Origin of the sequence: Burkholderia sp. LMU1-1-1.1, assembly GCF_040675865.1 — a bacterium.
Classification (GTDB): Bacteria; Pseudomonadota; Gammaproteobacteria; order Burkholderiales; family Burkholderiaceae_D; genus Rugamonas.
Map to the genome: position 1 here is coordinate 1 of NZ_JBEGHG010000016.1, position 57230 is coordinate 57230.

Genomic DNA, 57230 nt, shown 5'->3' on the forward strand with positions numbered 1-57230 from the left:
GCGCGGGCTCGGCCGGCCCCTCACGCGGCCTCCAGCGCGTACAGGGTGATCGGGTGTTCCCGGCCGCGCAGCGTGTGCTCGCCGAGCGGGGCCAGGCGGTGGCGGGTGCTGCGCGCGGCCGCGCCGGGGCCGACGATGACGTCGTGCGGCAGCGCGCGCGCGGCCGTCTCCAGCCGCGAGGCCAGGTTGACGCTGTCGCCGACGGCGGTGTAGATGCTGCGCGAGGACGAGCCGAAGTCGCCGCTCAGGGCCACGCCGCTCTCGATGCCGATGCGCACCCGCACCGGCGCGAGCGCGCGCGCGCGGCGCGCGTCGTTGAAGACGGCCACGGCCGCGACGATGGCCAGCGCCGCGTCGAGCGCCTGGTCGGCGTGGTCGGCCACCGGCAGCGGCGCGCCCCAGAACGCCACCAGTCCGTCGCCGGTGTACTTGTCGAGCGTGCCGCGGCGGGCCAGCACCGGCGCCGTCAGGCACTCGAGGAAGTCGCGCGTGAGCTGGGCCGCCTGCTCCACCGGCAGCGCCGCCACGTGGGCGGTGTAGCCCTCCATGTCGGCGATCAGGGTGGTGACCTCGCCGCTGCGCGGCGCCAGCGGGTCCTTCAGGCCCTGGCGCAGCAGTTCGTCGACGACGGCGTCGGCGACGTACTGGCGCAGCGTGCCGAGCAGCTGGCGCGAGCGCCGCTGGCTCGATTGCCACGCCAGCGGCACGGCCACGGCCAGCAGGAACAGGTTGACCATCAGCGGCCCGGCCGGGTTGAACTCGGCGTCGTGCGCCAGCAGGCGCCACGCCAGCGCCAGCCAGGCCGCCGAGGCGCCCGCCAGCAGCGCCATGTTGCTCAGCGCCGACAGCCGCGGCAGCGTCCACGCCGCCAGCAGCGTGGTCAGCAGCGCGAACGCCACCGCGATCGCCCGGCCGGGCCACGGCGCCGGCGCCACGCCGTCGCGCACGTCGAGCTGGGCGGTGAGGGCGGCCGCGTGCACCAGCAGGCCGCTGGTGAGCGGCGACAGCGGCGTGGCCACGCGGTCGGCCAGGCCCAGCGAGGACGAGCCGACCAGCACCAGTTTGCCGGCGATGAGCTCGGCCGGCCAGCGCTGGCGCAGCACGTCGATGGCGGGCACCACGGTATAGGCCTCCCAGCGGCGGCTGTACGGCAGGCGGCGCAGGCCGGGGCCGCCGGTGAGGCCGTCGGTGGGGCCGCCGGCGCGCGCCGGGCGCCCGCCGCAGCAGTCGAGCAGGGCCAGCGAGAGGGTCGGGTAGCGGCGCGCGTCGAACCAGGTTTGCATCGGCAGGCGCCGGATCATGCCGTCGGGGTCGGGGATGAAGCCGATGTTGCCGACGTGGGCGGCCTGGCGCAGGCCGGCGTGGTTGGCGATGTAGCCGCTGGCGCCGAGCGCGCCGTCCGCCCGCGGCGCGGCGGCGCCGCCGGCGAGCGCGCCGACCCGCAGCGCGGCCGTGCCGCTGTAGTCGAACGCCTGCGGCATCACCAGCGGCGCGTGCCGGGCCAGCATGGCGATGCGCTGGTCGCCGCCGGCGTCGGCCGGCTCGGGCAGGATGATGTCGAGGGCGACGCCGCGCGCGCCGTAAAAGCCGAGCAGTTGCTCGAGCAGCGCGGCCAGGCGCTCGCGCGGCCACGGCCACGGGCCGGCCGCGGCCAGGCTGGCCTCGTTGATGTCGACCACCACCAAGCGGTCCTCGGGGGCGTCGCCGGCCTGGGCCCGCACCAGCTGGTCGCGCAGCCATTCGTTGGCCGCGTACGGCTGCAGCGCGGCCGGCAGCCATTGCGACCACAGCGCCAGCGCCAGGGCGGCCAGCACCACCACCGTGGCCGGCGGCAGCGGCGGAAGGCGGAACGGGCGGGTCATAGCGGAAGGGGGCGAGGCGGCATGCGGATCGGCGTGTGATGGTTTATTGGCGGCAAGTATAGCCGGATGTGGGCGGCACCGTAAGGGGAAGTTAGCTTTAATGTAAGCAGTTGTAAGACCTGGGCGGCGGCGTCGCACGGGACTGTTGCGCGATGCTATAGTTTAAGTATTGTTCCTGCTCAATGTGATCGCCGTCACAGTATTATGGGCGATAAAGCGGACAATAGGAAAAAAAAGGAGTATTACCATGTTGTCCCCGAATTCGTCTCCCTCCTGCGCACGCGGCGCCGCCCGTGGCGCGCGCCGCTGGCTGGCCGCCGGCTTGCTGGGCCTGGCCGCCGCCGCCCACGCCGGCGAGGCGGCCCGCGTGGTGTTTGTTGCTGGAGAGGTACAGGCCGGGCCGCGCGCGCTGGCCCTGGGCGACGCCATCCAGGAGGGCGACGCCATCACCACCGGCGTCGCGGGCTATGTCTACCTCAAGACGGTCGACAACGGCCTGCTGATCCTGCGGCCGTCGACGCGCGCGCGCATCGTCACCTACCACGTCGACAAGGCCGATCCGCGCCGCACCCAGATCAAGTTCGAACTGCTGTCGGGCGTGGCGCGCAGCGTCTCCGGCGACGCCGTCAAGCTGGCGCGGCAGAATTTCCGCTTCAACACGCCGGTCGCCGCCATCGGCGTGCGCGGCACCGACTTCACCGTCTCGACCGACGCCGAGACCTCGCGCGTGACGGTGATCTCCGGCGCCATCGTGGTCAGCGGCTTCGGCGGCAACTGCATGCCCGGCGGCGCCGGTCCGTGCGAGCAGGGCGCCAGCCGCGAGCTGGCCGCCACCCAGGCCGGCCAGATGCTGCAGGTGCGCCGCGGCCAGCCCGCGCCGCAACTGTTGAGCACGGCCGGCAGCGCGCTGGCGCCCGACACCGTGGCGCCGCCGCGCGCCGACGAGCCGGTCGCCAAGGCCGGCGCGGCCGCGCCGGCCGTCGGCGAGGTCAGCCTCGATCCGCAGAAGACCGAGAGCCTGCTCACGCAGGCGGCCAACAAGGCCAACGCCGCGTCGGTGCCGCCGCCGACGTCGTCGACGGTGCTGCCGCCGGAGCAGCCGCCGCTGGTCGTGCCGGTGGCGCAAAGCCAGCTCGTCTGGGGCCGCTGGCAAGCCATCGCCAACCGTCCGGCCACCGTCGACAGTGTCAAGACGCTGACCGACGGCGCCACCGAGGTGGGGCGCAACGGTTATTACGCGCTGTTCCGCACGCCGGGCCAGGTGTGGCAGTCGCCGGCCCAGGGCAGCATCGGCTTTTCGCTGTCGCAAAGCGAGGCGTTCGTCATCAACGAGGCCACCCGCGCCAATACGGCGGCGCTGCTGGAGAATGGCAAGTTGAATGTCGATTTCGGCACCGCGTCATTTACCACCTCGTTCGATCTGGTGAATGTCGACGGCCGTTACGGCTTGCAATCGCAAGGCACGGTGTCGAAGGACGGTATTTTGGCCGGCAACAGCCAGTTCTCCAAGCCGACCAATATGACGGTGGTCGGCGCGCTCGGTAACGAGAATGGCGGCAGCGCCGCCTATATATTCACCTCGCGCCTCGACGACAAGCGCGTCGCCAATGGCGTGACGTACTGGCGCAAATAGCGGCGGGTGAATAAATAATAAAGGGGCGGATCGGATCCGCCCCTTTTTTTTGTCCGCGACGGATTTTATTAATATAAAGTCCATAATTAAAACACGCTTGCATATCTGATAATTGTCGGTTGATTTCCCCGATGGCTTATCTCATAATGTCGCGCGGCCTTGTTTTGTAGCTTTTTTATGAAAGAAGCGAAGTTTTTATCGTTTCGTGTGACGGTCGTCACATTGAGCGCTAGATGCCTTCTGCCATTATGGCTGCCGTACCACTGCAAGTGAGCAAAGCTTCAAACGCATTGCAGTTTGAAACTTATTGAATTGACCTTTAGGAGTTATAAATAATGACTATCAGCACCTCCGATATCCAAGCCCTGTACATCGCTTACTTCAACCGTCCTGCCGATTTCCTGGGCCTGGACTTCTGGAAAAACGCCGCCACCGCCGCTGGCAGCGTCGAAGCTGTTGCTAACTCGTTCGCCGCGTCGAACGAATACAAGTCGATGTACGCTGGCAAGAGCACCCCTGAAATCATCAACACCATCTACCTGAACCTGTTCGGCCGCGCCGCTGAACCAGCAGGTATCAAATTCTGGGGCCAGGCTCTGGACAGCGGCTTCCTGAACGTCGGTAACATCGCTTACTCGATCTTCAAGGGCGCGCAAAACGAAGACAAAATCGCCGTGCAGTCGAAAGTGACCGCCGCCGAAGCCTTCTACGCCTCGCTCGACACCAGCGCTGAAATCGTCGGCTACAGCGGCCCAGCGGCCAACGCCGTCGTCAGCGATTGGCTGAAAGGCATCACCACCCCAGCCAACCTGGCAGCGAACACCACCGCCGACGCACTGGCAGCCGTGTCGACCGCCGCCACCGCCGCCCACGACGGCGCCGGCAGCACCGGCACCACGCTGGCCACCACCCTGGCCATCGACACCCTGGTCGGCACCACCGGCAACGACACCATCAACGTGTACGCCAGCGGCACCAAGGCCGACGGCACCGACGCAACCACCCTGAGCGCCAACGATTCGATCGACGGCGGCGCCGGCATCGACACGCTGAACCTGGAAGTCCTGGCTGGCCCGCTGAACGGCGCGCAAGTCGGTACCGTCAAAAACGTTGAGATCATCAACATCGCTGGCGCCGACCTGCTGGCCACCGGCACCATCGACGCGACCAAATACCAAGGTTCGACCAACATCAACATCCAGAGCACCACGGCTGCAACCGTTGTGACCGTAACCGGTCTGTCGGGCAAAACCCTGGGCGTTGGCGCTGGCTACACCGCCGCTTCGATCAACGCCGACTCCGCTTCGGCCGTGCAATCGGTCGCACTGACCAATGTTGCCGACGCTCTGATCGTTGACGCCGTCAACACCAAGACCACCACCCTGAACGTGTCGGGCACCGTTGCCGATACCGCAGGCGGCGCCACCGGCACCATCGACCTGAACAACACCGGCGCCAAAGTCGCGACGCTGAACCTGAACCTGAAAGCCGACGCTAAAGTCGACGTCGCCGGCCTGGCCGCGCTGGCCTCGCTGGTGTCGACCGGCACCAGCGGCGTTGAAGTCGTCGGCGCCGGCACCACCCTGCAAAACATCACCACCGCAGGCGGCGCCGACACCGTGTCGATCTCGTTCGTAACGGCCGCCGCTGCTGGCGCGACCGCTGCCAAGAACGCCACCGTTTCGAGCGGCGCTGGCGCCGACACGATCGCCGTCACCACCACCGGCACCGGCCTGACCACCGTTGACGCCGGCGGCGGCGACGACACCGTCACCGTCACCAAATCGGCCGGCAACGCCCTGTCGATCAGCGGCGGCACCGGCGACGACAAAGTCGTCATCGGCGGCGCGGCCCTGGCCACCACCGACGTCATCGACGGCGGCGACGGCACCGACACGATCGCTGTTGCCGGTTCGGCAACCGCGCGCGTGGCCGACGACTTCATCGTCCTGACCAAAGTGATCAAGAACTTCGAATCGCTGGCCCTGACCAGCGCCGAAGGCGCAGTCGGCACCGGTGTGGCTGCTGAAATCGCCCTGGACGCATCGAAACTGGCTGGCTACACCAAGTTCACGTTCGAAGCCGGTGCTTCGTTCGTCAACAGCGTGGCCGCCAACCAGACCGTCGTTGTCGCCTCCGGCGCCACCGCCGTGACCGCTAGCGCCGCCGGCTACATCGCCAAAGGCGCGGGCGGTGCCACCAGCACCACCTACGCTGGCACGCTGACCGTCAACGCCGGCGTCGATACGACCGCCGCCACCGTCACCGCACGCGCCGACACCGTCAACCTGACCGTGAAAGCCATCGACACCGACGTCGACGCGACCCTGGTATCGACCCCAGTGACGCTGACCGGCGACGTGAAGACCGCTGTGGTCACCGTCAACAACGGTATCGACGCGCAAGACGGCGTCACGCTGCACGACAACCTGGCCAACGTCGCTATCACGACCGCAACCACCGACAACGCGCTGCTGGGCAACACCGGCGAAGCGGCACTGGGCAACCTGGCATCGCTGACCCTGTCGGGTTCGGGTTCGGCCACCGTCGTCAACGCTGACTCCACCAAACTGGTAACGGTTGACGCATCGGCACTGGGCGGCACCTACACCGTGACCGCCGACGGCCACACCGCTGGCGCCGCAACCGTTGGCCTGAGCTACACCTCGACCAACAGCGCTGTTGAGTCGATCAAACTGGGCTCGGGCATCGATGCGCTGTCGATCGGTAAATCGACCTACGGTTCGGTGGACAGCATCACCGGCCTGAACCTGGTGCTGAACGCCGCCGGTACGGCTCTGACCGCTGCTAGCGACACGCTGGCAGTGACCGGCGCGACCACCGCTGTCAAGGCCACCACCACCCAGACCGATATCGATCTGGCCCTGAAAGACATCGCCACCGCCCACACCGGCGCTACCGTTGTCTTCGCGATGGGTGGCGACACCTACGTCTACCACGACGCTGGCACCGCCGGCTCGGTCGACGCGGCCGACGTGCTGGTCAAACTGGTTGGCACCGTCAACCTGGACGCCCTGGTCGTCGCTCTGGGTTAATTCCCGAGCCATCCCCGGCCCGTGCCGGGGAGCGCCATACCCGGCGGCGGGGCAGTCCAACGCCCCGCCGCCCGCAAAAGCCAAGCGCAAGCTTGGCTTTTTTCATTTTTGCCGACACTATCCCATCGGTAAGCAACACCAGGCGGGGAAGTGGTGGCAAAAGCGATGGCCGTGTGTTACGCTTCGGAAATGTGATGTGGATCACATTTTAAAAGCCGATTCGGCGCTAACCTCGCGTCTCCCGCTCACGGGTCGGGCCCGATTGTGATCCCGTCGTTCCATGCGTTTCAACATTGCCCTGTGCACGCCCCATGAAAAATTTTCTGAAACCTAAAAACGAGATCGAACAGGCGCTGCGCTCGTTCAAGAGCACCTTTGTGACGGTCGGCTGCTTCAGCGCCGTCAGCAACCTGCTCATGCTCGTGCCCTCGCTGTACATGTTGCAGATCTACGACCGCGTGTTGCAAAGCCGCAACGAGCTCACCTTGCTGATGCTGACCCTGATGATGCTGGGCGCGTATGCCGTGCTCAGCCTGCTGGAACTGGTGCGCAGCTTCGTGCTCGTGCGCGTGGGCGCGCGCTTCGACATGCAGCTCAACAAGCGGGTCTACACCGCCGCCTTCGAGCAAAACCTCAAGAAGAGCGGCGCCAACGCCGGCCAGGCGCTGCAGGACCTGACCAACGTGCGCCAGTTCCTCACCGGTAACGCCCTGTTCGCGTTCTTCGACGCCCCGTGGTTCCCGGTTTACCTGATCGTCATCTTCCTGTTCGAGCCGTCGCTGGGCGTGTTCGCGCTGTGCGGCACGTTGGTGCTGGTGCTGCTGGCCTATATCAACGAGCGCGTCACGCGCCAGCCGCTGGCCGAGGCCAACACCATGTCGATCGCCTCGGGCGCGATGGCCACCAACAACCTGCGCAACGCCGAAGTGATCGAATCGATGGGCATGCTGCCCAACCTGATGGGCCGCTGGTTCAAGATGCACGGCAAATTCCTGCAATTGCAGGCCACCGCCAGCGAAAAGGCCGGCCGCGTCGCCGCCGTCACCAAGTTCGTGCAAGTGTCGCTGCAATCGCTGGTGCTCGGTTACGGCGCGTTGCTGGCGGTCGAGGGCAAGATCACCGCCGGCATGATGATCGCCGCCTCGATCCTGGTCGGCCGCGCGCTCGCGCCGGTGCAGCAAGTGATCGGCGTGTGGAAAACCTTCAGCGGCACGCGCAGCGCCTACCAGCGCCTGACCGGCCTGCTCGAACTCAATCCCGCGCGCGCCGCCGGCATGCCGCTGCCCAAGCCCACCGGCGCGCTCAGCGTCGAAGGCGTGACGGCGATGCCGCCCGGCTCGAAAGTGACCGTGCTGCGCAGCATGGGCTTCGCCATCAACGCCGGCGACGTGCTCGGCGTGGTCGGCCCCAGCGGGTCGGGCAAGTCGACGCTGGCGCGGCTGCTGGTGGGCGTGTGGCCCGCCGCGCTGGGCAAGGTGCGCCTCGACGGCGCCGACATCTACCAGTGGAACAAGGCAGAGCTCGGTCCGCACATCGGTTATCTGCCGCAAGATATCGAGTTGTTCGCCGGCACCATCAGCGAGAACATCGCCCGCTTCGGCGACATCGACGCCGACAAGGTGGTGCTGGCGGCCAAGCGCGCCGGCGTGCACGACATGATCCTGCACCTGCCCGAAGGCTATGACACCGTGCTTGGCGACGGCGGCGGCGGCTTGTCCGGCGGCCAGAAACAACGCCTCGGCCTGGCGCGCGCGATGTACGGCGACCCGTCGCTGCTGGTGCTCGACGAACCCAACTCCAACCTCGACGACGTCGGCGAGGCGGCGCTGCTGCAGGCGATCAACGATTTGCGCCAGCGCGGCAAGACCATCGTGCTCATCACGCACCGCACCAGCGTGATCGGCGCCACCACCAAGCTGCTGGTGATCAGCGAGGGTAGCGTGAGCATGTTCGGCCCGACCCGCGACGTGCTCAACGCGCTGCAGGAAAACCAGAAGAAGCTGCAACTGCAACAACAGCAGGCGCAACAGGCCGCCGCCCAGGCGCAGCAAGCCGCCGCCGACCAGGCCGTGGTGCAGCAGCAGGCCGCGGCCGCCGCGGCGGCGGCCAAGGCAACTAGCGAACAGGAATAAATCATGAGCAACTTAGTGAGTAAAATAGAACCAGCGACCGACGTCATCAGCCACGACGTCGCGCCGCTCACCGTCAACACCGACGCCTCGGCATACAGCCGCCTGGGCTGGATCGTGGTGCTGGCCGGCGTCGGCGGCTTCCTGCTGTGGGCCTCGCTGGCCCCGCTCGACAAGGGCGTGCCGATGTCCGGCTTCGTCGCCAAGGAGGGCAACCGCAAGGCCATCCAGCACCAGTCCGGCGGCACGATCCAGGACATCCTGGTCAAGGACGGCGACGTCGTCAAGAAGGGCCAGGTGCTGGTGCGCATGAACAGCGTGCAGGCCGGCTCGGCGGCCGAGACCACCCGCGCCCAGTACTTCAGTGCCCGCGCCACCGAGGCGCGCCTGGTCGCCGAGCGCGACGCGGCCGCCGCGGTGCAGTTCCCGGCCGAACTGGAGGCCGCCAAGACCGACCCGCGCGTGGTCGAGGCGATCGCCGGCCAGCGCCAGCTGTTCACGTCGCGCCGCTCGTCGCTGACCAGCGAACTGTCGGCCTTCGACGAGAACATCGCCGGCCTGAAGTCGCAGATCCGCGGCCTGGAAGAGTCGCGCAACAGCAAGAAGGTCCAGTTGGGCATCCTGCAGGAGCAGCTCGACGGCATGCGCGAATTGTCGCGCGACGGCTACATCGCCCGCAACCGCCTGCTGGACCTGGAGCGCACGTTCGCGCAGATCAACGGCGCCATCTCGGAAGACATCGGCAGCATCGGCCGCACCCGCAGCCAGGTCATGGAGATGACGTTGCGCCGCATGCAGCGCATACAGGACTACCAGAAGGAGGTGCGCACCCAGCTGTCCGAGACCCAGCGCGAAGCCGAGGCGCTCGGCGCCCGCATCAAGGGCCAGGATTACGAGCTGGCCAACACCGACGTGCGTGCGCCCGAGGACGGCACCGTGGTCGGCACCACCGTGTTTACCCGCGGCGGCGTGGTCGCGCCGGGCGCGCACATGATGGATATCGTGCCGAGCGACGACGCGCTCGTGGTCGAGGGTCAGCTGGCCGTCAACCTGGTCGACAAGGTCCACCGCGACTTGCCGGTCGAACTGATCTTCTCGGCCTTCAACACCAACAAGACGCCGCACATCCCCGGCATCGTGACCCAGGTGTCGGCCGACCGCACCGTCGACGAGCGCAGCGGCCAGCCGTACTACAAGGTGCGCGCCAAGGTCTCGCCCGAGGGCGCCAAGCTGATCGCCGCCAAAAAGCTCGACATCCGTTCCGGCATGCCGGTGGAGATGTTCGTCAAGACGGGCGAGCGCACGTTGATGAGTTATCTGTTCAAGCCGGTCTTCGACCGCGCCAAATCGTCGCTGGCGGAGGATTGATGATGGTTTTACGCACAAGCTTGCGCGCCGTCCCGCGCCGATTGGCGCTGGCGCTGGGCGCGGCGTTGCTGGCCCACGCCGGCGCCGCCTCGGCCATCGATCTGGTGCGCGCCTACCAGGCCGCGCTGAGCAACGATCCGGCCTACCTGAGCGCGGTGCAGGACGCCGAGGCCGGCAAGGAGTACCGCAAGATCGGCCGCGCCAACCTGTTGCCGAACCTGTCGGCGAGCTATTCGAACAGCAAGAACAAGACCGATCTGACCAGCCCGGATATCTTCGGCACCGAGCGCACCACCCATCCGGAGTACAACAGCCACTCGGCCGTCGTGCAGCTGCGCCAGCCGCTGTTCGCGCTCGACGCCTGGGCCTTGTACAAGCAAGGCAACGCCCAGTCCGACTATAACGTGGCCCAATTCTCGGCGCGGGTGCAGGAAATGATCCTGCGCGTCACCGGCGCCTATTGCGACGCCTTGTATGCCGACGACCAGGTGCGCATCGCCACCATCCAGCGCGACATGTACCTCGAGCAAAAGCAGGTCAACGACCACCTGTTCAACAAGGGCGAGGGCACCAAGACCGACATGCTCGAAACCCAGGCCCGCCTGGACCTGTCCGAGGCCCAGTTGCTCGAGGCGATCGACAACCAGACCTCGCTGCGCGCCACGCTGTCGACGCTGGTCGGACAGGAGGTGACGTCGCTCAACGAGCTCAAGCCGGAATTCCGCCTGGCGCCGTTGCCCGAGGGCGGCTATGAGGCATTGCGCAAGATCGCGCTGGAGAACAATCCGGAGATTGTCGCCCAGAACTACGCGATCGAGTCGGCCAAGCAGGAATTCAACAAGGCGCGCGCCGGCCACGCCCCGCGGTTGGACTTCGTGGCCAGCTATAGCAAGAACAGCGCCCAGGATATCGACACCTACAACCAGGACTCGACGGTCAAGGCGATCGGCATCCAGCTCAACATTCCGCTGTACGCGGGCGGCCAGGTCAGCGCAATCTCGCGCCAGGCCTACGCCGGCGTGGAGAAGTCGCGCGCCGAGCTGCAGGTCCGGACCGACCGCGTGTTGCTGGAGTTGCGCAAGCAATATTTGTCGATGGTGAGCAGTGCCTCGCGCATCGCCGCGCTGAACAAAGCGGTCGAGTCGGGCAAGTTGCTGGTGGTCGCCACCGAGCAGAGCATCAAGGGCGGTGTGCGTATCAATCTGGACTTGCTCAATGCCCGCCAGCAGCTATACACCAGCGAGCGCGATCTGGCGCAGGCGCGTTACAACTATCTGGTGGCGACGATGAAGATGCGCGGCGCGCTGGGCGTGCTGGGGCCGGACGACGTGCGCGACATGGCGTCGTACTTCCGCTAAGGCGGGGGCGGCCGGTATTGGGGATGGCGGGATTGGCGCCGCCGGTGTGTGTTCGGCGGCGCCGACCGCTGCGCACGCCGGGTGGATTTATTTTGACATCAGCACCACGGCCGCGCACAGCAACGCCATGCCGGCCACCTTGTAGCCGGTGACCGACTCGCCCAGCACCAGGCAGCCGGCGCAGGCCACGATCGACATCGTCACGGCGGTCATTAATGGATAGGCCACGGTCATTTCCAGTTTCGCCAGCGCTTGGCTGTACGCACCGAAGCCGACCACGTAGCAGGCCGCCGCGCCGGCCAGCCAATAGAGTTTGACCCAGCCCCCGGCCGCGAGGTGGTTGGCCGAGATCTTCATCATGACCGTCGCCAGCGCGCCGCACAAACCGGCCGCGGCGCACCAGGCATATCCTGCAAAGGTAGATATCATTCTAAAGTGTCCGCGGTTTTCTTGAGCCGGCTGGTCTGTCATCATACCTCACCCAGCCGGGTGGGGGCTGGCCTAGTCCTTGCCGTAGCAATGCGGGCACGACTTCTCGTACACATACTCCGGCGACAACTGCTGGCGCGGCGTGACCACGGCGCGGCAGACGAAGCACTGCACCGTTTCGGTCGGTTCCAGCTTGGGATTGAGCGCGGTGCGGTAGTCGAACACGAAGCAGTCGCCCGTGTAATGGGCGCCGCCGACCTCCTCGAAGTACTTCAGGATGCCGCCCTCGAGCTGGTAGACGCTGTCGTAGCCGATGTTCTGCATGTGGATCGCCGCTTTTTCGCAGCGGATGCCGCCGGTGCAGAAGGTCACCACGGTCTTGCCGTCGAAGTCGGGCTTGTGCGCGGCGATCACTTCCGGGAATTCGGTGAACTTGGTGATGCGGTAGTCGACCGTGTTGTCGAACGTGCCGACATCGACCTCGAAGTCGTTGCGGGTGTCGACCATGACCACCGGCTTGCCGTTGTCGTCGACGCCGGTGTCGAGCCAGCGCTTGAGCGTGTGGGCGTCGACGAATGGCGCGCGGCCCTCCTCGGGCTTGATCAGCGGCATGCGCATGGTGATGATTTCTTTTTTGATCTTGACCAGCATGCGCTTGTGCGACTGCTCGACCGAATAGCTTTCCTTCACCTCCAGGTCGGCGAAGCGGGCGTCGCCGCGCACCCAGGCCAGGTACTCGTCGATGTGCGAGCGCGGGCCGGACAGGAACATATTGATGCCTTCCGGCGTGAGCAGGATGGTGCCCTTGAGGCCGAGCCGCTTGCAGATGTCCTGGTACAGCGGCCGCATCTCTTCGGTGTTGTCGAAGGTGACGAACTTGTAGGCGGCGATGTTGACGTGGGCGGCAGCGGCTGCGATGGCGGCGGCATGCGCTTCAGCTTGTAAAGCGGTATTAGCGGGCATGATGGATGGGATCAAAAAAACGGAAGAGCCGATATTATACGCGTTTTCTTTTGCTTATTAAATAGGCAGGTGGGCTGGATATCAAAAACCCGGCTCGAGCGCAGGCGCTGTAAAATAGCCGGTTATTGAACCAGCGGTGGGCAGCATATGAACATGGTAGCAAACGAGCAAGTAGCGGAACACGTCGTGGCGCCCGATGACGGCGTCGTGGCGCCGGCCGGCCCGGCCTTCGTCCACCTGCGGGTGCACTCGGAGTATTCGATCGTCGACGGCCTGGTGCGCATCGACGACCTGGTCGGCGCCGCCGCCAAGGACAAGCAGGCGGCGCTGGCCGTCACCGACCTGTCCAACATGTTCGGCATGGTCAAGTTCTACAAGAGCGCGCGCGGCAAGGGCATCAAGCCGGTCATCGGCGTCGACGTCTGGATCACCAACGACGACAACCGCGACAAGCCATCGCGCCTGATGCTGTTCGCCAAGAACCGCATGGGCTACCTGCAGCTGTGCGAGCTGCTGTCGACCGCCTGGCTGACCAACCAGTACAAGGGCCGCGCCGAGATCCGCACCGAGTGGCTGGCCGAGCTGGCGTCCAAAACCTACGACCTGCTGCCCGACGATAATCCGGCCAACGGGCTGATCGCGCTGTCCGGCGCCCATTTCGGCGACGTCGGCATCGCCATCGAGAATGGCAACCCGGCGCTGGCCGAAAAGAACGCGCAAAAGTGGGCGGCGATCTTCCCCGGCCACTTCTACATCGAGATCCAGCGCGCCGGCCAGGCCAACCAGGAGACGCAGGTGCGCCATTCGGTGGCGCTGGCGGCCAAACTGGGCCTGCCGGTGGTGGCCACCCATCCGGTGCAGTTCATCTCCGGCGACGAATACATCGCCCACGAGGCGCGCACCTGCATCGCCGAAGGCGAGATGCTGGCCAATAACAAGCGCGTGCGCCGGTTCAATGAGAACATGCGCTTCCTGTCGCAGGCCGAGATGCGCGACTTGTTCGCCGACTTGCCGGCGGCGCTGCAAAACTCGGTGGAAATCGCCAAGCGCTGCAACCTGACCCTGGTGCTGGGCAAGCCGCAGCTGCCGAACTTCCCGACCCCGCCCGGCATGACGATCGACGAGTTCCTGGTGGCCGAATCGAAGGCCGGCCTGGAGAAGCGGCTGATCCATCTGTATCCGGACCCGGAGCGGCGCGAGAAGGAGCGCCCGCGCTACGAGGCGCGCCTGAAGTTCGAGACCGATACCATCTGCAACATGAAGTTCCCCGGCTACTTCCTGATCGTGGCCGAGTTCATCCAGTGGGCCAAGGAGAACGGCGTGCCGGTCGGACCGGGCCGCGGTTCGGGCGCCGGTTCGCTGGTCGCCTATTCGCTGCTGATCACCGATCTGGATCCCCTGAAATACAACCTGCTGTTCGAGCGCTTCCTGAACCCGGAACGCGTTTCGATGCCCGACTTCGACATCGACTTTTGCCAGGAGGGGCGCGACCGCGTCATCCAGCACGTCAAGGATTTGTACGGCAAGGAGGCGGTCTCGCAGATCGCCACCTTCGGTACCATGGCGGCCAAGGGCGCGATCCGCGACGTCGGCCGCGTGATGGACTTTGGCTACAACTTCTGCGACGGCGTCTCCAAGCTGATTCCGTTCAAGCCGGGCAAGCCGGTGTCGATCGCCGAGGCGATCGAGGAGGAGCCGATGCTCAAGGAGCGCCAGCAGAACGAGGAGGAGGTGGCGCAACTGCTCGATCTGGCGCAGCAGGTCGAGGGCATCACCCGTAACATCGGCATGCACGCCGGTGGCGTGTTGATCGCGCCGGGCAAGCTGACCGACTTCTGCCCGCTGTACACGCAGGGCGGCGACGGCGGCGTGGTGTCGCAGTACGACAAGGACGACGTGGAGGCCGTGGGCCTGGTCAAGTTCGACTTCCTGGGCCTGACCACGTTGACCATCCTGGACCGCGCGGTGCGCTACATCAAGGCGCTCGATCCGAAGGAGGCCGATTTCGACTTGGCCAAGCTGCCGCTCAACGACCGGCCGTCGTACGAGCTGCTGACCAAGGCGAAAACCGTCGCCGTCTTCCAGCTGGAGTCGCGCGGCATGCAGGGCATGCTGAAGGACGCGCGTCCCGACCGTTTCGAGGACATCATCGCGCTGGTGGCGCTGTACCGTCCGGGCCCGATGGACCTGATCCCCGACTTCTGCAAGCGTAAGCACGGCGAGAAGTTCGACTATCCCGATCCGCGCACCGAGTCGATTCTGTCCGAGACCTACGGCATCATGGTGTATCAGGAGCAGGTGATGCAGATGGCGCAGATCGTCGGCGGCTATTCGCTGGGCGGCGCCGACATGCTGCGCCGCGCGATGGGCAAGAAGAAGGCCGAAGAGATGGCCGAGCACCGCGAGATCTTCCGCGCCGGCGCCGCCAAGGACGGCCTGACCGCGCAGAAGGCCGACGAGATCTTCGACTTGATGGAAAAGTTCGCGGGCTACGGCTTCAACAAGTCGCACGCCGCCGCTTACGCGCTGCTGTCGTACCACACCGCCTACCTGAAGGCGCACCATCCGGCCGCGTTCATGGCGGCCAATATGTCGCTGGCGATGGACGACACCGAGAAGGTCAAGATCCTGGTCGAGGATTCGATCGACATCTGCGGCCTGACCATCCTGCCGCCGGACATCAACAAGTCCGATTACCGCTTCATGCCGGATGGCCCGCCGCCTTCGGTGACCGGCAAGAAGGTCACGCAGATCCGCTACGGCCTCGGCGCCGTCAAGGGATCGGGCCAGAGCGCGATCGAAGCGATCATCGCCGCGCGCACCGCCGGCGGGCCGTTCACCAGCCTGTTCGACTTCTGCAAACGGGTCGACAAGAAGCAGATCAACCGCCGCACCATCGAATCGCTGATCCGTTCGGGCGCCTTCGATTGCCTGAATGTCGACCGCGCGATTTTACTGGCGTCGGTCGGCTTCGCGATGGAGTGCGCCGACCAGGAAGCCAAGGCGGCCAACCAGGTCAGCCTGTTCGGCGGCGACGACAGCGACCTGGTGGCGCCACCGGAGTACGTCAAATGCGCGCCGTTCACCGACCGCCAGAAGCTGGCCGAGGAAAAGATTGCGCTCGGCTTCTACCTGTCGGGCCACATGTTCGATTCGTTCGCGCCCGAGGCGCGCCGTTTCGCCCGCACCAAGTTGTCCGAGCTGGAGCCGTCGCGCGAGCCGCGCATGCTGTGCGGCGTGATCACCGGCATCCGGCCGCAGATGACGCAGCGCGGCAAGATCCTCATCGTCACGCTGGACGACAAGACGGCGGTGGTCGAGGTGACCGTGTATTCCGAGGTGTTCGAAGAGAACAAGCGGATGTTCAAGGACGACGAGTTCCTCGCCGTCGTCGGCAAGGTGTCGGAGGACCGCTTCTCGGGCGGGCTGCGGATCTCGGCCGAGCGGGTGTTCGACATCGTCACCGCGCGCGTCAACTATGGCAAGCAGCTGGCGTTGTCGCTGCCGACCAATGTCGACGCCAAGAAGATGGCCGAGCTGCTGGCGCCGCACCGCATGGCCGACGGCTTGCCGGTGGCGATGCGCGTGGCGCCGCAGGGCGTCAAGTGCATGCTGCAACTGGGGGAGGGCTGGCGCGTGGCGCCGTCGGACGATTTGCAGCTGGCGCTCAAGCAGGGCCTGGGCGCCAGCGAGGTCGAGATCGAGTACTAAAGAGTACCGCTGTTCCACGTAGGGCGGATTAGGCGGGACGCCGTAATCGGTCATGCCTGCGTCAACGCGGCGCACGCATGGCCGATTACGCTGCGTTAATCCGCCCTACGTATCTCCGTGGTTTGGTCCCGCGCGGCCGCGCCGCGCCCGATCAAAGCTGCTCGTTCAAGCTCGTGATCGCGTACCCCTTGGCGCCGATCTGCTCCAGCGGGTGGACGATGTGATAGCGCGGCAAATCGTCGCTGTCGTCGTCGACCTCCACCTTCTGCGCCTCGGGCTGCCAGTCGGTGTTGGTCGCTTCCTCGGGAATCGGCTTTCCTTCCGGCACGGCTAGATAGCTGTGCTTCCCTTGTGCTTCATCTCGGCAATAAATATCCACACGCATGGCATTTCCTCCTTGGACGAAAAAGTCATAGTACCGGATTTTGATTTGCCGGCGCGCACGCCGTTCAGGCGGCGGCCCGCGCCGCCTCGGCGCACCATTGCTGGACGATGTCGAACACCTGCTGCGGCGCGATCGCCAGCATGCAGGTGCAGCGCGCCGGGTCGGCGCAATGGCCGCAGGGCTGCGCCGTGACCAGGTTGTGCGCGCGCGGGCCGATGGCGGCCCAGCGCGATGGATCGATCGGTTTGAGCGGCGGGAACAGGCCCACCACCGGGCGGCCCAGCGCGGCGGCCAGGTGCAGCGGGCCGGTGCCGCTGGCGATCAGGCCGTCGCAACCGCCGACCAGCGCCGTGAAGGCCTCCAGGTCGAGGCGGCCGCACATGTTTTCCACGTTGGGCAGCGCCAGCAGCGCCGGCGCCTGTTGCGCCAGCAGTTCGCCCTCGGCGGCGCTGCCGGTGACCAGCACCCGCACGCCGCCGGCCGCGCCCAGCATGCGCGCCAGCGTGGTGTAGTGCTCCAGCGGCCATTCGCGGCCGTTGCCGTTCGATTTGGGGTGCAGGATCAGCTTGAACCCGGGCGCCGCCAGCACGGCGTCGGCGGCCGGGTGGCGCGGCGTCGTCAGGCCGTACAGCTTCCACACCTGTTCCAGCGACGGCACGTAGTCGATGCCGAGCGGCAGCAGCAGCTTGAAGCTGAGCTGGGCCTCGTGCAGCGGCGTTTTCTTGGCGCTGATGTTGATCAGGCGGTTGGCCGTGAACCAGTGGTAGACGCGGCGGCTGCTGCCGACGCGGCGCTCGATGCCGGCGCGCAGCGCGGCGATGGCCAGGTGGCGGCGCGGGAAGGCGAACAGCACGGTGTCGCATTCGGCGCGCGCCATGCCGCCGGCCTGGTCGTCGCCGAGCTCCTCGAGCGTGAGCACGCGGTCGACGTGGCGGCACTGGGCGACGACGGCGGCGGCGTAGCGGCGGCACAGGAAAACGATTTCGGCCTGCGGGTAAATCTGCTTGAGGTAGCCGGCCAGCGACAAGGTCAGCACCACGTCGCCGATATTGTCGGTGCGCGTGATCATGATGCGGCGCGGCGGCGGATTGTGCCGCGCCGCCAGGCACAGACCGCCCAGGCTGCCCACCAGCATCACATAGAACGGCTCGGGCGCCGGGGCCAGCGGCATCGCGCCGTCCAGGCTGAAGCCGACGAAGGCCGCCACCAGCACCAGGCCGGCCAGCGCCAGCGGGTGCTGGCCACGGTCCGGGTGGCGCAATTGAATGATGAAGTGGCACAGCGGGGCCAGGTACAACAGCAGCAACACGGCGCTGTCGAGCGGCGTGCCGGCGGCCAGGTAGCGCTGCACCTCCTCGAAGGCGGCGCCGATGCGCCCGGCCATGCCGACGGCCGGCATCACGCAGGCGATCACCAGCGCCAGTCCGCACAGCGCCAGCAGGCGGCGGTCGGACAGGGAACGCGCATACACCAGCAACGGGATCAGCGCCAGCGCCAGGGCCAGCCAGCCGTGCGCGCCCGCCAACAGCGACGCGGCCATGCCGAACAGCATCGCCACCACGGGCAGCCAGGCCAGGCGCGTGTGGCGCAGCGCGCCCAGGCCGCACAAGCCCATCAGGCCGCAGGCCAGCGCCAGGTCGCCGTGGGTGAGCGCGTGGAGGGGCAGGTCGGCGCCACGGCCCGGCAGGTGGTAAATCGCCAGCAGCGCCGCCAGCACGCCGGCCGCGCACAGCCCGGTCCAGAGCTGGCGCGCGCGCGGTCGCAGGTGGTACATGACGCCGATGCTGGCCAGGCCGAGCAGTGCGAGCGCCGGCGCGCCGGTCACCGCCCAGGCCTCGCCCGGCGCCGCGCGCGGCAGCGAGACGGCGAACCAGGCGCAGAAGGCGATGATCAGGCCGGCAAGCTCGACGCCGTGGCGCCGGTAGACGTTCCAGAAGGGCCGCGCGCGCAGCAGGACAATAGCCAGAAAGACCAGCCAGAGCGCCGCTTGCGCCGCGCCGACGCCGCCCGCCAGCGCCAGCGCGGGCAGCGCGAACAACAATGCGGAAGCGAACGGGCTGCCGGTCTCGGGTAGCGGCAGCGAGTTACTGGCAATATTCATGGGCGCGAGGGTGGGTGGCGGCGGGCCGGGATAATCTTGGTGCAACAGGTCCGATTATAACAGTTCATTACGGCACTATCTGACCCGCGGCAAGGGCCACCGGCTCTTGCTGTTCCCGCAATCCCCGCACCGCCCACGTGCAGCGTTCGGCGGCGCGCTGGCGCACCAGGGCGCGGTTGCTGCGGGCCTGGTCGCGGGCGTTCTCGCGATGCCACAAGTGAAACACTTCGGTGGCGAAGGCGCCGTCCTTGCGCATCACGCCGGCGTTAAACAGGCGCATCACCAGATCGGCGTCCTCGTGGCCCCAGCCGAGGAAGCTCTCGTCGAAGCCGTTGACCAGTTCGAGGTCGGCGCGCCAGACGCCCAGGTTGCAGCTCTTGATGCGGCGCCAGGTGAAACGCTTGCTGGTGCGCTGCCAGTCGGGCAGCGTCACCATCAGTTGCAGCACCTTGTTGAGGTCGCCGCCGAGGCGCCAGCGCAGCTTCTGGGCCAGGCTCAGTTGCTGCAGGTCGAGGTGCCGTTCCAGCGTGCGGCGGGTGGCCGCCTCGCTCAGCAGGACGCGGCTGCCCGAGACCAGGTGGCCGCGTTGCGCCAGCTTTCTGTGTTGGCTGATAAAATTTCGCTGCGGTACGCAGTCGCCGTCGAGAAAGATGATGTAATCGCCCTTGGCGGCCAAGGTGCCGAGGTTGCGGGCGCGGGCGGCGCGAAACCCCTTGTCTTCCTGCCACACATGGCGCAGCGGCAGCGGCGCGCGCGCCTGCAGCGCGGCGATGGCCTGTCGCGTGTTGTGGCCCGAGCCGTCATCAGCGATAATGATTTCGTACCCCAGGTCGGACTGCGCGAAGCACGCGTCGACCACGGCCGTGAGCGCATCCGGCCGGTTGTAGGTGGTGATGACGAGTGAAATATTGACGGCTGACATGTAATAAGCGCTACAAATGCCCTGTAGTAATAATATCTAAAAATGAATGAATAATACCTTAACCAAGTTCACCGTCGGCACTGTCTTTATCCACAGCCTGGTCTTTTGTTTGCCTTTTCTGGTCTTGATCACCAACTTCGGCGTGGGCTTGTGCAGCGTCGGGTTTTTGATCGTGGCACTCTACCACTGGCGGCGGGCGACGCCAGCTTTGTTACCTCATGTTACGGAGATCCGGGGGGTACTGATAGCTTTCGGTATCTTCCTGTTGCTGGCGGCGGTGGCCGTCGCCGGTCCGGACGGCCGTACCCGCAACCTGGAAAAACCGTTGCGCATGCTGCTCGCGGCCAGCGCCATGCTGACCGTGCTGGTGTGCCGCCCCAGCCGCAAGGCGCTGTGGTGGGGACTGATCGCCGGCGCGTTCGCCGGCGCCGCGTTCATCGCCTACCAGCGCTGGGGCCTGGGGCTCGAGCGCCCGGGCGGCCTGATCAACGCCATCACCTTCGGCGACCTGATGTTGTGCATGGGGCTGCTGTGCCTGGCCGGCACGCTCGATTTCGCCGGCCGCGCCGCCGTCTGGCCCGGCCTGGGCGCGCTGGCCGGCCTGCTCGGCTCGGTCGCCACCGGCACGCGCGGCGGCTGGGTCGCCATCGTGTTCTCGCTGTTGCTGCTGGTGCGCTACGGCCACGTGCTGCGCGGACGCCTGCGCAAGGGCCTGGCGCTGGTGGGATTGGGCCTGCTGGTGAGCACCTATTTCATTCCGCAGACGGGCGCGCGCGACCGCCTCGACCAGGGCATCAGCGACGTGCGCCAGTATGTGGACGGCGAGCAGCGCTACACCAACGTCGGCGTGCGGATCGAGCTGTGGCGCACGGCCTTGCACGTGATCGAGCGCAATCCGCTGACGGGCGCCAGCGAGCGCGACGTCAGGCGGCAGCTCGAGCACATGGTCGAGACCGGCCAGAGCCGGCCGTTCGTGCTGGAGTTCGAGCACTTCCATAACGATATCATTCAGCAACTGGTCTACGGCGGCGTCATCGGCTTGCTGGCCTGGCTGGCCACGCTGGTCGTGCCATTCCTGTTCTTCCTGCGGCAGATGCGCCATCCCGGCCTGGCCGCGCCGGCGCTGGCCGGCATGCTGCTCACGCTCTGCTACTTCAGCTTCGGCCTGACGGAGGTGATCTTCTGGTCGGTGCGCGCCGCCATGTTCTACGCGCTGATGCTGTTCGTGCTGATCGGCTTCTGCCTGGACGGCAGGCCGATGTCCCCGCCCGCGCGGACGGCGCCATGAGCGCGCCGCGCATCCTCGTCATCTCTCCCAACTGGATCGGCGACGCGGTGATGGCGCAGCCCTTGCTGCAATTGCTGCGCGCGGCCCACCCGGACATGCCGATCGATGTGCTGGCGCCGCCGGCGGTGTCGCCGGTGTGGCGGCAGATGGCCGAGGTCGACGAGGTGCTGGAGACGCCGTTCCGCCACGGCGCGCTGCAGCTGCGCGAGCGCTGGAAGTACGCGCGGCTGCTGCGCCGGCGCGGCTACGACCAGGCCTACGTGCTGCCCAACACCATTAAATATGCGCTGATCCCGTGGCTGGCCGGCATCAAGCGGCGGGTCGGCTACAAGGGCGAGAGCCGGCACGGCCTGATCAACGTCATGCACCGCGACGAGACGCCGCCGCGCCCGATGGTGGCGTTTTACGCGGCGCTGGCCGGCGCGCCGCTGGCGCAGGGTGCGGTCCAGGGCGCGGCGTTCCGCGCCGCGCTGCCGCGTCCGCGGCTGGTGGCGAGCGCCGCGCAAATCGCCGCCGTCTGCGCGCGCACCGGCATCGATCCGGCGCGGCCGCTGGTGGCGTTCGCGCCGGGCGCCGAATTCGGCGGCGCCAAGCGCTGGCCGGCGCGCCATTTCGCCGGGCTGGGGCAGGCCATCCTGGCCAACGACCCGACCACGCAGATCGCTTTGCTCGGTTCGCCGAAGGACAAGGAGGCGTGCGCCGAGGTGGCCGCCGCCATGCCCGCCGGCGCGGCCGTGTTCAACCTGGCCGGCGCCACCAGCCTGGCCGAGGCGATCGCGCTGATCGCGCGCGCGTCGGCGGTGGTGGCCAACGATTCGGGCCTGCTGCATATCGCCTCGGCGCTGAACCGGCCGGTGGTGGCGCTGTACGGCCCGACCGATCCCGATCACGCGCCGCCGTTCTCGGACATGGCGGCGTCGATCTCGCTGCGGCTCGATTGTTCGCCGTGCAAGCAGCGCGAGTGCCCCCTCGGGCATCAGAACTGCATGGTGCAAATGGCGCCGGAGCTGGTGTGGGCGAGTTTGCTGCCGATGTTGGGGGAAGCCGCGGCCACCCTCGGCCCGCACGGCGGCAAATAGGGGCGACCCGGCGTCCGGGGTGCGGGGTGGCTGTTTCTCCAAGCGTTCAGCGCCCGGCGATCCGGCGCAGCGCCTCGCGCGCGATCGGTGCCGGCACCACGTGGGCGCCGTCGAATTCCTCGTACCGGACCTCGTAGTGCTCGCGCGCCAGTTGCGTCGCGATGGCGCGTCCCCGCTCGACCGGTAGCACGTCGTCGCCGGCGCCGTGGGCGACGAACACCCGCGGCCGCCCGACGCGCCGCATCGGTTTCATGAAGCCGGGCGAAAACGCCACGATATCGCTGAACAAATCCCCGTTCATCAAGCCCACCGACAGCGCGTAGGACGCGCCGTCGGAAAAGCCGCCGATGACCAGCGCGTCCGGATCGACGCTGTAGCGCCGCATGGTCCACGCCAGCACGCGGTCGAGGAAGGCCAGGTCGGGACCGTAGCCGCCGCGTATCACGTCCCAGCTGTCGGTCAATGAACGCGGTACCAGCAGCAGCGCGCCATGCCGCTGCGCGTGCGCGACGGCGCTGTCGTCGGCGCCGCCGAGCAACTGGCGCACGCCGTGCAGCAGCACGATCAATTGCAGCGGGCGCGTGGACGCGCCGTCGGCCGGCACCGGCACGTGCAGGACGGCGTGGCGGCCGTTGGCGAAGGCCAGCGTGTGGCGGCCGGGCGGCAGTGGTGGTGGCGGCGCGCGCTCCAGCAGCGCCAGCGGCCGCAACGCCGGACGGGCGCGCAGGCGGCCGTCGCTATGCGGATCGGCCGGCGTCGAGGGCGGGGACTGCGTGGCCACGGCGCGTCCCCATGCCGCTACTTGGCGCGGACGTAGGAGGTCAGCTCCCAGCTGTCGCGGTTGGCGATGCGGCCCTGCCAGTCGGTGTCGCGGTAATCGAGCTTGACGAAGTTGTTGAGCGCCGGCGCAAACCAGACCGTTTCCGTCAGCTGGCCGTTGCCGCCGTTGCTGTTGGTCGCGTCGCCGCGATAGAGCGCCTCGACCACCACCTTGATGGCATCGAATTCGCCCGCCGGCACCTTGATTTTTTCCCAGTCCAGTACTTTGCCTTTGATGGTGTAGCGCCAGTGCTTGCCCAGTTTCTGGTTGTCGCCGACGACCTCGGTGTTCCATTCCTTGCCGGGCGTGAGCGGGAACGCGAAGCGCGCGAACGACGGCGAGAAGTGCATCGCGCCCCGGTCGACTGGATTCATTTCCGCGCTGAAGAGCTGCTTGGTCAGCAGCGCGTTGCTGGACGCCCGGCGCACCTCGACATGCACGCCGGTGTCGTCGATGGCGGTCACCTCCATCTTGTTGACGTTGCCTTTGACGCCTTTCCAGACGTCGGTGTATTGGTAGGTCCACGAGTCGCCGACGGCCGGCGTCGGTGCCGACGCCGGCAGGTGCGCCTCGGCCAGCGCGAACGGTCCGGCCAGGACCAGGCAAAGGGCGATACAACTTTTCAGGGTGATGCTGTTGCGCATACTGTCTCCTTTAATTGTAATTTGTTCGACAACGTTATCACAATCCGGGAGGCTCCCATCGGCTTTTCATCGGGATTTATCGGCCGTCGATGGGCGCGTGTTCGGTCATCAGATCGGCCACCCAGTCGATGAACACGCGCAGCCTGGTGCTGACGTAGCGGTTCTGCGGATACGCCACGTGCAGCGGCATGGGGGCCAGGCGCCAGTCCTCCAGCAGCGGCAGCAGTTCGCCGCTGGCCACATGGGGTTTGGCCATATAGCGCGGCAACCACAGCACGCCCATGCCGGCCAGGCCGGCCGCCAGATAGGCGTTGCCGTCGTCGACGGCGACCACGTACTGGCCGTCGATGGCGAGCGTCTCGTCGTCGCGGTGCAACAGCACCGGATAGGTCTTGCCGGTGCGTCCCCACAAAAAACCGACGACACGGTGCGGGCCGTGTTCCAGCTCGCGCGGATGGGCGGGCGCGGCGTTGCGCGCAAGGTAGGCGGGCGCCGCATACAGGCCCAGTTGCAGGTCGCCCACATGGCGCGCCTTCAACGACAGGTCGCGCAGTTCGCCGCCGCGTATCACGCAATCGACGCTCTCGCCGATCAGGTCGATCGTGCGGTCGCTGACGCCCATGTCGATTTGCAGGTCGGGATAGCGGGCGTGAAAGGACGGCAGCGCCGGCATCAGGATCATGCGCGCAAGCGGACTGGGCACGTCGACCTTGAGCTTGCCCTTGGGCTGGGCCGACGCCTGGGACAAGCCCGATTCGGTATCGTCGAGGTCGGCAAGCAGTCGGACCACGCGCTCGTAATACGCCGCGCCGTCGGCCGTCACGTTGACCTTGCGCGTGGTGCGGTTGAGCAGCTTGACGCGCAGGCGCGCCTCGAGCTGCTGCACCAGTTGCGTGGCGCTGGTGCGGCTGATGTCGAGCGTCGCGGCCGCCCTGGTGAAACTGCCGGTCTCCACCACCCGGACGAACGCCGTCATCGCATCGAACCTGTCCATGTCGCCTCCCGATCAAGTAATTGTTTGGATTATACAAACAGTGATGGATTGTTTTCGGCGTTTATCTTCGGTTTGATTGCTATTAGACTGGATTCTTCAGAAAACATTGAGGAGTTGAACATGGCAACACGTGACGTGGTTTTTCCGCCTGGCCGCCAGGCGCTGTATGAAAAGAACCGCTATTCGCCGGCGGTGCGCGCCGACGGCCTGCTGTTCGTGTCCGGACAGGTCGGCAGCCGCGAGGACGGCTCGCCGGAGCCGGAATTGAAAGCGCAGGTGCGCCGCGCGTTCGACAACCTGAACGCGATCCTGGCCGCCGCCGGCTGCAGCTTCGACGACGTGGTCGATGTCACCGTCTTCATGGTGAACCCGGAGGCGATCTTCGAACAAGTGTGGGAGGTGGTGCCGGAGTATTGGGGCGAGGCGCCGCATCCGACGGTGACGGCGGTGGGCGTGACCTGGCTGTATGGCTTCCAGTTCGAGATCAAGGTGGTGGCGAAGTTGCCGAAGTAAGCCAGCTTGCGGCGATGGCCGCCTCGTTCTCGCGATACTGCGGATCGGGGTCGCAGTCGATCGCCAGGCGGATGTGGCGCAGCGCGTCGTCGTGCCGCCCCAGCGCCGAGAATTCCGCGGCGAGATTGTTGTGGGCGGCGGCGTGTTTTGGATGGATGGCGACGGCGGCCTGTCCGTGGCGGATGGCGCGCGCGCTGTCGCCCAGCTCGGACGCCGCCAGTCCGGCGTTGGCGTGCAGGTCGGCGTCGCGCGCTTCGTGGCGCAGGGCCAGGTCGTAGCTGGCCAACGCCGCTGCCGCGTCGCCCGCCGCCAGGCTCAGGTTGCCCAGTTCGCGCATCGCCCGCCACTCCGACGGCTTGATGGCCAGCGCGCGCTCGAAGTCGGCGCGCGCGCCGTCATGATCGCCGCGCTGCGCGCGCAGCATGCCACGGTTCAGGTGCGCCTCGTAGTACGGCGGCGACAGCGCGATCGCCTTCGCGTAGGCCGCCAGCGCCTCCTCCTCGCGGCCGTCGAGCCGCGACAGAAGATTGCCGAGGTCGTTGTAGTACTCGGCGTAGAACGGGTCGCAGGCGATGGCGTCGCGCAGCCGCTGCTCGGCGCGGACCGTGTCGTTCACCAGTTCGTAGACCTGGCTGGTGTTGTAGATCAGGATGGAGCGGTGCAGCTGGAACTGGTCCCCGCCATATTTTTCCACGATGTCGGTGATGCCTTGTTCGCACAGCGCCAGCGCCTCGTCGAACTTGCCCTGGCGCGCCTTGATGTAGGCGTAGGCGTTTTCCGCGAAGACCTTGATGTAGGTGTGGCGCGGATGGTCGGAAAATTTCTCGTCAATGAGGCGCAGGTTGCGCACGGCGCAGTCCTCGGCCGCCGGCAAGTCGACGGGGATCTGATAGCGTCCGTACGTCATCGACTGCGCGTACAGGGCGGTGGGGACGAAGCGGCTGTCCGGCGAGGTGTCGAGAAACTCGTTCAGGAACGACAACGCGGCGGCGGTGTAGCCCATCGAGTAGAGGACGAAGGCGGCGTTGATGAAAAGGCCATCGACGGCGTCGTTGCCGGCTTCCTGGCGGCGCTGCGGACGCGCCGGGAACATCGCCGCGAAGAACGCGAACCAGGTGTCGTACAAGCCGATGCCCATCAGGATGTCGCACGGTTCGACCAGCGCCTCGAGGCGGCGCATGGGGTCCCTGATCGCCAGCGCATGGACCAGCACCAGCGGACCGGCGCCCGCCAGGTGGCGTTCCAGCGCCGCCGCATGGCGCGCGTGATGCAGGTCGTCCATTGGGGCGTCGGGCATGGCGGCGGCATTGCGTTCGCCGATCGGATCGCCCCGGCCACCGGCGGCGACGAAGTCGGCCGCCAGCGCCGCGCGCCGCGCGCCGTCGAGCGTGCCGAGATATAAATCGACGACCGCCGGCACGGGGAGGGCGGCGGCCGTGCCGAGATCGCTGCCCAGACAGGTCGCCAGGGTCTTGCAGATCAAGGGATTGCCGCCCGATTGCACGTACACCGCTTCGCGCCGCGCGGCGGGGAGGTGGCCGGTTTCGGTCGCGGCGGCCAGCTCGAATTCGGCCCGCGCCAGGGGCGGCAGGACGATGGCAGGCAGGTCGTCGATGCGCTCCGCGGTGCCGCGATCCAGCAGGACGAAGCGCAGCGTGCCCGCCAGGCCCGGCAGCCGCCGCAGGATGTCCAGCAGGTGCCTGGAGGTGGGCGGCATGCGCTCGGCGTTGTCAATCACTAGGGTCACCGCGAAGGTCGACGCGGCCATCGCGTCGATGACGAATTCGGCGAGGCCGACCAACAGCTTGTTCTGATACTCGTAGTGATAAAACCGGGTGCGCTCCTCGCGGGGCGCGGTGCCGGTCAAGTCGCGCGGCGTTTTGAAGGCCCGGCAAGGCCTCCATGGCCAGACGCGTTTGAGGCTTTGTTCATGCCGGGCCACCAGCGCGGGGCGGTTGGCCGCCGCGTCGTCCAGCAGCCGCAGGATGAACGGCTCGAAGCCGGCCAGATAGCCGTGGGTGTGGCCGTCGCCGTCCAGTTCCCACGGCGTTGCGCCGGGGAGGGCGGCAAGCGCCGCGCGCACCGTGGCGCGGGCGCCGAGGCCGCGCACGGCGGTGACCACGACGATCCCGTGGTCGCGCAGCGCCGCCGCTATCGGCTGCGCAAAGCCTTGGCGGATGTTCATTTTCAGCCGATGCCAGCGATCGTCACACCGTGCCCAGATACGGCGTGGTGGTGCGGATCTTGATCTTGGAGACGGTGACCTTCTTGATGACGGAGGTCCCCCTTGGCGCGCCGGACTCGTAGACCAGTTTTTGTTCTTCCGTGCTTTCGACGCGTTCGTCCGTTTCCGTTTCGGTGATGATTTCCGGGTATTTGGCGTTGTGCGGGTTGGTGCTCGGGGTGGTGCTCAATTCGCTCATGATGCGGCTCCTTCGGTTGTGGTTACACGGTGCTGCGGGAAAAATACCGGCGTTGCCGACTCCTGAAGCCCGGGCCGAAATAGTCCGCGGCCCAGCTGCAGTCCTCGTTCAACGGCTTGCTGGTGAACGGCGTGCCGGACAGGGCCGCCGACTTGACGGCGTCGCGGAACGCGTAATGGGTGTACGAGCGCATGAACTCTCCCAGATAGATGTCGGCGACTTCATGGTCGCCGGCGATCACCAGCATGTTCTCGTCGTTTTGCTTGCTGGAGGCGACGCTGAAGTTGGCCGAGCCGGTGATCACCAGCGGGCGCGCGCCGAGCGGATCGACCAGCATGAATTTGGTGTGGACGAACTGCACGTGCTTGGCCATCGTGTTGCTGCGCTCGAGCAGGAACTGGTCCAGCGCGTTGGTCCTCAGATAGGCGCCGATCGCCACGCGGCCGGCCTCGGTGGCGCGGATTTCCCGGACGGTTTGCTTGAGCTTGCCCACCTGGGTCTTGTTGCCCTTCAAGCCGTCCATCAGCAGGTAGCGCAGGCCGGCGTGTTCCGGCGTCAGCGCCTCTCCCAGCTGCCCGTCGATGGAAAACGCCAGCGTCAGCAGCACCGCGTCGGCCGGGGCGATCTCGGCGATGTAGCGGTCCAGCGCGTCGCGCTCCCGCCTCGGACTGAACACGGGCGTGCAGCCGTCCGGCCATGGCGCCGGCAGGGGGAAGGCGGCGACGATGGCCGCGCGCAGATCGGCGCCGCCGGGATCGGCCGCCAGCAACCGCCAGTAGCGCAGGAATTGCCGCGCCACGCCTGCGTCCCACACCTCGTGCCCGGCGTCGAGCTGGCCGAAGAAGCCGTTCTGCGACCAGTTGAGCGAGCCGCTCCACACCGCCGTCGGCGCCCCGCCTGTCGACAGTACCAGGAATTTGTTGTGCGCGATGTAGCTGGGATTTTGCTCGCGCGCGATCGCCACGTCCGTCAATTGCGCGGCGTCGATCTGGTCGCGGTTGTCCTCGCGCGGAAAGGCCGGGCTGTCGTCGTCGCCGTTTTGCTTGGCGTCGTAGACCAGGCGCACCTCGGCGCCCCGGTCGCGCGCCTGGCGCAGCGCCTGCAGCACCGGCGCGTGCCGCGCCTCATAGATCGCCACATGCAGCGCGTCGCCGGCCCCCGCGTGGGCGATGAAGGCCAGCAGCGATTCCGGCAGTCCGCGGCCGAGCCAATCGAAGGCCTGGCCGTTGGGCACATCCTCCGGCGCGCGGTTGTTGAAGCGGCGCGCGTATTCCTGCGCCGCCACCGCGCCCCGGTTGAAATGCACCGCGTGGCCGGAGGCGGTGCGCGTGATCGTGCGCACCGCGACCGCCGCCTCGGCCAGCGGCTCCAGCGCGGCGGGCGTGCCGCCCAGCGCGACGGCGCGGTAGGTGTAGTCGACGTCCGGCCGCACCGTGTAGTCGGCCCACTGGAAGGTTTGCAGCGGATGGCGCCGCGTCGACACCTGCACGCCGGTGGCGGTGCCGGGGTCGGTGGAGAGATAGCGCTTCTGGCTTTCGAGCCAGTCGGCGCGGCCGGTGACGTGGTCGGTGCGGTGCAGGGCGAAACCCTGCAGCTCGCCGGCGCGCGCGGCCGGCCAGTCGAAGCCGAAGATCACGACATGGCTGCCGGCGATCGCCTGCACGTGCAGGTCGCCCTCGGTGCGTTGTGCGCGCATGCGCCCTCCTGGGTTTCCGCACCCTGGTCAGAACTTCAGCGAGTAGCCGGGATTGGACGCCTCGGCCTTGGTGTAGCTGACGCCGTCGACCCGCAGGCCGTCGGCGTTGAGCAGCGTGATGATGCCGCCCTTGTTGGGCAGCACCACCGGCGCCGCCAGGGTCACGCGCAGGGTTTCGCCGGCCTTGATGGTGCCCGACAGCGGCATGGCGTGCTTGTCGCGGTCGAGCAGCTTCCAGCCGGCCAGGTCGACGTCCTGCGCCGTCAGGTTCAACAGCGTGACGGTTTCCACCTCCGGCGAGCGCACCGGATTGACCAGCGCGGCGACGATGCGCAGCGCGCCGTCGGGCGCCTCGGGTGTCGGCAGGCCGCCCGGCCCGAACGGGTCGGGCGGGTTGGGCCGGTCGCCCGGCGGCCCGCTGACGCCGCCCTCGATGCGGTGGCCGGTCTGGTCGTCGCTGTGCCAGGTCTGCGACTGGAACTTGAGGAAGATGGCGACCCACTGGCGCTGGTCGGGAAAGTGCAGCAGCAGCCCGCCGTCCTGGTAGACGCCGTCGTCCTTCCTGAAGTCGGCGGCGTTGGCCTGGTTCATGTGGATGTCGTGCACGCCGTTACCCGGCAGGAAACCGAAGATCTTGTCCTTCTTGCCGGGCTCCGGCCCCCAGCGCTCGCCGAAGGCGTACAGCAGCGCGTTCTCGTCGCTCATCGCGCGCTGGATGTGCTGGTCGATCTTGTCGTTGAGATCGTTGTCCGGGCCGTTGATACTCAGCGGCAGGGGCACCATCTCGCGCGGATCGAACAGGTTGCCCCGGATGAAATCGAGCGCCGCGCTGGCCGGCCTGGACGGCAGCGGCGACCAGCCGACCGGCAGCTCGTCGAGGTGCTGCAGCAGCGGATGGTCGAAGTGCGCATCGACCACGTACTCGACCTCGGACGGCGCCAGCTGCGACTTGACGTTGATGGCGATCCGGTAATCGGTGGTGTCGTCGACGACGTGCACCTGGTAGTGGGAATTTTGGTTGGAACCGAGCTGGCGATTGATTGGACGTCCCTTGAGGACGCCGTAGTGCTGCAGTGGCATGGTGTTCTCCTGATGATGGCAACGGGAGGGCCTGTGGGCGATCGGACGATAGCTGACAATATAGCCGGTGGCCGGCAAAGTTCAAGCGAGCCCAACATCAAGAAAACCGTGCGCGGCCGGCCGCCTATTTGTGCGCCGGATCGTAGGACAGCACGGTCTTGTAGCCCTCGGGCGCGATCGAGGTGTCGAACGGATAGGCGGCGAAGTTGAGGCGGTCGACCATGCCCAGTTCGACCAGGATGGTGTGCGGCGTCTCCTTGCCGCGCCGTTCCAGCAGGTTGACGGCGGCGTTGATGGCCACCCTGGTTTGGCTGACGCCCTTGGTGTCGGCGGCCGCCTCGATCCCGCCCTTGCGGATCAGCCGCGCGATCTCGCCGGTGAGGTCGTAGGCCACCAGCCGGACCTTGCCGCTCAAGCCGGCCTGCCTGAGCGGCTCGACCGCGGCGGGCGCGCAGCCGGTGCAGCCGAGGATGTAGTCGAGCCGCGCGCCGTGCCTGGCCAGCAGTTCGGCCGCCAGCCGCTGCTGGCCGGCGAAGTCGCTGTCGCCGTAGCGGATGTCGAGGATGTTGACCGGGATGGCCGCGTCCTGCGCCGCTATGCGGGTGCCGTCGACTTCGCCCTTGACCCAGCCCGCGCCCATGGGGCCGGGCAGCAGCGCGATGTTGATCGATGCCAGGCCGCGCCGCTGGGCGTCGCGCACCACCCAGCGCGTGGCCTCGAGGCCCATGCCGCGCAGCGAACTGGTGACCTTGAGCGACAGGTCGTCGCTGCGGCTGTCGTTGGCCAGCTCGATCACCGGAATGCCCGCCGCGCGCGCCTTGGCGATCGACGCGTTGTTGGCCGTCATGCCGATCGGCGACAGGACGATGGCGTCGTATTTCTCGGCGATGGCCCGGTCCATCTCGCGCAGTTGGCCGGCCAGGTCGTTGTAGCCCTGGGCCGGCAGGATGTCGACGGCCACGCCCAGGCGTTTGGCCTCGCTGACGACGCCGTAGGCGCAGCCGCCCCAGTAGGGGTCTTTCAGGTGGGGGAACAGGAAGGCGATGCGCCAGCGCTTGCTGGCCGGCGCCGCCATGCGGTACTGGCCGGGCACCACCCGGCCGCTGGCCAGGGCGTCGTCGGCCGAGCCGTTGGGCTGCACCGGACGGAAGATCGACAGCACCGGGATCGGCGCGAATTTGGCCGGGTGCGCCACCGGCGCCGGCGCCGGCGGGGCCGCGACGGCGCACGCCGGCAAAGCAAGCAGGCCCAGTAGCGGCGACAGGCGAAGGAGTGGCGTCAACATGATGGGCTAGTCTTATCGAAAAACGTGTCAGAGCGGATTGGATGGACCGGCGGGGCAGGGTTTATTGTACGCGGCGGCGGTGCCGCCGGCCATGCCCGTCGGCGCGAGCACGCCGTGCCTGGCCGCCAGGCGGGCGAATTCGCCCGAGCGCACCATTTCGGTGAACAGGGCGTTGTACTGGTTGCGCGCGGCCGCGAACGCGGCGCCGCGCGGAAAGGCGAGATAGCCGTCCAGTTGCGCGATGGCGGGACACAGGGCGACCAAGCGCCCGCTGGCGCGCAGCGTGCCGATCAGCGCGGCGCTGTTGCGTTCATTGGTCGCCAACAGGGCGACCCGGCCGTGCATCAGCATTTGCACGCCGTTTTCCAGTTGATTGACCTCGCTGATGTCCAGCCGGGGCCGGGCTTGATCGAAGCGGGCGCCGTAGTGCCAGCCACGCACGGCGGCGATGCGCGTGGCGGTGAGCGGGCCGAACTCGCCGTGCCAGGGCGGGTTGTCGCCGCTGCGCGCGTAGAAGACCAGGCGGTCGCGGTAGAAGGGCAGGTCGACGAAGTCGAACTGCTTGTCCCGTTCGGGCGATTTGTAGGGGCCGATCAGGATGTCGGCCTGGGCGCGTTGCACCATGGCTTGGGCGCGCGCCCACGGATAGATACCGAAGCGCACCGTGTCGCCCGCGCGCGCGGCCAAGGTGCGCAGCACGTCGACGCCCAGGCCCTGCCATTGGCCGTCGGCGCCCTGCTCGAAAATCAGGTCGAAGCGCGCGCCGACGGCCAGGCGCTCGGCGGCCGTGGCGCACTGCGCCGCGCCGAGCAGGGGCAAACAGGCGAACAACAGGTGTCTAAGCGCGCTCATGAACAGGTTTCCCGGGCCGGTCGATGCCGCCTAGTCTAGCATGCGGTGCCGGGAAGCAAGTTACCCCAATGACGACATGCGCGCGCGCGTGTTGTGGCGGAGCGCCCCGGCCAACACGCCAAAGCCCAGCAAGAACATCGACGCCATGCCCGGTTCCGGCACCACGCTGGCGGTCTGCCGCGCGATGAAGGACAGGTTATCCGCGTAGCCGTCGTTGTCGCTCGAAGCGAGGCGCTCCATCGACAGCCAGAACGACAGCCTGCTGGTGCCGGCAGGCATGATTCCCGAGGACTCCCGGTAGTACAGGCCCGTCTGGTTGCCGCGATCGTCCGGGGTGACGGGACCGATCGCGGCGTTTCCTATCTCGTTGTTCCCCGCATCGAGAAACTGCACAAAGAACAGTGCGTTATCGCCCTGGTCGGCCCAGCCGCCGAGCCATCCGCTCAGGGAATAGGAAATGTTCTGCGCCGTCGGCACGCCGAAGTCCAGCGTTTGAACGCCCACGGCATACTGCCCGAAGCCGGCGAACATCTTCGTTCCGCGATCCACCGGGCCAGGCTGGGTGGGAAGCACCCAGTTGTTGCCATAGTCCACCGACTGCACCATGTTGTAATCCGGGTAGCCGGTCCAGCCGCTCACCCCGGCTTCGGCATCGCCGTTGACAATGAGGTTCTGACCGTACATGACGTCAGCTTTGCCACTACACGCCACGGCGAACAAGGCCGCGGCAACGAGAAATCGACACTTCATGAAAAGCTCCTTGTAAAAGTCAAATGACGCGGTACTGGTCAAGTTGCGCCGCCCCGCGCATCGCCGGGTCGCTGATGGAAGGCAAGCCGTTTTCCAGATGGCCGGCGAAGCGGCGCAACCAGCCCGGCAAGCCGCCCACGCGCAGGCTGTAGTCGTACCAGTTGGAACTCGATGCCAGGGCAAGCCGGACGGTGCTCTTCGAGCGTGCGACGACGCGCACTTCCAACGGCTTGCTCGCGTAATACTTGTTGGCGGTGAGTTCGAAGGTGCATGGCTGCGCGCCATTGTTGACCAGATCGATGATCAGCTCGCCGGCGCCGCGGTCGGCGCGCAGGAAGATCTCCGGCCATGCAGCGTTGCCCGCACCGCGCACGTCGCCGACGATGTGGCGATGAAAGCCGTTCGGTCCGAGTACCCAAAGATCGTAGGAGGATGCGGTGTTCCAGCGGCCTTTGAGCTGTTTGCCAGGTTCGACCGTATAGCGGCGCGGGACTTGCTCCAACGCCAGGCGGTCGTACACATGAAACACCGCCCCGGCTTCGCCCAGGTTTTCGAAGCTGAGCTCCACCTGGCCGCCCCCGGCCGGCACCTGCGCCTGCACCTGGAGTTCGTAGGGCAGCGCGCGCGCGGGACGCACGCCGGCAGCCTGGACGGGTGCCGCCAGGGTGGCCGGCGTTGCGGGCACCTTGGTGTTTGGCAAGCTCAGCGCCATCGAACGCCGCGCAGCCGTTTCCGGCAGCAGTTGCGTGAACCCGTTGTCGTTCGGGTTGGCGAAGTCGAAACAGGACAACAGGTTGCCGCTCACCGCGCGGCGCCATGGGCTGATGAGCGGCTCGCGCACACCGAAACGCGCCTCGATGAAACGCACCACCGAGGTGTGGTCGAAGACCTGCGAATTGACCCAGCCGCCCTTGGTCCACGGCGAGATGACATACATCGGAACGCGCGGCCCGAGACCGTAGGGGCGATGGTGCGTACGTGGATCGGCGCCGTTGAGCACGTGATGGTACTCGCCGGTCGTATCGACGGTCGACGCACCGGCGAGCTGCGGCTGCGCCGGATTGCCGCCGTCACTCGTGTACGCCGGGACCGCGGGCGGTGGCATGTGGTCGAAGAAGCCGTCATTCTCGTCGAAGTTGATCAGCAGGACCGTCTTGCTCCAGCTCTCAGCATTGGCGGTCAGGGCGTCCAGCACGCGCGCGATGTAGTCGGCGCCCGACGCGGGACTCGAGGGACCCGGGTGTTCGGAGCCTTCGGCGGTCGCGACGACCCAGCTGACCTGCGGCAGGCGGTTGGCAAGCACGTCGGCCTTGAGCAGGTCGAGGTCGCGCGTGGTGGTGCCGCGATCGCGCAGGGATTGCGAATAGCCCGGCCGGCGATACCACGCGTTGCGGAAAGAGCGGAATCCCGCCAGCGAGTTATCGGTGAAGTTGTCGGCCATGTTCTGGTAAACCTGCCAGCTGACACCCGCCGCTTCAAGCCGCTCCGGATAGGTGGTCCACAAGTAGTCGGTGGACATGTCCGGATTGAAGTCGTCGCGGCTGTTGTCGGTCGACGGGCCGCCCGCGGCCGCCAGGGGATCGTTGTGGCCGCTGAACAGAAACAGCCGGTTGGTGTTGGTGCCGGTCTGGGTGGCGCAGTGGTAGTGGTCGCAGATGGTAAAGGCGCGCGCGAGCGCGAACTGGAAGGGAATGTCGGCGTCGGCGTAATAGCCCATCGCGTGGTTCTGCTTGACCGTACACCAGTCATTCATACGTCCGTGGTCCCACGCCAGTTGGGCGTCGAGCCAGCTATGTGGCGTGCCGGCCACGCGCATGACGGGAAAGTCCTGCACCGTGTTGAGCCGGAACGGCGCGATGGCGCGGCCTTGGGGCCAGTTGGGCCGGCCAGGCACCGGCGCCCCGCCGACGGAGCGCTGCACGAAGACCGATTTGCGACTGAAGAGATTTTGCCGGTCCATCACAGGAATCGGAAAAGGATCGCCGAAGCCCCTTACCCCTTCCAGCGTGCCAAAGTAGTGGTCGAAACTGCGGTTTTCCTGCGTCAGCACGACGATATGCTCGACATCCTGCAGGCTGCGGGTGCGCTGGTTGGCAGGCAGGGCCAGCGCCTTTTGGATAGACGGTGGAAAGGTCGCAAGCACGGCACTGGCGCCGGCGGATTTGCCCATGGTGCGGAGGAAGTCACGGCGGCTCATGCATGCACCTGCGTGCGTGCGAACGCGAAATTAAAAGTATGCATTGGATTGATCCAGGTCGATTGTCGGGGGAAACACGAAACTGAGGTCATGCGAGGCAGCAGCTTACGCACCAACTATGAAAAGTTGATGACATGTCATGCAAATATCGCACTTTACTTATTTCGGTAACAATCCTGGCCGGGCGCCTGCGGATGGGAACGGACGGATTTCAGCGTCCATGATTCACGATGCTGTCACAAATTCTATCTATACTTCCCCCGTTAAAACGGAAGTTAGCGGATGTTCATGGAAACAGTAGCGATCAAGCCCGACGAAAGGTCGTTGTCGGCGGCTCATCGTGACCACTTCATGGAAGCGATGTCGCGCATTCTGGCCAGCCGTACGTTTTCCAAGAGCGCACGCCTCTCGGCGTTCTTGCGCTATGTGTGCATGACCACCGCCGAAGGTAGTGAAAAAATCCTGTGCGAACAGAATATCGGTACGGCCGTCTTCGGCCGTCCTGACCACTTCAACCCTTCCGATGACACCATCGTGCGCAGCAGCGCGCGTTTACTGCGCCAGCGTCTTGCCGCTTATTACGAGGAAGAGGGGCGTCAGGACCGGTTTCGTATCAGCATTCCGCGCGGTTCCTACGTGCCGGTGTTTGTCGATGCGACGCCGCCTCGATTCACGCCGGAGTATCAAGCCGATGCAAGGCCGGACCCCGCTGCCGTCGTGCCGCCACTTGAAAAGTCGGCGCCGCCCGCCGTCCCCGGCGAGCCCACCAAGGCCATTGCGGAAACCAGGCAAACCGGGCCCATTGCGCAAGCCGCGCCGATTACACCAACTGAGCCAGCCACGACCACAATACCCGGCTCCGCACCATGGTCCGGGCCAGCCTCGACCTTCTCGTTATCCACGTCAATAGCCCTAGTCCGTCGCCACTGGCTGTTCGCCGTGCTGGCCCTCCCGATACTGGCAGGTCTGATCTTCTTGCAACTGCGGGGCGTTGGAGTCGCGCACGCCGACGCCAGCGATCGTTTTTGGGCCACCATACTGTCGGCCGACACCGATACCTCGCTGATCGTGGCCGACAATGGCCTGGTGATGTACCAAAGCGAGGTGCGCCGGCAGGTCGATCTGAGCGACTACAACACGAATTATCCCGGCGATGCCGACACGGCCGGCACCGCCAGGAGCGTCGCCCATTACGGCGCCCGCCGCTACACCGCCATGTCCTCGGTGACGCTGGCGTCCGAGCTGGGCAAGCGTGCCCGCGCCGCGCCGCAGCGCTTCCATGTCCGCTTCGCGCGCGATGTGCATCTTGCCGACCTTAAACACGGCAACGCCATCCTGGTCGGCGTCGAGAACTCCAATCCGTGGTGGGCCTTGTACCGCAAGCAGTTCAATTTCCACATCGACTGGAATCCGCTCTCGGGCGATTACGCCATCCGCAACGACCGACCGCGCCAGGGCGAACAAGCCGACTACGCGTTCTCCGGCCGCGACCCGAGCCGGCGCGGCTACGCGCTGATCGGCTTGAAGCGCAATCTCAGCGGCGACGGCTATACGCTGCTGCTGGGCGGCACCACCTCCGCCGGCACCGACGCGGCCGTCGAGTACTTGATGAGCCCGGCGTCGATGGCTCCGCTGATGAAGCGGGCGCTGCGGCCGGACGGCTCGATCGCCGACTTCGAGGTCTTGCTGCAGTGCGTGTTGCAAGCCAACGGCAGCACCGATATCCAGGTGCTCGGCCTGCGGGTCAACCAGTCCTGATTCCCCCCGCCGTCCCGCATGGCCCGTTCCCTTGCCGTTTTTTTCCGCCGCCGGCGTCCCCGTGCATGGGGGAGGGCACGCGCCCGCGCGCCCGCGACGCGGCGGGTTTCACGGTGATTTTTCACCGTGAAACGGAAAAACGCCCGCGATCGCGGCCCTACACTGCTCGGCGTTGAAAGCGTCCCGGCCGCACCGGCCAGGAGACCCCGCGTGTCGCACCCCTATCCGGATCGGAGAGCATGACCATGCAATACACCATTTCCAAACACCATCGGCTGATGGCAACCTCGGCGCTGGCGCTGGGTTGCGCGCTGGACGCCCATGCGCAAGACGGCAAGGAAAGCCCGGACGAGGCGGCGCCCACGGCCGTCGTCAACGTCACGGGCATCAAGCGCGCCTATCTGAGGGCCATTGAAAGCAAACTCGACCGTAATGGCATCGCCGATGTCGTCAGCGCCAACGAGGTGCAGGGATTGCCGGACAACACCATCGTGGAAACCCTGCGCCGCGTGCCGGGCCTGTCCGTGCTGCCGACGCTGGACAACGAACATCCGCGCGACGAGGCGGCCACGCCGGTGCTGCGCGGCCTTGGCGCCGCCTACAACAATGTCACCATCGACGGCTCGCCGCTGGCCTCGCCGGGCACGCCGAACGGCAACCTCGGTTCCATCGGTCGTGGCGTGCGGCTCGATTTGCTGCCGTCGTCGATGATCAGCGAACTGGTGGTGTCGAAAACCTTCTCGGCCGACCAGGAACCGAACGCCATCGGCGGCGCCATCGACCTGAAAACCCGCAGCGCGTTCGAGCGCGGCGGCAAGCCGTTCTTCACCTTTGAGGGCTCCGGTGGCGCCGCCAGCGACAACTCGCGTCCGCGCAAGCAGGACCGCGTCGGCCAGCGCGTGGTCACCACCGGCAGTTTCACCTTCGGCCCGGCGCGCGAGTACGGCGCCGTCGTGTCGGCCAACTACCAAAAACTGGAAACGAGCACCGACACCCACATGACCACCGATACGGTGTTCGAGAATTTTTATGACGGCAAGGGCAATCGCCTCAGCGGCAACAACCTGGGCAACGGCTACGCCGTCCCGCAGCAGGACAAATACTGGTATGTGCAGGACGACCGCACCCGGGTCGGGCTGACGGTGAAGCTGGAAGCCAAGCCCAACGAGCAAGTCTACGGCTTTCTGACCGCCGGCTATTACCGTTTCCGCGACCTGATGCAGCGTAACGAAAATCTGATCGATCCGCGCAACACCGCGCTGGTCTTCAACCAGACGCCGACGTCCGGTTCCTACCCTGGCGCCGACGTCGAAGTCGGTTTTTCGCAGCAGGACATGACCAGCGCCACCAAGCTGTTGCAAAGCGGCGCCGACTGGAAGATCGACGACAGCCAGAGCATCAGCCTGCGCGCCAACGTCTCGCGCGCGACCTACCGCGAGCCGATCCAGATGATGAAGTACGCCACCAACGCCAGCTACAGCGCGCCCGGCGCCGGCGGCGCCACGCCGGTGGCGACGCCGGAGTACGCGTTCGACTACGACAGTAGCGGCCTGAATCATTCGTTCAACGTTTCGCCGGCCGCTTACAACAATCTCGCCAACTACAAGTTGCTGTACTACCGCGACAACTATGTCCGCTCCGCAACCGACACCATCGGCAACGTGCGCGCCGACTACCGCCGCAACCTCGACCGGCCAGGCCTGGGTTTTGCCGCCGGCGTGTCCTACACGCTGGACCGGCCGAGCTACAACATCTTCCGCAACGACATGCAGCCCAACACCAGCATGCCAGCGCTGACGTTGGCCGGCGTCACCGGTCCGGGCGCGCCGCTGAAGTACAACCAGAGCGGACTCAACTTGATCACCATCGATCCGCAGGGGGCGCTGGCGCAAATCGCCGCGCTGCGCGCGGCCGGCGGCTTGAACACCACCAATCAGGTCAACTTCAGCAACCAGGACAATTTCGAGCATGTGGAAAAGACCGCCGGCGCCTATGCGCAGGTGAGCTACAACACCGACCAGTGGAAAACGCTGTTCGGCCTGCGCGAGGACCGCACCGAGCAGGAAACCAACGGCCGCGCGCTGGTGGCCGGCAGCTGGGTGGGCTTGCCGACCAGCTCCAAGTACGATTTCCTGCTGCCGTCGGTTCAGGTGACGTACCAGGCGACGCCCGAGCTGGACCTGCGCGCCGCCGCCAGCCAGACCATCGGCCGGCCGACCTACGACTCCTACGCCGCCCGCACGTCGATCAACTTCGTCAACGTCGGCGACGCCGGCAATCCGAACGCGCAGGGCGTCACGGTCACGGTGGGCAATCCGCAGATCAAACCGCGGCTGTCGACCAATACCGACCTGGCGCTGAACTATCGCTTGCCGAAGGCGGCCAACGGCTTGCTGTCGCTGGCGGTGTTCAACAAGGATATCCGCGACGAGATATTCAACCAGTCCTCGCTCGGTTACACCTACCAGGGCGTGACATATGCCAACGCGCTGGTGTCGATGCCGGCCAACGCGTCGGACGCCTCGGTCAAGGGCGTGGAGGCGGCGGCCGTCGTCAATTCGCTGGGCTGGGTGCATCCGGCGCTGGCCGATGTCGGCTTCAGCGCCAACTGGAGCGTGCTGGACGGCCAGATGAGCGTGCTGAAAGCCGCAGGGGGAACGCGTCGCCTGGACCGCCTGGTGGGCCAGCCCGATCAGACTCGCAACCTGACGGTGTTTTATGCACGCAAGGGACTGGAGCTGCGCGCCGCGTATAACTACCAGGGCAAGGCGCTGCGCTCGATCGTGCCTGATATCGCCTGGCAGGATCTGTACTGGGCGCCGCGCGCGCAGGTCGACCTGCAGGCCAGCTACAGGATCAGCCCGGAGTGGACGGTGTTCGGCCAGGTGCAAAACCTCAACCGCCGCCGCATGACCAGCTACACCGGTCCTGCGCAGAACCTGCTCAAGGACACCTATTCGGTGCCGATGGTCGCGTGGATCGGCCTGCGCTACACGCCGAACTTTTAACTTTTTGACTGGACCCGAGACTCCATGAATTCTTTATTTTCCATTCCCCGGCTGGCCGTGTTCGCGCTGGCCGCGCTGAGCGCCGTGCCCGGCGCGGCCGCCACGCGCGCCGAGCAGATCCGCCAGAAGCTGCTCGATCCCGCCGCCGGCGTCTTCATCGCCGCCCACCGGGGCTGCCACAACGCCTCGCCACGGCTGGCCCTGGCCGCCGTGCCGGAAAACTCGCGGCCGGCGCTGGAGCACTGCGTGCTGCTGGGCGTCGACATGATGGAGCTCGACGTGCGCCGCGCCGCCGACGGTACGCTGGTGGTGATCCACGACGCCACGGTCGACCGCACCACCGACGGCCACGGCAAGGTGTCCGCGATGACACTGGCGCAGCTCAAAGGCCTGCGCCTGAAGCAGAACCTGGGCGGCGCCATGTCGCCCGAGCTCACCGGGGAAAGCGTGCCGACGCTGGCGGAGATGCTGGAGGCGGCCAAGGGCCGCATCATGCTCAACCTGGATATCAAGGACGACGATATCTACGCGCAAGTCATCGCCGAGGCCGGCAAACATGGCATGGGCCAGTACGTGCTGGTCAAGAGTTTCGTCAACGACCAGACGGCGCGGGCGGTGGCCGACCAGCCGCCGTTCGCGTCGGTGCCTTATATGCCGATCGTCGGTCCGTGGTCCGGCGCGCGGCAGGTTCAAGGCGCGGCGCGGATCGTCGGGCGGCAGCTGGCCGGGCGGCGCAAGCCGGTCGGCGTGGAGCTGGTGTTCCTGCCGCCGGCGCAGATGCAGCCGCTGCGCGAGCTGGTGGCTCAGGCCAAGGTCAGGTTGTGGGCCAATAGTCTCACCGCCGTCGGGGTGATAAGCGTGATCGGCATGGGGGGCGACCTGGAAGCGCTACGCACCAATGGCAAGACGTGGGGCGAACTGTTCGCGGCCGGTGTCGACACCATCCAGACCGACGAGCCAGGCCCCCTGCTTGACTATCTGGAGCGAGAAGGCATAAAGCACTAACGCGAGAGGGAGCTAACGTGTCGAGATTGCGGGGCCCGGCTAGCTGTGCAGATTTTCTTGCCCGTGAAGTCCACCAGCATCGCCAGGTGCTGCGATTTTCCTCCTCGAGGAACATGTCGACCACTTCCTGCGAGGCGAGGATACGGAACTCGCGCGGGTTAGACTGTTTGGCTTTGCGCAGCAGCTCGCGCAGGATCTCATAGCAGATGGTGCGCGAGGTCTTGACTTGGCCCTTTCCGGCGCAGGCCGGGAAGGGGGAGCACAGATGTGCGTCAGCGATTCGGGCGTGTGCTTTCTTATCATCTCCACCAGCCCCAACGCCGAGAAGTTCGGCACCGACACCTTGGTGCGGTCGCGCGACAGCGTCTTTTTCAGCCGCATTTCGTTTTGTCTTGTGCCTCCCATACGGTAAAGTAAAGACTCTTGGCCGTGGCACTTACTCCACAATAAAGATCGCCTACTTGAGCGAGAACGTAGCGGCGCACGTGAAGAAAATGGAGTTCTAGCCATGGACAATGAAATTAAGACACTGACCACCTCGCCTGACTATCAGACTTTGCTGGAGCAGATTTCCGGCACCTACACTCAAGGCCGTGTTTGCGCAGTGCAGACCGTCAACAATCAGCTCATCGAGACATACTGGCAGGTCGGGCGGCATATTGTTGAATTTGAGCAAGGTGGAAAAATCCGCGCTGATTACGGCACGGCGTTGCTTGCCAGCCTGGCGAAGGACTTGAGTCTGCGCCACGGCAAGGGCTTCAGCCGCAGTAACCTGATACGCATTCGCCAGTTTTACCAATCTTTCCCAAATGGTGCGACGCTGTCGCACCAATTGAACTGGTCGCATATTGTCGAATTGTTGAAAATCGACGATCCGTTGGAACGCGGATTTTACGAGCAGCAAACCAGCCTCGAGCGCTGGTCGGTGCGGGAGCTAATACGACAAAAGGAAAGTGGCTTGTTCTTGCGACTGGCCGCCAGCAAGGATAAGGCTGGCATCCTCCAGCTTGCGGCACAAGGGCAGGTCGTCGAACAACCCGTCGACCTGCTGCGCGAACCGTATGTGTTTGAGTTCCTCAAAATCCCCGAGCCATATCGGGTCTCTGAAACCCAGCTTGAAACGGTGCTCTGCGATCACCTTCAATCCTTCCTGCTGGAATTGGGTAAGGGCTTCACTTTCGTCGGGCGGCAATACCGCGTGACCATCAACAATAGCCACCACAAGGTTGATCTAGTCTTTTATCACCGCATTCTGCGCTGTTTCGTGCTCATCGATCTCAAGATCAACGACGTTCAGCACGAGGACATCGGACAGATGAATATGTATCTGGGCTATTTCGCCAACGAGGAAAACGTCCAGGGTGACAACCCGCCCATCGGCATCATCCTCAGCCGTCACAAGGATGAATTGCTGGTCGAGTACGCGACCTATCAAATGAACAGCCAGCTCTTCGTGCAGAAATACCAGCTCTACCTGCCCGATCGCGATGCGTTGCGCCGCGCGCTTGAGCTGAGTTTGCGAGAGGTGGAGCAATGAGCGATTGCAGTGGGGGCAGCTGACTGGAGAGTTGATCCGGGAATGGCGATGCAAAATTGCTCGGAAATGTAATCAGGTGCGCAATTTTGATCTTCACTATCTGTTGGACAGGGTTTTAATTTAGCCATCCAAAAAAGTAAATTTCTACAATGCCCATACATGATCCAGAGTGTTCGCGTTCAACAGCTTGTCTCTCAGCGCATAACGAGCTGATTGCATATTAATCTCGCTGGATTCTGTGCGAGGGACGGGATTGATCGCTATGGCTGGGGTCTTAAATTTAATCATATACTTACCGGTATCGTTGTATGGGACAATTGCGGCGATGTCCGCGATGTGGGTAATTGCGCCAACGGGGGCAACTCGATATGCGGCGATATATTTAAGTTTCGCGATGTGCTTCGCGTTGATGCGCACAGCGAACCAGCAATCCTCATTCAGAAAGCGCTGATTGAATCCCTCCTCGCGTGCAGGAACGACGATAGTATCGAATTTGTCGCCTTCGGTGCCTACAGGCTGAACTTGGTCGTTAGAATCTTCCTGCTTTGCAATGGTGAACGCATTTATGCCAATCATAGGCAGAATCAGCAACATATCCGCTAGAAATGCCTGTGCAGTGGCTCTTGCTGCAAGGCCCATGGTAGGCAGAGTAGGACTGGTCTTGTTGAGAAGAATGGCGCGACCAGATTTTTTTGCCAACGAGACCAGCGCGGACTCAAGATATTGGACTTCCGTTTTGCCAATCTTGTGATTTCGATCGAAGAAGTAGACGCCCCACACCCAGCCCTCCTTGTTTGAGACGTGGTTCTTCAATCTGTCACCAACGGGATCGGCCTCACCGATATAAATTGTCTCTTCTGCAGCGTTCCCTACCAAGATGTAGACACCGGCTTGGGAAAAACCTGGCTCTTGCTTTAGCAGATGAAAGAGCTCGCGATTAAATACCACGCCATGCCCTGACCAGTTTGACTTGTCGAGATGACGAATTCCTTCTGGATCGCCTGTGGTCGCGAATAGCGTTATGGAAAATGGTTGCATAGGAAGTTCTGTAGGGGCTAGTTAAACGTCAGAAGCCAAACCGGCTTTAAGAAATTGTGCGTTGTGCGGGATAATAGGTAGCTCTATCACATCAAAATGACGTCGTACTGCTCCTGATGGTAGGCCGTCTCGACCTGCAACGAGATCTTCTTGCCGATGAAGTCCCCCAGCATCGCCAGGTGCTGCGACTCCTCCTCGAGGAACATGTCGACCACTTCCTGCGAGGCGAGGATGCGGAACTCGCGCGGGTTGAACTGCTTGGCTTCGCGCAGCAGCTCGCGCAGGATTTCGTAGCAGATGGTGCGCGAGGTCTTGACCTGGCCCTTGCCGGCGCAGGCCGGGCAGGGTTCGCACAGGATGTGCGCCAGCGATTCGCGGGTGCGCTTCCTTGTCATCTCCACCAGGCCGAGCGCCGAGAAGTTCGACACCGACACCTTGGTGCGGTCGCGCGACAGCGTCTTTTTGAGCTCCTGCAGCACGGCGTTGCGGTGCTCGTTGTTCTCCATGTCGATGAAGTCGAGGATGATGATGCCGCCCAGATTGCGCAGGCGCAGTTGGCGCGCGATCGCGTGCGCCGCCTCCAGGTTGGTCTTGAAGATGGTGTCGGCGAAATTGCGCCCGCCGACAAAGCCGCCGGTGTTGACGTCGATCGTGGTCATCGCCTCGGTCTGGTCGACGATCAGGTAGCCGCCGGATTTGAGGTCGACGCGCCGGCCCAGCGCGCGCAGGATCTCCTCCTCGACGCCGTACAGGTCGAACAGCGGCCGCTCGCCGGTGTAGTGCTGCAATCGCGGCAGCACGCCCGGCGTGTAGGCCTTGCCGAATTCGACCAGGTTCAGATAATTCTCGCGCGAGTCGACCTGGATGGTGGCCGTGTCGTCGTGGACGAAGTCGCGCAGCACGCGCTGCGCCAGGCTTAAATCCTGGTGCAGCAGGGTGGTGGCGGGTTTGGTTTTCGCGCCGAGCATGATCGCGCCCCAGGTCTTGCGCAGGTATTCGACGTCGGCGGCGATGTCGGAGTCCGATGCGTCCTCCGCCTGCGTGCGCACGATGTAGCCGCCTTTTTCGTCGGCCGGCAGCAGGGATTGGAGCCGCGTGCGCAGCGCCTCGCGCTCCGCTTCCTTTTCGATTTTCTGCGAGATGCCGATGTGGGCGTCCTGCGGCAGGTACACCAGCATGCGGCCGGCGATGGAGATTTGCGTCGACAGGCGCGCGCCCTTGGTGCCGATCGGGTCCTTGATGACCTGCACCGTCAGCACCTGGCCGTCGAACAGGATTTTTTCGATCGGGGTGGGGGCGGCGTTTTGGCCGCCGTCGTGCGGGCGCGCCTCCCAGATGTCGGCCACGTGCAGGAAGGCGGCGCGTTCGAGGCCGATGTCGATGAAGGCCGATTGCATGCCGGGCAGCACCCGTACCACCTTGCCGGAGTAGACGTTGCCGGCCAGGCCGCGCGTGAGCGTGCGTTCGATGTGCAGCTCCTGCACGGCGCCCTGCAAAATCAGGGCGACCCGGGTTTCCTGCGGGGTGATGTTGATCAGGATGTCTTCGTTCATGTGTCTCGGCGGCCGGCTGGCGCGGCTTCTGTGGCTATGTGAAGACTGATCATACACGCCACTTACGGCAGCGGCAAACCCGCCTGGCGCAGCAGCTGCGCGGTCTCGTACAACGGCAGCCCCATGATGCCGGAATGGCTGCCGGCGATGTGTTCGATGAATTGCGCGGCGGGGCCCTGGATGCCGTAGCCGCCGGCCTTGTCGTACGGTTCGAGCGTGGCGCAATAGGCGGTGATGGCGGCCGGCGACAGCACGCCGAAACGCACTTCCGACACCTGCGTGATTTGCCCGGTGAAGTCGGCCGAATGCACGGCGATGGCGGTCAGCACCTGGTGGGTGCGGCCCGACAGCTGCGTGAGCATGGCGTTGGCTTCGGCGCGGTCGGCCGGTTTGCCGAGGATTTTGCCGTCGATGGTGACGGTGGTGTCGGCGGTGAGCACGGCGCGCGGCTTGAGGTGGCGGCGCTGTACCAGGTTGTAGCCGAAGGCGGCTTTTTCCTGCGCCACGCGGGCCACGTAGTCGAGCGGCGCTTCGCCCTCGATCACTTCCTCGGTGACGTCGGCGCCGCGCGGACCGTCGGCGCGCAGCAGCAGTAGTTCAAAATCGATGCCGATCTGGCGCAGCAGTTCGCGCCGGCGCGGGCTTTTGGAGGCGAGGTAGATCTTTTTTTCGACCAGTTTCATGGGATGCTTCTTTAACGCCGTCAAACCCTATGGTAAGGGTGGTTCTGGGTGATCGACCAGGCGCGATACAGTTGTTCGGCCAACAATACCCGTACCATACCATGAGGAAGCGTCATACTGGAAATCCGGATCAGGCCCTCGGCGCGCGCCTTGAGCTCCGGATCGAGGCCGTCGGCCCCGCCGATCAGGAAGGCGGTGTCGCGCCCGTCCTGCTGCCACGCCTCGAGTTGCTGCGACAGGCCGACCGAGGTCAGGTCCTTGCCACGCTCGTCGAGCGCGATGATGCGCACCGATTTCGGCAGCGCCGCCTCGATGCGCTCGCGTTCGAGCGCCATCGCGGTGGCGGCCGTTTTGCTGCCCGAACGGTCGACCGGCTTGATTTCCTTGAGCACGATCTTCAGTTCCGGCGGCATGCGCTTCGCGTATTCGGCGAAGCCGGTCTCGATCCAGGACGGCATTTTATGGCCGACCGCAGCGATGATCAGCTGCATGGACGCTTACTCTGCGACTTTTTTGATACGCTTGATGACCGTCTTGGCCGGCGCTTCGTCGGCTTTCGGCTTGGCGGCCTTCGGCGCTTTCGGCTTCGGTGGCAGGGCTTTCAGCGCTTCGGCCGAGGCGACGGCGCTCTTGGTCTTGCCGACCTTGATGGTTTTGCCGACCGGGATGGCGGCCTTCTTGGCGGCCGGTTTCTTCTCGGCGGCCGGTTTGGCGGCGGCGGCCTTGCGGGCCGGGGTCTTCTTCTCGATCACCGGCGAGGCGTCGACGGCTTTTTTGCCGGCGGCCAGGTGGCTGCTGACCTTCTTCGGCGCGTCGGCTTCCTCGCCTTCCTTGGTCGACTTGCGCTTGGCCGCGCCCAGCTTGACCGGCTTGTCGCCCCAGATCTCTTCCAGGCGGTAGTAGGCGCGGATCGGCGCCTGCATGATGTGGACGATCATGTCGCCCAGGTCGACCAGCACCCATTCACCGGTGTCCTCGCCTTCCATGCCGTAGACGTCGCCGCCGGCGGCTTTGACCTTGTCGCGCACCGAGGCGGCCAGCGCCTTGGTTTGGCGGTTGGAGGTACCGGAGGCGATGGCGATGCGGTCGAAAAGGCTGGTCAGGTGGGTGGTGTCGAACAGCGTGATGTCTTGTGCCTTGACGTCTTCGAGGGCGTCAACGACGAGGGATTGCAGTTTTTTGATGTCCATTTAGCTTTTGTATAGATTGTGTTGTTCAATATAGTCTAGCACTAGCGGCGGGATAAGCGAGTTTGCCTGTTCCCCCCGTTGTAATGCCGCACGTATTTCGGTGGCGGAGATATCCACCGCGAAGTCTTGTGCCAGATAAGTCAGACCGTGCGGCGTGTTGCGGATTTGTTCAGGCGTTCCCAAACGGCTGGAGAACGCCGCGGCGACCGCCGGCGGAAGGCCGGCGGCGCCTATGTCGAAGCCAGGGCGGGCCGCTACGCAGATATGGGCGTAGTCGAACAGCGCCTGCCATTCATTCCAGGTGTCGAGCCGCTGGAGCTGGTCGGCGCCCATCACGAAAGCGATGCAGGCGTCCGGTCCCAGCTCGGCGCGCACCAGGCGCAGCGTCTCGATGGTGTAGGTAGGCAGGCCCTTGGCGGCGCGCTCGATCTCCTGCATATCGATCATGACGTCGAACGGCTGGCCCTTGAAGGCGATGGCCACCATCTCGGCGCGCTGCTCCGGCGTCGCCTTGAGCATGGCTTTTTGCCACGGCAGGCCGGCCGGGATCACGCGCAGCTGGTCCACTTGCAGCAATTGCGCGAAATAGGCGCCGAGGGCGATATGACCGTGGTGGACCGGATCGTAGCTGCCGCCCAGCAGTGCAACCCGCTGTGCCATGGCCTTTGTCACGCGGCCAGCCAGTCGCGGTGCGGCAGGAAGTCGGTGTACAGCGCCGCTTCCGGCGTGCCGTCCTCGGGTTCCCAGCGATAGCGCCATTTGACGATGGGCGGCATCGACATCAGGATCGCCTCGGTTCGTCCGCCCGACTGCAGGCCGAACAGGGTACCACGGTCGAACACCAGATTGAATTCGACGTAGCGGCCGCGCCGGTAGGCCTGGAAATCGCGTTCGCGCTCGCCGTAAGGCGTGTCCTTGCGGCGCTCCAGGATCGGCAGGTAGGCCGTCAGGAAGGCGTTGCCGACGTTTTGCATCAGCGCGAAGCTCCGGTCGAAACCTTCTTCGTTCAAATCGTCGAAGAAGATGCCGCCGACGCCGCGCGCCTCCTTGCGGTGCTTCAGGTAGAAATACTCGTCGCACCACTTCTTGTAGCGCGCGTGCAGGTCGTCGCCGAACGGCGCCAGCGCGTCGCGGCAGCTCTGGTGGAAGTGTTTGACGTCTTCCTTGTCGCCGTAATAGGGCGTCAGGTCCATGCCGCCGCCGAACCACCATGCCGGTTCGCCGTTGATGGTGGTCGTGGTGAAGAAGCGCACGTTCATGTGCACCGTCGGCGCATATGGATTGCGCGGATGGATCACCAGCGACACGCCCATCGCTTCCCATGGGTTGCCGCCCAAATCGGGACGCGCGGCCGACGCCGATGGCGGCAGCTTCGCGCCCATCACGTGCGAGAAGTTGACGCCGCCACGTTCGATGACGTTGCCTTCCTCGACCAGCCGCGAAATCCCGCCGCCGCCCTCCGGGCGCTCCCACTCGTCGCGCAGGAAGGCCTTGCCGTCGAGCGCTTCGAGCGCGGCGACGATGCGGGCCTGCAGATCGAGCAGGAAGGCCTTGACGGCCGCTGGATTCGGGGCGGACAGCATGCTTGTTAGTGTTTCAGGCCACGCCAGCCGATGTCGCGGCGGCACTGCATGCCTTCGAAGGAGATCTGGTCGACCACCTCGTAGGCCTGCTTTTGCGCCAGCTTGACGCTGTCGGCCAGGCCGACCACGCACAGCACGCGCCCGCCGGTGACCTGCAGCTGGCCGCCCACTTCGGCGGTGCCGGCGTGGAAGGTCACCGATTCCGGCGTTTCGGCCGGAATGCCTTCGATCACGGCGCCCTTGAGCGGCGCGTCCGGGTAGCCGGCGGCGGCCAGCACCACGCCGACGGCGGTGCGGCGGTCCCATTCCAGTTCGACCGTGTCCAGCGTGCCGTTGACGGCGTGTTCCATTACCGTCACCAAGTCGGTTTTCAGGCGCGACATGATCGGCTGGGTTTCAGGGTCGCCCATGCGGCAGTTGAATTCCAAGGTGCGCGGATTGCCGGCGGCATCGATCATCAGGCCGGCGTACAGGAAGCCGGTGAAGACGATGCCGTCCTTCGCCATGCCGGCGATGGTCGGGTTGATAATCTCGCGCATCACGCGGGCGTGCATGGCCGGCGTGACGATCGGGGCGGGGGAGTACGCGCCCATGCCGCCGGTATTCGGGCCTTCGTCGTTGTCCTTGAGGCGCTTGTGATCCTGGCTGGTGGCCAGCGGCAGCACGTTCTTGCCGTCGCACATGACGATGAAGCTCGCTTCCTCGCCGGCCAGGAATTCCTCGATGACGATGCGGGCGCCGGCGTCGCCGAAGCGGTTATCGGCCAGCATGTCGTCGACCGCCCGGTGGGCTTCGTCGAGCGACATCGCCACCACCACGCCCTTGCCGGCGGCCAGGCCGTCGGCCTTGATGACGATCGGCGCGCCGTTGGCGTCGATGTAGGCGTGCGCTTGCGCCACGTCCGAGAAGGTCTGGTATTTGGCGGTCGGGATGCCGTGGCGCTGCATGAACGCCTTGGCGAAGTCCTTCGACGACTCCAGCTGCGCCGCTTCCTTGGTCGGGCCGAAGACCTTCAGGCCACGGGCGCGGAACAGGTTGACGATGCCGCCGGCCAGCGGGGTTTCCGGGCCGACGACGGTCAGGCCGATATGCTCCTGCTCGACGAAGGTCGCCAGTTCGTGCAGATCGGTGATGTTGACGTTGACCAGGCGCGAATCGCGCGCGGTGCCGCCGTTGCCGGGGGCGACGTAGACCATCTGGATGCGTTCCGATTGCGCCAGTTTCCATGCCAGCGCGTGTTCACGGCCGCCGGAGCCGACTACCAATATTTTCATAAATCCTCAGTCTTCGATCAGCGTGTTGGAATAGACTTCCTGGACATCGTCCAGCGCTTCCAACGCGTCCAGCAGTTTTTGCATCTTGACGGCGTTGTCGCCGGTGATGACGGTTTCGGTGGCCGGTTTCATGATGATCTCGGCCACTTCGGCCTTGAAACCGGCCGCTTCCAGCGCGTCCTTGACGGCCGCGAAGTCGTGCGGGCCGCACAGCACTTCAAAGCCGCCTTCCTCGTCGGCCACCACGTCCTCGGCGCCGGCTTCCAGCGCCACTTCCATCAGCGCGTCCTCGTTGGTGCCGGGCGCGAACAGGAACTGGCCGCAATGCTTGAACATGAAGGCCACCGAGCCCTCGTTGCCCATGTTGCCGCCGTTTTTGTTAAAGGCGTTGCGGACTTCGGCCACGGTGCGCACGCGGTTGTCGGTCATGCAGTCGACGATGATGGCCGCGCCGCCGATGCCGTAGCCCTCGTAGCGTACTTCCTCGTAGGCCGCGCCGTCCTCGCCGCCGGTGCCGCGCGTGATCGCGCGTTGCACGTTATCCTTCGGCATATTGGCGTCGGCCGCCTTGTCCACCGCCAGGCGCAGGCGGGGGTTGGTCTGGATGTCGCCGCCGCCCATGCGCGCGGCCACGGTGATTTCCTTGATCAGACGTGTCCAGATCTTGCCACGTTTGGCGTCGGTAGCGGCCTTTTTGTGCTTGATATTGGCCCATTTGCTGTGTCCAGCCATGTTCAGTCTTCCTTCGGCGCGGTTTTGTTCGGGGTTGGCGATAGTCGTTGCTATGCGGTGAGGGCGGTATTTTAACATAAGGCAGGGCGCCGAAACCGCCGCCCTCCGCAGCCGGGGCCGTTTGGCCTTACAATCGAGGGATGGACAAAAGCATAACGAATGTGAACTCGGCCTACCTGGGCGGCCTGGGAATCGCCATCGGCGGCGCGGTGCTGTTCTCGACCAAGGCCATCGTCGCCAAGCTGCTGTACCGCTACGACCTCGACGCCGTCACCGTGCTGGCGTTCCGGATGATCTTTTCGCTGCCGGTGTTCGCCGCCGTCGCCGTCTGGAAGATGCGCAGCGGGGCGCCGTTGTCGAAGGCCGACCGCTGGCGCCTGATCGGCCTGGGGCTGGTCGGCTACTATTTGTCCAGTTTTCTCGATTTCCTCGGGCTGCAGTACATCACGGTCGGCCTGGAGCGGCTGATTTTGTTCCTGACGCCGACCTTCGTGCTGCTGATCAGCTCCACCCTGCTCAAGCAGCACATCAGCGGCAAGCAGTGGCTGGCGCTGCTGACCTCCTATTGCGGCATCGTGTTCGTGTTTCTGCACGACCTGGGCAACGGCGGCGGCAACGTGGCGCTGGGCGCGACCCTCGTGACCGGATCGGCAGCCGCCTACGCCGTCTATTTGCTGCTGTCGGGCGAAATGGTCAAGCGGCTCGGCGCGCTGCGGCTGGTGTCGTACGCGATGTGCGTCTCCAGCGTGGCCTGCATCGCCCAGTTTTTCATTTTGCGGCCGGGGTCGGCGCTGGTGCAGCCGGTGCAGGTGTACGGCCTGTCGCTGGTCAACGGCATCCTGTGCACGGTGATGCCGGTGTTTATGACGATGGCCGCCGTCGAGCGCATCGGCGCCGGCGCCGCCTCGCAGGCGGGGATGATCGGCCCCGTGTCAACCTTGTTCCTGGGCGCGCTGCTGTTGGGCGAGCCCGTCACGTCCTGGCAACTGGCCGGCACCGCGCTGGTGATCGCCGGGATATATCTGCTGTCCAAGAGTAAAAAATAAAACTGGATAAACCATATACATGGATAACGTTATGAAAACCCGCATCGCCCTGATCGCCCACGACAAGAAAAAAGATGACATGATTTTGCTGGCGGGCGAGTACCGCGCCTTCCTGTCGACTTGCACCCTGATTGCCACCGGCACCACCGGCGGGCGCCTGATCGACGAGCTGGGGCTGGAGGTGGACCGTAAGCATTCGGGGCCGTTCGGTGGGGATTTGCAGATTGGCTCGATGCTGGTGGAGGGCGGGATCGATTGCGTGATCTTCCTGCGCGACCCGATGACGCCGCAGCCGCACGAGCCTGACATCAACGCCCTGGTGCGGGCGTGCGACGTGCACAACACGCCGTGCGCGACGAACGTGTCGTCGGCGCATTTGGTGCTGTCGCAGTTGCGGTCGCGCGCGGCGGCGGCCTGACGCGGTAAAGAGAAGCTGCGCGGCGCAACCGTCCGAGGCGCGCTACACTGTGAATATTGAGTAACGGAGGCAGTGATGACCAAGGCAATTCGTATCAACCGCGTGGGCGGTCCGGAAGTGATGGAGCTGGTGGACGTGGACCTAGGGCCGCCCGGCCCCGGCGAGGCGCAAGTGCGCCACGGCGCCATCGGCCTGAATTTCATCGACGTCTATTTCCGCACCGGCCTGTATCCGCAGCCGCTGCCGGGCGGCCTGGGCATGGAGGGCGCCGGCACCGTCGAGGCGGTCGGCGAGGGCGTGACCGAAGTGAAGGTCGGCGACCGCGTGGCCTATGCCGGGCGGCCGAACGGCGCCTACGCCGAGGCGCGTAACATGCCGGCGTCGCAGCTGCTGGTGCTGCCGGAGAAGATCGGCTTCGATATCGCCGCCGCCATGATGCTGCAAGGGTTGACGGTGCAGTACCTGCTGCATCGCACCGTGCATCTGAAGGCGGGCGACACGATCCTGTTCCACGCGGCGGCCGGCGGTGTCGGCCTGATCGCCTGCCAGTGGGCCAAGGTGCTGGGCGTGACCTTGATCGGCACCGTCGGCTCGGACGAGAAGGCGGCGCTGGCGAGCGAGAACGGCGCCGACCACGTGATCAACTACAACCGCGAGAACTTCACCGAGCGGGTGCGCGAGATCACCGGCGGCAAGGGCGTGTGCGCGGTGTACGACTCGATCGGCAAGGATACCTTTACCGCTTCGCTCGATTGCCTGGCGCCGCTCGGCACCATGGTCAGCTTCGGCAACGCGTCCGGACCGGTGCCGCCGATGGCGCTGAGCGAGTTGAACAACCGTGGGTCGTTGTTTGTCACGCGGCCGTCGCTGGGGGCGTACATGGCCACGCGCGGGGATCTGGAGGCGGCGGCCAAGTCGCTGTTCGGCGTCGTCAATAGCGGCGCGGTCAAGATCGACGTGCGCCAGCGCTATAACCTGGCCGACGTCGCCCAAGCGCACATCGACCTCGAAGCGCGCAAGACAACCGGCTCGACGATCATACTGCCATGAGCGGCAGTATTTTCGAGGAGGACCAGGTCAAGGGCCGGCAGCGGCGCGACGAGGAGGAGGAAGATGACGGCGATTTCTCCGACATGCTCAGCGAGATGCGCATCCTGCTGCCTGGCGCGCAGATGTTGTCGGCCTTCCTGATCATCCTGCCGTTCAACGCCGGTTTCGCGCATATCGACCATACGGAGAAGCTGCTGTTCCTTGCGACGTTTTTCCTGGCGCTGACCAGTCTGGTGCTGCTGAGCGCGCCGGCGATCCAGCATCGGTTGATGCGGCCATTGAAGGACAGGGCGCGCTTCAAGCGGGTGGCGACGAAGCAGATCGTGGCCGGGTCGTTCGCGCTGGCGATCGCGCTGGTGCTGGGGACGGATCTGGTGATCTCGGAGGTGTTCGGGGGCACCGTCGGCATGATCATGGCCGGCATCATGGCGGCGTTGATCGCCGTCGCGTGGTGGCTGATGCCGATGTATTTGAAGCGGCATTCGGACGTTTAAAAAGCGCTGGGCGTCAGCCCAGCGCGCTCTCCAACTGCGCGAAATTGAACGGCTTCAACAAAAACTTGGCCGACGCGTCCGACAGTCCCGCATTGTCTTTATCATGCCCGCTGACAAAGACGATATCGAGCCCGGGCTGTTCGGCGCGCGCCTGCGCCGCCAGATCGATGCCCGACATGCGCGGCAGGCTGATATCGGTCAGCAGCACCTCGATATCCCCCCGCCCCATGCGCTGCAAGGCCTCCTCGGCCGACCCCACCGCGTCGACCATATGCCCGAGCGACTCCAGCAGCTCCGCCGTCAGCATGCGCGCGTCCTCGTTGTCCTCGACCAGCAGGATACTGCGGCGGCGTCCGCCGCCCGGCTGTGCCGGCGCCGCCTTCAGGCTCGACCTTTCCCGGTGCAGCGCCTCGACGTGCTGGCGGTTGGCGAACATGAACCTGATCTTGCGCGCCAGATCCTCGCGCCGGTAGGGCTTGCTCAGCAACTCCACCCCGGCGTCGAGCCGGCCGCCATGCACGATGGCGTTCTGCGTGTACCCGGACGTGAACAGAATCTCCAGCCCCGGCAGGATGGCCTTTGCCCGGCGCGCCAGCTCCGGGCTGCGCAACTCGCCCGGCATGACCACGTCGGTGAACAACAGATCGATCGGCAAGCCGCTGTCGATGATCGATAGCGCGCTTTGGCCGTCGGCCGCCTTGAGCACCGTGTAGCCGAGGCCCTTGAGGATCTCCACCACCGTCTCCTGCACCTGCAGGTCGTCCTCGACCACCAGCACGGTTTCGTTGCCGCCCACTACAGGACCGTTGAGCGCCGCCGGCAGGCTCTCCAACTCGCCCATCGAACGCGGCAAATACAGCTTGAACGTGGTGCCGTGGCCGACTTCGCTGTAGACCTTGATGTGGCCGCCGCTTTGCTTGATGAAGCCGTAGGCCATGCTCAGTCCCAGGCCCGTGCCTTCGCCCTCGCGCTTGGTGGTGAAGAAGGGCTCGAAGATCTTGTCGGCGAGGTCGGACGGGATGCCGCAGCCGGTGTCGGACACGGCCAGCATGACGTACTGGCCGGCGCACACCTCCGGATGGCCGGCGCAATAGGCGGCGTCCAGCTCGGCGTTGCGCAGCTCTATCGTCAGCTTGCCCTGGCCATCCATGGCGTCGCGGGCGTTGATGGCCAGGTTGAGCAGCACGTTTTCCAGCTGGTTGGGGTCGATCAGCGTGTGCCACAGACCGTTGTCGACCGCCAGTTCGACCGCGACCGATTCGCCTATCGCCCGTTGCAACAGGTCGTCCATCGCACCCAGCAGCTCGCGCAGGTCGGCCACCACCGGTTTGAGCGGGTGGCGGCGGGCGAACGACAGCAATTGCGAGGCCAGCCGCGCGCCCCGTTCGACCGCGATCGACGCCGTCGTCAGCCGCTTCATGGTCGCCTCGTTGGCGCCGGCCGACAATTGCAGCAGTTGCAGATTGCCGGAGATGATTTGCAGTACGTTGTTGAAGTCGTGGGCGACGCCGCCGGTCAACTTGCCGATCGATTCGAGCTTCTGCGCCTGCAGCAGCGCCGATTCGGTCTCCCGCAGCGCTTCGGCGGCGCGTTTTTCGTCGGTGATGTCGCGCCCGACGGCGTGGATCAGGTCGACGTCCGGCACCGCCGTCCAGGAGATGTCGCGCCACGAACCGTCCGCGTGGCGGTAGCGGTTTTCAAAGCGCAGCGTGGTCAGGCCGCTGGCCAGCCGGCCCACCTCGTTCGACGTGGCGGCCTGGTCGTCCGGATGCACCAGGGTCATGAAGTTGCGGCCGACGATGGCCGGCGCTTCGTAGTCGAGGATCGTGGTCCAGGCCGGATTGACGGAGACGATCTCCGAGTTGAAATCGGCCACCAGCATCAAGTCGGTGGACAGGCGCCACATGCGGTCGTGGTCGGCGGCCTGCTGGTTCATCAGCTTGCGCTCGCGCTCGTCCGCCTCGCGGCGCCGGGTGATGTCGCGCGAGATCGACAGCAGGCCTTGCAGCGAGCCGTCACTGCCGAGCAGCGGGCTGACCACCACGTCCCACCACCTGGGCGTGCCTTTGGCGGTGGGGCAGAACGCCTCGAAGTGGCCGATGCTGCCGGTGCGGGCGTTGGACAGGGCGTCGTGGACTTGTTGGCGGCTCGCTTCGGGCCACAGGCTGGGCCACATCTCGCCGCACACGGCGCCAAAATCATCGATCTCCATCGCGCATTGGCCGTTGACGTTCATCGCCAGCAGGCTGCCATCGACGCCGATGATCTTGACGCAGTCGGGGCTGTTTTCGAATATCGACAGGTAGGCTTGCCGACGCGAGGCGTCGGTGCTCGCCGCTGTCAGCGCGGTGTGATCGTGTGTTTCCATAGAGCTCCAAAGGCCGAGGACGGATTTCGCGGTAGAAGGTTGTGCGGTCTCGCGGGGGCTGGGCCAGTGGCACGCTCGCAGTGTACATCAGCGTACACAAGGCACGGCGTCTTGTTGAGTAAAAAAATCGAGGATGCAAGTTAGGTACGCAAGCGTACAGATGAGTTAGCGTTGCCTGGTTATTCTGTCTCTCAAGCCAAGCCATTCCGGTTTGCACCAATCAGGAGCAACATCATGAACAAAGACCAAATCGAAGGTAAGCTGAAAAACATCGGCGGCAAGATTCAGGAAGAAGTCGGCGATCTGATCGACTCGCCAGAGCAAGAAGCCAAAGGCTTGGGCAAGCAAGCCGAAGGTAAAGTACAAGAGAAAGTCGGCGACCTGAAAGAAGCCGCCAAAATCGTCACCAAGTAATTTGGCCGTGGTTGAAAAAAGCCCCTGTGTGCTTCGGCACACAGGGGCTTTTTGGTTATGGGGAAAACTTAAAACTCGGTCGCAGTCGCCGGGTTCACCCGCGCCGGGTTTTAGCGGGCCGGCGCGGCCTGTCCGGCCACCGCCGCCGGCGCCTGGACCGTTTGCGTGTCCGGATCGATCTTCAAGTCGACCCGGCGCGGCACGCCGCTCTGGCCGGGGAAGCCGGTGAACGCGCTTTGCACCAGGGCCGGCATCACATACGGCGTGGCCTGGATCAGGCTGGTGTTTTGCACCGTCACGTCATACAGCTTGCTGCCGGTCGTGGTGTTGATGGTGACGCGCAACTGGCGCTGGTACTGGTGCTTGATGCGTTCTTCGATCCGCATCGGGCTGAAGCGGAACGGATCGTAGAAATACGGGCGATAGCCCCAGCGCGAATAGCCCCAGCCGTAACGGCCGTAGCCGGGACCCCAGTACGGGCCCATGAACGGATCGTCGGCTTCCAGCACGCGCACCGGATGGTCGATGGTCACATATTTCA

Annotated in this window: 46 protein-coding genes and 1 pseudogene (1 of these 47 running past the window's edge); 18 read left to right on the top strand and 29 right to left on the bottom strand. The window is 65.5% G+C overall.

The window, feature by feature from the left end:
• Positions 1–20: 20 nt before the first annotated feature.
• On the bottom strand, positions 21–1862 hold the full coding sequence (locus MRBLMU1_RS15750; protein WP_363502968.1) for a CHASE2 domain-containing protein: 1842 nt from the start codon (positions 1860–1862) through the stop codon (positions 21–23).
• Positions 1863–2109: 247 nt separating this feature from the next.
• Between MRBLMU1_RS15750 and MRBLMU1_RS15755 the strand changes: the two genes are divergently transcribed.
• The 5 genes from MRBLMU1_RS15755 (at position 2110) to MRBLMU1_RS15775 (ending at position 11406) form a co-directional block, all read left to right on the top strand.
• Positions 2110–3495 (top strand): FecR family protein, encoded by a 1386-nt coding sequence (locus tag MRBLMU1_RS15755; RefSeq protein WP_363502970.1) that lies wholly within the window; start codon positions 2110–2112, stop codon positions 3493–3495.
• Positions 3496–3830: 335 nt separating this feature from the next.
• Entirely contained in the window at positions 3831–6551 is a 2721-nt protein-coding gene (locus MRBLMU1_RS15760) for a DUF4214 domain-containing protein (protein ID WP_363502972.1), read from the top strand.
• Between the two features lie 311 nt (positions 6552–6862).
• Positions 6863–8683, top strand: a complete 1821-nt coding sequence (locus MRBLMU1_RS15765; RefSeq protein WP_363502974.1) for a type I secretion system permease/ATPase — start codon at positions 6863–6865, stop codon at positions 8681–8683.
• A 3-nt stretch (positions 8684–8686) separates the two neighbouring features.
• Positions 8687–10048, top strand: a complete 1362-nt coding sequence (locus MRBLMU1_RS15770) for an HlyD family type I secretion periplasmic adaptor subunit (protein WP_363502976.1) — start codon at positions 8687–8689, stop codon at positions 10046–10048.
• Positions 10048–11406 carry a TolC family outer membrane protein gene (locus tag MRBLMU1_RS15775; RefSeq protein ID WP_363502978.1) on the top strand — a complete coding sequence of 453 codons (1359 nt, stop codon included), beginning with the start codon at positions 10048–10050 and terminating at the stop codon, positions 11404–11406. The genes MRBLMU1_RS15770 and MRBLMU1_RS15775 overlap by 1 nt, the downstream gene beginning before the upstream one ends.
• An 87-nt stretch (positions 11407–11493) precedes the next feature.
• On the opposite strand, the gene MRBLMU1_RS15780 is transcribed toward MRBLMU1_RS15775, so the two are convergent.
• Positions 11494–11835 (bottom strand): DMT family transporter, encoded by a 342-nt coding sequence (locus MRBLMU1_RS15780; RefSeq protein WP_363502980.1) that lies wholly within the window; start codon positions 11833–11835, stop codon positions 11494–11496.
• Between the two features lie 72 nt (positions 11836–11907).
• Complete coding sequence (locus MRBLMU1_RS15785) at positions 11908–12798, bottom strand: sulfurtransferase (protein WP_363502982.1); 891 nt, start codon at positions 12796–12798, stop codon at positions 11908–11910.
• Positions 12799–12945: 147 nt separating this feature from the next.
• On the opposite strand from MRBLMU1_RS15785, the gene dnaE reads away from it, so the two are divergent.
• Positions 12946–16509: a DNA polymerase III subunit alpha gene (gene dnaE / locus MRBLMU1_RS15790; RefSeq protein WP_363502984.1), complete on the top strand. Its 3564-nt coding sequence runs from the start codon at positions 12946–12948 to the stop codon at positions 16507–16509.
• A gap of 151 nt (positions 16510–16660) precedes the next feature.
• Here the strand turns inward: dnaE and MRBLMU1_RS15795 are convergent, their stop codons facing one another.
• The 3 genes from MRBLMU1_RS15795 to MRBLMU1_RS15805 all read right to left on the bottom strand — a co-directional run bounded on the left by MRBLMU1_RS15795 (position 16661) and on the right by MRBLMU1_RS15805 (position 19917).
• Positions 16661–16894: a DUF6139 family protein gene (locus MRBLMU1_RS15795; RefSeq protein ID WP_315214039.1), complete on the bottom strand. Its 234-nt coding sequence runs from the start codon at positions 16892–16894 to the stop codon at positions 16661–16663.
• 64 nt (positions 16895–16958) lie between these two features.
• The gene (locus MRBLMU1_RS15800; protein ID WP_363502987.1) at positions 16959–18995 is read right to left on the bottom strand and encodes a glycosyltransferase family 9 protein; all 2037 of its coding nucleotides are present in this window, start codon (positions 18993–18995) and stop codon (positions 16959–16961) included.
• Positions 18996–19062: 67 nt separating this feature from the next.
• Positions 19063–19917: a glycosyltransferase family 2 protein gene (locus tag MRBLMU1_RS15805; protein ID WP_363502989.1), complete on the bottom strand. Its 855-nt coding sequence runs from the start codon at positions 19915–19917 to the stop codon at positions 19063–19065.
• A gap of 46 nt (positions 19918–19963) precedes the next feature.
• Here MRBLMU1_RS15805 and MRBLMU1_RS15810 point away from each other — a divergent pair, with 46 nt between their 5' ends.
• Both MRBLMU1_RS15810 and waaF read left to right on the top strand, forming a co-directional pair.
• Positions 19964–21205, top strand: a complete 1242-nt coding sequence (locus MRBLMU1_RS15810) for an O-antigen ligase family protein (protein WP_363502991.1) — start codon at positions 19964–19966, stop codon at positions 21203–21205.
• Positions 21202–22284, top strand: coding sequence for a lipopolysaccharide heptosyltransferase II (gene waaF, locus MRBLMU1_RS15815; protein WP_363502993.1), 1083 nt, complete (start codon positions 21202–21204; stop codon positions 22282–22284). Before MRBLMU1_RS15810 ends, waaF begins: the two co-directional genes overlap by 4 nt.
• 46 nt (positions 22285–22330) lie before the next feature.
• On the opposite strand, the gene MRBLMU1_RS15820 is transcribed toward waaF, so the two are convergent.
• From MRBLMU1_RS15820 to MRBLMU1_RS15830, 3 genes are all read right to left on the bottom strand, one after another.
• Positions 22331–23065: an alpha/beta hydrolase gene (locus MRBLMU1_RS15820; protein WP_363502995.1), complete on the bottom strand. Its 735-nt coding sequence runs from the start codon at positions 23063–23065 to the stop codon at positions 22331–22333.
• Between the two features lie 17 nt (positions 23066–23082).
• A complete protein-coding gene (locus MRBLMU1_RS15825; RefSeq protein ID WP_363502997.1) occupies positions 23083–23748 on the bottom strand; it encodes a hypothetical protein in 666 nt (221 codons plus the stop codon).
• Between the two features lie 76 nt (positions 23749–23824).
• The gene (locus MRBLMU1_RS15830; protein WP_363502999.1) at positions 23825–24742 is read right to left on the bottom strand and encodes a LysR family transcriptional regulator; all 918 of its coding nucleotides are present in this window, start codon (positions 24740–24742) and stop codon (positions 23825–23827) included.
• Between the two features lie 120 nt (positions 24743–24862).
• Here MRBLMU1_RS15830 and MRBLMU1_RS15835 point away from each other — a divergent pair, with 120 nt between their 5' ends.
• Complete coding sequence (locus MRBLMU1_RS15835) at positions 24863–25255, top strand: RidA family protein (RefSeq protein WP_363503001.1); 393 nt, start codon at positions 24863–24865, stop codon at positions 25253–25255.
• Here MRBLMU1_RS15835 and MRBLMU1_RS15840 read toward each other — a convergent pair.
• From MRBLMU1_RS15840 to MRBLMU1_RS15875, 8 genes are all read right to left on the bottom strand, one after another.
• Positions 25227–27440 carry a tetratricopeptide repeat protein gene (locus MRBLMU1_RS15840; RefSeq protein WP_363503003.1) on the bottom strand — a complete coding sequence of 738 codons (2214 nt, stop codon included), beginning with the start codon at positions 27438–27440 and terminating at the stop codon, positions 25227–25229. The genes MRBLMU1_RS15835 and MRBLMU1_RS15840 overlap by 29 nt on opposite strands.
• Positions 27441–27462: 22 nt before the next feature.
• Positions 27463–27678, bottom strand: coding sequence for a hypothetical protein (locus MRBLMU1_RS15845; RefSeq protein WP_315214063.1), 216 nt, complete (start codon positions 27676–27678; stop codon positions 27463–27465).
• A gap of 22 nt (positions 27679–27700) precedes the next feature.
• Positions 27701–29374: a phospholipase D-like domain-containing protein gene (locus tag MRBLMU1_RS15850; protein WP_363503005.1), complete on the bottom strand. Its 1674-nt coding sequence runs from the start codon at positions 29372–29374 to the stop codon at positions 27701–27703.
• Between the two features lie 27 nt (positions 29375–29401).
• Complete coding sequence (locus MRBLMU1_RS15855) at positions 29402–30454, bottom strand: DUF2278 family protein (RefSeq protein ID WP_363503007.1); 1053 nt, start codon at positions 30452–30454, stop codon at positions 29402–29404.
• Between the two features lie 124 nt (positions 30455–30578).
• On the bottom strand, positions 30579–31739 hold the full coding sequence (gene torT, locus MRBLMU1_RS15860; RefSeq protein WP_363503009.1) for a TMAO reductase system periplasmic protein TorT: 1161 nt from the start codon (positions 31737–31739) through the stop codon (positions 30579–30581).
• A gap of 27 nt (positions 31740–31766) precedes the next feature.
• The gene (locus MRBLMU1_RS15865; protein WP_363503011.1) at positions 31767–32591 is read right to left on the bottom strand and encodes a substrate-binding periplasmic protein; all 825 of its coding nucleotides are present in this window, start codon (positions 32589–32591) and stop codon (positions 31767–31769) included.
• 60 nt (positions 32592–32651) lie between these two features.
• Positions 32652–33341, bottom strand: coding sequence for a PEP-CTERM sorting domain-containing protein (locus MRBLMU1_RS15870; protein WP_363503013.1), 690 nt, complete (start codon positions 33339–33341; stop codon positions 32652–32654).
• A 19-nt stretch (positions 33342–33360) separates the two neighbouring features.
• Positions 33361–35538, bottom strand: a complete 2178-nt coding sequence (locus MRBLMU1_RS15875) for a phosphocholine-specific phospholipase C (protein WP_363503015.1) — start codon at positions 35536–35538, stop codon at positions 33361–33363.
• A gap of 282 nt (positions 35539–35820) precedes the next feature.
• On the opposite strand from MRBLMU1_RS15875, the gene MRBLMU1_RS15880 reads away from it, so the two are divergent.
• The 3 genes from MRBLMU1_RS15880 to MRBLMU1_RS15890 all read left to right on the top strand — a co-directional run bounded on the left by MRBLMU1_RS15880 (position 35821) and on the right by MRBLMU1_RS15890 (position 41309).
• Positions 35821–37296 (top strand): hypothetical protein, encoded by a 1476-nt coding sequence (locus MRBLMU1_RS15880; RefSeq protein WP_363503017.1) that lies wholly within the window; start codon positions 35821–35823, stop codon positions 37294–37296.
• A 239-nt stretch (positions 37297–37535) separates the two neighbouring features.
• The gene (locus MRBLMU1_RS15885) at positions 37536–40304 is read left to right on the top strand and encodes a TonB-dependent receptor (protein WP_363503019.1); all 2769 of its coding nucleotides are present in this window, start codon (positions 37536–37538) and stop codon (positions 40302–40304) included.
• A gap of 24 nt (positions 40305–40328) precedes the next feature.
• Positions 40329–41309 (top strand): glycerophosphodiester phosphodiesterase family protein, encoded by a 981-nt coding sequence (locus MRBLMU1_RS15890; RefSeq protein WP_363503021.1) that lies wholly within the window; start codon positions 40329–40331, stop codon positions 41307–41309.
• On the opposite strand, the pseudogene MRBLMU1_RS15895 reads toward MRBLMU1_RS15890, so the two are convergent.
• Positions 41306–41684: pseudogene (locus tag MRBLMU1_RS15895) on the bottom strand (hypothetical protein); the annotation flags it as partial. The gene MRBLMU1_RS15890 and the pseudogene MRBLMU1_RS15895 overlap by 4 nt on opposite strands.
• 133 nt (positions 41685–41817) lie before the next feature.
• Between MRBLMU1_RS15895 and MRBLMU1_RS15900 the strand changes: the two are divergent.
• Positions 41818–42846 carry a PDDEXK nuclease domain-containing protein gene (locus MRBLMU1_RS15900; RefSeq protein WP_363503023.1) on the top strand — a complete coding sequence of 343 codons (1029 nt, stop codon included), beginning with the start codon at positions 41818–41820 and terminating at the stop codon, positions 42844–42846.
• 144 nt (positions 42847–42990) lie between these two features.
• On the opposite strand, the gene MRBLMU1_RS15905 is transcribed toward MRBLMU1_RS15900, so the two are convergent.
• The 9 genes from MRBLMU1_RS15905 to MRBLMU1_RS15945 all read right to left on the bottom strand — a co-directional run bounded on the left by MRBLMU1_RS15905 (position 42991) and on the right by MRBLMU1_RS15945 (position 50899).
• A complete protein-coding gene (locus MRBLMU1_RS15905; RefSeq protein WP_363503025.1) occupies positions 42991–43884 on the bottom strand; it encodes a GIY-YIG nuclease family protein in 894 nt (297 codons plus the stop codon).
• Positions 43885–43970: 86 nt separating this feature from the next.
• Positions 43971–45437 (bottom strand): ribonuclease G, encoded by a 1467-nt coding sequence (gene rng / locus MRBLMU1_RS15910; protein ID WP_363503027.1) that lies wholly within the window; start codon positions 45435–45437, stop codon positions 43971–43973.
• A gap of 62 nt (positions 45438–45499) precedes the next feature.
• Positions 45500–46120 (bottom strand): Maf family protein, encoded by a 621-nt coding sequence (locus MRBLMU1_RS15915; RefSeq protein ID WP_363503029.1) that lies wholly within the window; start codon positions 46118–46120, stop codon positions 45500–45502.
• 20 nt (positions 46121–46140) lie between these two features.
• Positions 46141–46611, bottom strand: a complete 471-nt coding sequence (rlmH, locus tag MRBLMU1_RS15920) for a 23S rRNA (pseudouridine(1915)-N(3))-methyltransferase RlmH (protein ID WP_090323211.1) — start codon at positions 46609–46611, stop codon at positions 46141–46143.
• Positions 46612–46617: 6 nt separating this feature from the next.
• Positions 46618–47310 (bottom strand): ribosome silencing factor, encoded by a 693-nt coding sequence (rsfS, locus tag MRBLMU1_RS15925; RefSeq protein ID WP_363503032.1) that lies wholly within the window; start codon positions 47308–47310, stop codon positions 46618–46620.
• Positions 47311–47970 carry a nicotinate-nucleotide adenylyltransferase gene (locus MRBLMU1_RS15930; RefSeq protein ID WP_363503034.1) on the bottom strand — a complete coding sequence of 220 codons (660 nt, stop codon included), beginning with the start codon at positions 47968–47970 and terminating at the stop codon, positions 47311–47313.
• An 8-nt stretch (positions 47971–47978) separates the two neighbouring features.
• Positions 47979–48893: an oxygen-dependent coproporphyrinogen oxidase gene (gene hemF, locus MRBLMU1_RS15935; protein ID WP_363503036.1), complete on the bottom strand. Its 915-nt coding sequence runs from the start codon at positions 48891–48893 to the stop codon at positions 47979–47981.
• A 5-nt stretch (positions 48894–48898) separates the two neighbouring features.
• Positions 48899–50167 (bottom strand): phosphoribosylamine--glycine ligase, encoded by a 1269-nt coding sequence (gene purD, locus MRBLMU1_RS15940; protein ID WP_363503038.1) that lies wholly within the window; start codon positions 50165–50167, stop codon positions 48899–48901.
• A 6-nt stretch (positions 50168–50173) separates the two neighbouring features.
• Positions 50174–50899 (bottom strand): YebC/PmpR family DNA-binding transcriptional regulator, encoded by a 726-nt coding sequence (locus tag MRBLMU1_RS15945; protein WP_363503040.1) that lies wholly within the window; start codon positions 50897–50899, stop codon positions 50174–50176.
• A 140-nt stretch (positions 50900–51039) separates the two neighbouring features.
• Here MRBLMU1_RS15945 and MRBLMU1_RS15950 point away from each other — a divergent pair, with 140 nt between their 5' ends.
• The 4 genes from MRBLMU1_RS15950 to MRBLMU1_RS15965 all read left to right on the top strand — a co-directional run bounded on the left by MRBLMU1_RS15950 (position 51040) and on the right by MRBLMU1_RS15965 (position 53907).
• Positions 51040–51945 (top strand): DMT family transporter, encoded by a 906-nt coding sequence (locus tag MRBLMU1_RS15950; RefSeq protein ID WP_363503042.1) that lies wholly within the window; start codon positions 51040–51042, stop codon positions 51943–51945.
• Positions 51946–51976: 31 nt separating this feature from the next.
• A complete protein-coding gene (locus tag MRBLMU1_RS15955) occupies positions 51977–52363 on the top strand; it encodes a methylglyoxal synthase (RefSeq protein WP_363503044.1) in 387 nt (128 codons plus the stop codon).
• A 75-nt stretch (positions 52364–52438) separates the two neighbouring features.
• On the top strand, positions 52439–53413 hold the full coding sequence (locus MRBLMU1_RS15960) for a quinone oxidoreductase family protein (protein ID WP_363503046.1): 975 nt from the start codon (positions 52439–52441) through the stop codon (positions 53411–53413).
• Entirely contained in the window at positions 53410–53907 is a 498-nt protein-coding gene (locus tag MRBLMU1_RS15965) for a DUF6328 family protein (RefSeq protein WP_363503048.1), read from the top strand. The genes MRBLMU1_RS15960 and MRBLMU1_RS15965 overlap by 4 nt, the downstream gene beginning before the upstream one ends.
• Before the next feature lie 13 nt (positions 53908–53920).
• On the opposite strand, the gene MRBLMU1_RS15970 is transcribed toward MRBLMU1_RS15965, so the two are convergent.
• Entirely contained in the window at positions 53921–56275 is a 2355-nt protein-coding gene (locus MRBLMU1_RS15970; protein ID WP_363503050.1) for a hybrid sensor histidine kinase/response regulator, read from the bottom strand.
• A gap of 234 nt (positions 56276–56509) precedes the next feature.
• On the opposite strand from MRBLMU1_RS15970, the gene MRBLMU1_RS15975 reads away from it, so the two are divergent.
• Complete coding sequence (locus tag MRBLMU1_RS15975; RefSeq protein ID WP_363503052.1) at positions 56510–56689, top strand: CsbD family protein; 180 nt, start codon at positions 56510–56512, stop codon at positions 56687–56689.
• Positions 56690–56799: 110 nt separating this feature from the next.
• On the opposite strand, the gene MRBLMU1_RS15980 is transcribed toward MRBLMU1_RS15975, so the two are convergent.
• A protein-coding gene (locus MRBLMU1_RS15980; protein WP_363503054.1) for a DUF4136 domain-containing protein crosses the window boundary here: on the bottom strand, positions 56800–57230 show its 3' portion. The gene runs 256 nt beyond the window's last position; only the last 431 of its 687 coding nucleotides appear in the window; the start codon falls outside the window, past its right edge; the stop codon is at positions 56800–56802.

Bases quoted from the DNA above. Each gene is read 5' to 3' on its own strand.
- MRBLMU1_RS15750 (WP_363502968.1), bottom strand. From the start codon at position 1,862: ATGACCCGCCCGTTCCGCCTTCCGCCGCTGCCGCCGGCCACGGTGGTG.
- MRBLMU1_RS15755 (WP_363502970.1), top strand. From the start codon at position 2,110: ATGTTGTCCCCGAATTCGTCTCCCTCCTGCGCACGCGGCGCCGCCCGT.
- MRBLMU1_RS15760 (WP_363502972.1), top strand. From the start codon at position 3,831: ATGACTATCAGCACCTCCGATATCCAAGCCCTGTACATCGCTTACTTC.
- MRBLMU1_RS15765 (WP_363502974.1), top strand. From the start codon at position 6,863: ATGAAAAATTTTCTGAAACCTAAAAACGAGATCGAACAGGCGCTGCGC.
- MRBLMU1_RS15770 (WP_363502976.1), top strand. From the start codon at position 8,687: ATGAGCAACTTAGTGAGTAAAATAGAACCAGCGACCGACGTCATCAGC.
- MRBLMU1_RS15775 (WP_363502978.1), top strand. From the start codon at position 10,048: ATGATGGTTTTACGCACAAGCTTGCGCGCCGTCCCGCGCCGATTGGCG.
- MRBLMU1_RS15780 (WP_363502980.1), bottom strand. From the start codon at position 11,835: ATGATATCTACCTTTGCAGGATATGCCTGGTGCGCCGCGGCCGGTTTG.
- MRBLMU1_RS15785 (WP_363502982.1), bottom strand. From the start codon at position 12,798: ATGCCCGCTAATACCGCTTTACAAGCTGAAGCGCATGCCGCCGCCATC.
- dnaE (WP_363502984.1), top strand. From the start codon at position 12,946: ATGAACATGGTAGCAAACGAGCAAGTAGCGGAACACGTCGTGGCGCCC.
- MRBLMU1_RS15795 (WP_315214039.1), bottom strand. From the start codon at position 16,894: ATGCGTGTGGATATTTATTGCCGAGATGAAGCACAAGGGAAGCACAGC.
- MRBLMU1_RS15800 (WP_363502987.1), bottom strand. From the start codon at position 18,995: ATGAATATTGCCAGTAACTCGCTGCCGCTACCCGAGACCGGCAGCCCG.
- MRBLMU1_RS15805 (WP_363502989.1), bottom strand. From the start codon at position 19,917: ATGTCAGCCGTCAATATTTCACTCGTCATCACCACCTACAACCGGCCG.
- MRBLMU1_RS15810 (WP_363502991.1), top strand. From the start codon at position 19,964: ATGAATAATACCTTAACCAAGTTCACCGTCGGCACTGTCTTTATCCAC.
- waaF (WP_363502993.1), top strand. From the start codon at position 21,202: ATGAGCGCGCCGCGCATCCTCGTCATCTCTCCCAACTGGATCGGCGAC.
- MRBLMU1_RS15825 (WP_363502997.1), bottom strand. From the start codon at position 23,748: ATGCGCAACAGCATCACCCTGAAAAGTTGTATCGCCCTTTGCCTGGTC.
- MRBLMU1_RS15830 (WP_363502999.1), bottom strand. From the start codon at position 24,742: ATGGACAGGTTCGATGCGATGACGGCGTTCGTCCGGGTGGTGGAGACC.
- MRBLMU1_RS15835 (WP_363503001.1), top strand. From the start codon at position 24,863: ATGGCAACACGTGACGTGGTTTTTCCGCCTGGCCGCCAGGCGCTGTAT.
- MRBLMU1_RS15840 (WP_363503003.1), bottom strand. From the start codon at position 27,440: ATGAACATCCGCCAAGGCTTTGCGCAGCCGATAGCGGCGGCGCTGCGC.
- MRBLMU1_RS15845 (WP_315214063.1), bottom strand. From the start codon at position 27,678: ATGAGCGAATTGAGCACCACCCCGAGCACCAACCCGCACAACGCCAAA.
- MRBLMU1_RS15850 (WP_363503005.1), bottom strand. From the start codon at position 29,374: ATGCGCGCACAACGCACCGAGGGCGACCTGCACGTGCAGGCGATCGCC.
- MRBLMU1_RS15855 (WP_363503007.1), bottom strand. From the start codon at position 30,454: ATGCCACTGCAGCACTACGGCGTCCTCAAGGGACGTCCAATCAATCGC.
- torT (WP_363503009.1), bottom strand. From the start codon at position 31,739: ATGTTGACGCCACTCCTTCGCCTGTCGCCGCTACTGGGCCTGCTTGCT.
- MRBLMU1_RS15865 (WP_363503011.1), bottom strand. From the start codon at position 32,591: ATGAGCGCGCTTAGACACCTGTTGTTCGCCTGTTTGCCCCTGCTCGGC.
- MRBLMU1_RS15870 (WP_363503013.1), bottom strand. From the start codon at position 33,341: ATGAAGTGTCGATTTCTCGTTGCCGCGGCCTTGTTCGCCGTGGCGTGT.
- MRBLMU1_RS15875 (WP_363503015.1), bottom strand. From the start codon at position 35,538: ATGAGCCGCCGTGACTTCCTCCGCACCATGGGCAAATCCGCCGGCGCC.
- MRBLMU1_RS15880 (WP_363503017.1), top strand. From the start codon at position 35,821: ATGTTCATGGAAACAGTAGCGATCAAGCCCGACGAAAGGTCGTTGTCG.
- MRBLMU1_RS15885 (WP_363503019.1), top strand. From the start codon at position 37,536: ATGACCATGCAATACACCATTTCCAAACACCATCGGCTGATGGCAACC.
- MRBLMU1_RS15890 (WP_363503021.1), top strand. From the start codon at position 40,329: ATGAATTCTTTATTTTCCATTCCCCGGCTGGCCGTGTTCGCGCTGGCC.
- MRBLMU1_RS15900 (WP_363503023.1), top strand. From the start codon at position 41,818: ATGGACAATGAAATTAAGACACTGACCACCTCGCCTGACTATCAGACT.
- MRBLMU1_RS15905 (WP_363503025.1), bottom strand. From the start codon at position 43,884: ATGCAACCATTTTCCATAACGCTATTCGCGACCACAGGCGATCCAGAA.
- rng (WP_363503027.1), bottom strand. From the start codon at position 45,437: ATGAACGAAGACATCCTGATCAACATCACCCCGCAGGAAACCCGGGTC.
- MRBLMU1_RS15915 (WP_363503029.1), bottom strand. From the start codon at position 46,120: ATGAAACTGGTCGAAAAAAAGATCTACCTCGCCTCCAAAAGCCCGCGC.
- rlmH (WP_090323211.1), bottom strand. From the start codon at position 46,611: ATGCAGCTGATCATCGCTGCGGTCGGCCATAAAATGCCGTCCTGGATC.
- rsfS (WP_363503032.1), bottom strand. From the start codon at position 47,310: ATGGACATCAAAAAACTGCAATCCCTCGTCGTTGACGCCCTCGAAGAC.
- MRBLMU1_RS15930 (WP_363503034.1), bottom strand. From the start codon at position 47,970: ATGGCACAGCGGGTTGCACTGCTGGGCGGCAGCTACGATCCGGTCCAC.
- hemF (WP_363503036.1), bottom strand. From the start codon at position 48,893: ATGCTGTCCGCCCCGAATCCAGCGGCCGTCAAGGCCTTCCTGCTCGAT.
- purD (WP_363503038.1), bottom strand. From the start codon at position 50,167: ATGAAAATATTGGTAGTCGGCTCCGGCGGCCGTGAACACGCGCTGGCA.
- MRBLMU1_RS15945 (WP_363503040.1), bottom strand. From the start codon at position 50,899: ATGGCTGGACACAGCAAATGGGCCAATATCAAGCACAAAAAGGCCGCT.
- MRBLMU1_RS15950 (WP_363503042.1), top strand. From the start codon at position 51,040: ATGGACAAAAGCATAACGAATGTGAACTCGGCCTACCTGGGCGGCCTG.
- MRBLMU1_RS15955 (WP_363503044.1), top strand. From the start codon at position 51,977: ATGAAAACCCGCATCGCCCTGATCGCCCACGACAAGAAAAAAGATGAC.
- MRBLMU1_RS15960 (WP_363503046.1), top strand. From the start codon at position 52,439: ATGACCAAGGCAATTCGTATCAACCGCGTGGGCGGTCCGGAAGTGATG.
- MRBLMU1_RS15965 (WP_363503048.1), top strand. From the start codon at position 53,410: ATGAGCGGCAGTATTTTCGAGGAGGACCAGGTCAAGGGCCGGCAGCGG.
- MRBLMU1_RS15970 (WP_363503050.1), bottom strand. From the start codon at position 56,275: ATGGAAACACACGATCACACCGCGCTGACAGCGGCGAGCACCGACGCC.
- MRBLMU1_RS15975 (WP_363503052.1), top strand. From the start codon at position 56,510: ATGAACAAAGACCAAATCGAAGGTAAGCTGAAAAACATCGGCGGCAAG.